The following is a 56,801-nucleotide window of genomic DNA, read 5'->3' on the forward strand; positions in this document are numbered from 1 at the left end:
CGACCCTGATGAACCAGACCTACCGGGCGTTCTCCAACGAGTGTCGTTTCCTGACGGGCCCGTGTTCAAAGACCGCGGTCGCGTGTGCCTGATCCACGACACCGGCGACGGCCGCTGGGGCGCCACTGCCCGGCTGACGCATACCGGCGTCGGGATGCTCTCCGATGAGCAGTGCGAGCGCCTGGCCTCCCGGCTGGGCAACGTGCTGCTGTCCATCGGGCACCGCGACGTCGTCGACCGCATGTCGCTGCTGGTGCGGACGGTGCCCGACGACGGAACCGAGTACGACGTCTGGCGTTCGCAGCACGAGGTCGACGACGCACCCCCGCTGGCCCGGCGCGCGGCCAACGAGCTAGACCGCACCATCGGGTCGGTCAGCGTGCGCCACGAAGTGTTCGTCACCGTCTCCGGCTCGGAAGACACGCTGCGCAAACCCGCGGCCGCCGCCGGCGGGGGAGCCGAAGGCCGCGCACGGGTGCTCTACCGGGTCCTGGACGGCTTGGAAGACCCGCTTAAGGCGCTGGGTGCCGATTCCGTGGAGTGGTTGTCCGGCAGTGGTTTGGCCGAGGCGATCCGCACCGGCTTCAATCCCGCTTCCAGCGCGGTGTTGCGGACCGGGCACCTCACCGGTGACGAGCAGCAGGGCCTGCCCAAGGCCGCCGCCGGGCCGACCCAGGCGCCGGCGCCGGCACCCCGGCGGTACGACCACGACGCGTACTCGACCGTGTCCTACTCGGTGCTCATGCCGGAGGCAGGCACCGTGTTCGGTTCGCTGTCCCCGCTGCTTGCGGTCAAAACCGCGGGGGAACGGCGCTGCCTGGCCATTCACTACGAGGTCATGGATGCCCGCCGGGCCTCGCGGGCGGTGCAAAACTACCGGTTCCGCGCCGGGGTCATGCGGGATTACAAGTCCAGCAAGGGGTTCTCGGCCTCAGCCTCGGATGACCGCGAGGCCAGCGGCGCTAAGGCGCAGGAACACGCGGTGGCCGCCGGACACTCGATCGTGCGCTACGCCGCCGCTTCGGCGGTAACCGTGCCCACCAACTGGAACGTCGAGGACCACGCCGCACGGCTGGAGAACGACGCCGCCGGCCGGTTCCGGTTGTTGCGCCTCGATCTGGCCCAGGACTCCGCGTTCGTCGCCGCGTGCCTGCCCACCGGCATCGGACTGCCCCACGGGAGGAGTGGTCTGCTGTGAAACGCACGAACGAGCGCAGCGCCGCGCAACTGCTGACCGAATTCGGTGCTGCACCAGCGCGCAAGCCCCAGCAGCCGCAGCACCGCCCGACGTCCAGGGGTCGGATCAACCGGTCGCGCGCACCGCGGCGTGGCCGCGCCCAACCCGGCCAGGGATGGGCGCCGGTGGAGGCGCCGCTGACGGTATATCAGGCCGCCACTCACGAGATCGGCGGACTGTTTCCGCTGTTGGCGGCCAATGGAACACCGGCTGTCGGTGCGCGCATCGGCTACGACACCGTGAGTGGATCGGCCTTCTACTGCCACCCCATCGAGTGGGTGCTGCGGTCGATGGCGACCAACCCGAACATGGTCATCTTCGGTGAGCCAGGACGCGGCAAAAGCAGCACCGTCGTCGCCTTTCTCCTACGCATGATGCTGTTCGGCACCAAAACGCTGATCAGTGGCGACGTGAAGGGTGAGTACAGCACCCTGTTGCGGGCGCTGGATACCAACCCGATCGCGCTCGGCCGCGGCTCCTCGGCACGGCTCAACGCACTCGACCTGGGCCCGCTAGCTACTCGCTGGGATTCCTGGTCGGTCGCCCAGCAGCGCGAGGAACTGGACGGGGTACTCGGCCGGTGGGTCAAGTTGCTGGTCGCGCTCGCCGAGGCGCAGGGCTACACCCCGACCGTCACCGACGAGGCGGTGCTCTCGCAGGTGCTGCGGCGGCTGGTCGGCGTCGCCGACGGCTACACCCGGCTGCGGCCGGTGACCATCCCCGATGTCCAGCGCGAACTCGCCGACCCCGACCAAGCCCTGTGGAAGGACACCCGGTTCGCGAGCAAACGCCAGTTCCTCGACACACTGCGGCCGATCACCGATGCGCTGGCCAACCTCATCTCCGGGCCGCTGGCCGGCCTGTTCGACGAGCCCACCAACTTCACGTTGGACTGGAACGCCCCGATCCAGTCCATGGACCTGTCCCGGCTGCGCAGTCGCGGGGATCAAGCCGTGGCGGTGGCGCTGACCTGCCTGGGCTCGTGGTCGAGCATGATCACCGATCTCCAGGACGACGGGGAGATCCGCATCGTCGTCCGCGACGAGGTGTGGCGGCAGATGCGGCTGGGACCCAAAGCCGTCCAGGCGGTCGACTCCGATCTGCGGCTGTCCCGCGCGGAGAAGAAGATCCAGGTCCTGGTCGGACACAAATCCAGTGATTTCCTGTCGGTCGGGAGCGCAGGAAGCCAGGAAGTGGCTATCGCCAAGGACCTTCTCGCGCTGTGCAGCACTCGGATCCTGTTTGGACAGTCCACGCGCGTGGCCGATGAGCTCGTCGAGGACTTCGCGCTGTCGGGCAAGGAATCCGACGTCACAACCGGCTGGTGCATGGAGCGCAAGGGCCGGGCGCTGTGGAAGATCGAGAACAACCCCGGCTACAAGGTCCAAAGCGTCCTGTCGCGCACCGAGAAGCACACCTTCGATACCAACGCCCAACTTCGCCAGCACACGGACAAGGACCGGTAGGCGCCATGTCGGACACGGGCAAGGGCACAGTCTGGTCGATGGTCGCGATCGCGATCACCGCGTTCGTGATCACGCCCGCCGCGGTGATCGGGATCGCGGTCATGGCGGTCTCCGGCAGCCTCGGCACCGTCTTCGGCGGCTGCCATGGTGACGGTGGCCCCGGCGGTGGCGGGCAGCAGATCGGCGATCGGCAGTGGTCGGGCGAGCAGATGACCAACGCCCAGACGATCACCTCAGTGGTGCAGCAGCGGCACCTACCGAAACGGGCCGCGGTCATCGCGATTTCCACCGCGATTGTCGAATCCAACCTGATCAACGTGCACCACGGCGACCGGGATTCGCTGGGACTATTCCAACAGCGCCCGAGCCAGGGATGGGGCAGCCCGGAGCAGGTGACCAATCCGGTTTATGCCACGCACACCTTCCTCGACCACCTGGTGGAGCTGGCCGGCTGGCATCGGATGCCGCCGGGTGTGGCCCAGCAGGAGGTGCAAGCGTCGGCCTACCCGGAACGTTATGCACCACAGGAGGCAGCCGCCCGCGAGTTGATGGGTCAGTTCTGGACCGGCCCGGACAATCCGGTTCCCCCTCCGCTCGTGGTCGAGGATCCCGCTCAGCAAGCCTCGTTCAACAGCGCCGCGCTGGGCTGCCCGGACCAGGGCGGATCGAATGTCCCACTGGATCCGCAAAAACTCCCTCCGAACTATCAGCTGCCCACCGACCCCGAGCAACGCGCGGCCGTGGAATATGCACTGAGCAAACTCGGTGCTCCCTACGTGTGGGGTGCTAAGGGCCCCGACGCGTTCGACTGCTCCGGGCTCATGCAGGCCGCGTGGGCTTACGCCGGGATTCCGGTCTCGGCCGGCACCACCAGCCAGGTCCACGACGGCCACGCGGTCGGCAGCCTCCGCCAGCTCCAGCCCGGCGACCTGGTGTTCATCCCAGGCTCGCTGGGTTCACCCAGTAATCCACGGCACGTGGGCATGTACGCCGGCCACGGCATGGTCGTCAACGCCTACGACGAGTCCACCGGCGTGATTTTGGAACGCCTCGACGCCTGGGCGCCGCAGGTCGTGGCCATCCGGCGGGTCACAGAACTGGCCGCACCGGCACCACCTGCACCCGCTCAGCAAAGGAGCTCAGCATGAGCAAACACAGTCGCATCTCACCGACTGCGGATCGCGACCTCGCACTGATGGGAATCCTGGTCACGGTGCTCGGCGCGCTGCTTGCCCTGGCAGCCGGACTCATGGTCGGTTCCGCGGCCGCAACGGTATTGGCTGGCGGACCATGGCAGATGCCCGGCTTCGACACCTGGGGAGCCGGGGTGTTCGCCGTGCTCGGCAATCCCGCAGATCCGGCTGCGGGACTCGGTGCCCCGTGGGCACCGGCACTGGCCAAACGGGCGGGGCTGTACTGGGCGGTCACGCTCGCGATCATCGCGGTCAGCGCTGCCGGGCTGGCCACGGTGCTGATCCTGGCCTGGCGGCGGTTCGGGCCGTCGCAGCCCGGTCATGCCAGCCGGGAGGACATCCGCCGTGAACTCTCACCAGAGGCCGCGCGACGCACGGCGGAATGGACCCGGCCGAGTCTGAGCCCGCGCGAACGGCGCCGCGCCTCGGTGGAGAAGGTCGCCGCGCCATTGCACCGAGGACCAAATCACCAGGTCATGTGCACACCGCTGGAAAACCCGACCGGCGCGTTCGCGCCGACGCAAACGGGGAAGTCTCGCACTGATCTGGTGCACAAGGCCCTGGATGCACCCGGGGCGTTGCTGTGCTCCACGACCAAGCCCGACCTGGTCGAATTCGCCGCGCTGTCCCGCGCCCGCCGTCAGCAGGCCGGGCCCGTGCTCGTCTTCGACACCACCGGCGAAGTCCACTGGCCCGCGAAGGTGCGGTACTCGCCGGTGACCGGGTGCCGGGGCTTCAACACCGCCCGTCGCCGCGCCGAAACGCTGGTCGATGCCGCCGCAGTGGGTCTGGAGAACGTCGGTGGCAACGACAAGGTCTTCCGCGAGCGCGCGAAAACCGTCGTGCAGTCCTATCTGCTCGCCGCAGCCCACGCTGGTCGCGGTGTCGGTGACCTCGTCGCGTGGGCGATCACCAAACCGCCTGATCAAGAGCCGGTCGAGTTGCTGCGCCAGCACGGGTTCCCGGAGCTGGCCGACAACCTGCGTGCCGAGATCGGCATGGTCGCCGAAACCAGTGATGCCGTCTGGTTGAGCGTGCGCCGTGTCATCGAGCCCTGGCTGGACCCGCATCTGCGGGAGCTGTGCTCGCCGAAGCCAGGTGAGGAGTTCGACGCCCGCAGCTTCATCGGCAACCAGGGAAGCCTGTTCCTGGTGGCAGGGGAGCACCAGTCCGCCCAGGTGCGGCCGATATTGACGGCTCTCGTCGAGGAAATTCTGACCACTGAGCAGGAGCTGGCACTGTCGTATCCGTCCCGGCGGCTCGATCCACCTGCGACCAATGACCTGGACGAGCTCTTCGACGCCACCCCGGTGCCGCGTCTGCCGGAGATCCTGGCCGACTCGGCCGGTCGAGGTGTGATCATCCACTGGGCCGCGCAGAGCCTCGCCCACCTGGACACCCTCTACGGCGAAAACGGGCGTCGTCAGCTTCTGGACAACACCACGACCCTGACGCTCTGGGGCGGGATCAAGGACCCCCGGACGCTGGAATGGATCTCCACGATCGCCGACTATCACGAACGGCGGCGCTACCAGCAGCAGTCGGACGGAGTCTTCGGAATCGGCCGCACCTCGGTCGGCACCGAGTCCGTGCCGACCTACCGACCCGGCGCGGTGCGCACGGTCGATCGCGGCCGCGTCCTCGTGTTCCACCGCCACCTCAAGCCGATCCTCGCCCGCACTGTCGACGTGAAGCACCGCGGCGACTGGAAGCAGATCAAGGCCGACGTCGCCGCGGTGCGCAACGGCACAGCCGCGGTCTCTCCCACCGGATACGCCCTGACAACCCCGGCACAACCCAGTGCAGAGGCCGCCGAGCAGGAGGTGACACAGCTGTGAGCGACGACGACCTCACCCCGAGCCCGCGCCGCGAGCCCGCAACCGGGCAGGACTCCGGCGGCACCGAGGGCGTGGAAAAGCAGATCAGTGCGTTGACCGAGGTTATCGGAAGCCTCGCCAGCAAGGTCAACAAGCTCACCGGGCGGGTCGAAGCCCTCGAGAACGCCTCCTCCGCCGAAGAGAACGACGCCGACCAGGACGGTCGCCATGATCAGCCGGCTCCGTGGGTGGTATTCACCCCACCGGCCGCTGCCGAAGACCGCCAACACCGCAAGGACGACCACGATCCGAATTGGACACTGGACAACTTCGTGGCCTGGTACAACACCACCTACATAGGCCTGTCTGGGGGACCGGCCAAGCCGATTCCCGAGTGCTGGCGCGCACATCCGGGGCTGGCAATGGAGGTCGCCACCCTGGCCTACACCTGGCGGCGGGCAAACATCGGCCCCACCGCCAACGTCCGCGACGCCCAGTACTGGCACCACCAGTGGAGAACGGGCTTCGCCGCCCGACTGACCGAGTGGGTGCACACCCACTGTCTGGACGGACGCCATCGCGAAATCGGGGCCCCGTTCCGCGCCGACCGGTTCTCCCATCACGTCCACGTCGCCGAACGGATCCGCAACGAGCAGCAACCCGACCAGCGCAGCGCCTAAGTCCCCGAGCGAAAGGGCCGATCATGCTCCTCCCCGAGTGGAGATATCCCGTCCCGGCACAGTGCTGGGCATCGCGATCCACGGCGGCGCTGAGCGCGGCTGCCGTGACCGCCGCGGCCGGGTGGGCGGCCACGGCCTGTCGTCTGCACACCCGTACGCACCAACTGCACCGCGCCCACCGCGACCCGGTCACCGGGCTGCTGACCCGCGGGGCGTGGGAACCCGCCGCACAAGCCGGACTGCGGCACCACGACAGCGCGCTCGGCCTGATCGACCTCGACGAGTTCAAAACCATCAACGACACCTACGGCCATAAGACCGGTGACCAGGTGCTGCGTGCGGTAGCGACCCGGTTGAGAACCGAACTCGGACACCCGGCGGTGGTGGGCCGGCTTGGGGGCGACGAGCTCGCCTTCGTCACCCGACCTATAGGCCCCGGCCAGCTCGACAACCTGCTGGTCACGCTCACCGCGCCGATCCCGGTCAACACCGCCGGCCTACTCCGGGTGGGGATCTCACTCGGTATCAGCACGCTGGGCCACCGCGCACCGTTGTCCGATGCGCTGGCCGCAGCCGACCTGGCGATGTACGAGGCCAAGGCACGTCGAGGCGGATGGCGACTGCACGCCCCGCACTCCCTGCACACACCATTCCCACAGCGTGAAGACCCTTCCAACAACAGAACAATCCCATGTTCCTCAGCCCCGGGTGTCGAGAGGTGAGCGGTAATGACCACACATTGGGAAGAACGGGCCGCGTGCACTGGCACCATGCTTGAACTCTGGTACGGCACCGACGACTACGACGAGCCACGCGATCAAGCACGATGGCGGCGCCGTCGCGCATCCGAATTCTGCGCGATCTGTCCGGTGTGGACGGAATGCCTGGCCGAAGAACTGGTCCGCCCCCTGTCCCAACAGCATGGAATCCGCGGTGGGCTCACCCCCCGAGCGCGAGAACGGCTGCTCGCACGCTGGCGTGCTGCCAGTCTCGTGCCCGAACACGGGCCTCCTGGCGACGTCGAGTTCGTCCGCACTTTGCTGTCCAAAACCGTCCTCCCGTCCAACGTGCGGTACTGCCACCGCAGCTGAGGGGCCGAACGATATCTCCACCAAGTCGGCCTGATGAGGAAGCCAGCATGATGCGCCTGCAGTTGCGGCCACGTCGAATACTCCGACAGCTGGATTTGACTCCTCCCGTCGTCGGCCTCTTTGGCTACCGTCGTGGGTCCGCGACGGGGACGTCGCTGGCCTATCTCTGCTGGGCTGGCGACGCGTCAACGTCCAAGACCTCCGATAGCACCCCATCGCAGGGGGCGGACTCCGCCCCCTGCATGATCCCAACGGAACCGACAACAGCTGGCCTCTTCGGCCACTACGCTTTCACCAACACATCACCCGGCAAGCTTCGGCCGCTACGGGAACCCAGCGATCCCGCCGACGAGGCCTGAACGCAGTGTCCGCAGGGGTTCGGTGTCGAGAATGGGAAGCTGCTGCGCGAAACCCAGTGGAGACGGTCGTAACTTCTGAGTTCGCCATCGATGTCGAAGACCTGCTGCAGTGGGAACGGCTAGTTACCGTTGAACGGCCAGTCCAATGCCGAGAGTGATGAATATTCCTCCTGTTGCGGTCTCTAGTCGCCTTCGAGCGACATGTCTGTGTCGAAGCCATGCGCCGATCCGTCCGCCGAGCATGCCGACTGTGCCGTCGACGAGGAACTCGAGCACGACCAGAATTGTGCCGAGGATGGCGAACTGCACCCAGACGTGCCCCAGCTCTGGCTTGATGAACTGGGGCAAGAAAGCGATCGTGAAAGTGACCATCTTCGGGTTGAGCAGGTTGCTCCCCAGGCCGGTGAGATACGCCGAGCGTGCCGTGACTGTGCCAACCTCTGGCACTTCGGCCTTTTGCCTGCGGTAACGAATGATCTGTGCACCGAGGTAGATTAAGTATGCGGCGCCGATGAGCCGTACCACTATGAATGCTGCTGGCACCGCCGCAAACAGAGCGGCGAGTCCTGCTGCCGCTACGGCAATGTGGACAACCTCGCTGGTGGCTACCCCGGCTGTGGCGAGTAGACCCGCGCGCGGGCCGCTCCTGGCACCGCATCCCAAAACGAACAGCATGTCGGGCCCCAGAGTAATCATGGCAATGAACGTGGTCACGACGAAAGCAGCAAGCAGCTGTTGGTCGATCGGCATGCACTGCATCGTGGCATACCTCCTCGCCATCTTCGCCGAATTCGAGGTCGAGACCTGCTGCGTATGCGAACCGGCGAAGGCATGGTCACCAAGGACCAAGGGCAGGCCCCGTGGCAGTTGACCGAAGCGCAGTCCCAAATAGCAGGCCGAACTGCGGCGCATGGGGCGACAACCGACTACTCGATCGCCGACCTCCCCGAGCCATCTCCGTCGACGGGGACACGGTCTACCGCACACTGGAACGGGCCAGGTCTTAAGTCAAAGCTTGATGTCAGCGCTTTGGCTACTTGGCGGTTCGAAACAGCTTCGGGAGTTCGGGCCTACTAGCGAAACTTTCCGCGGTGGTGCGTGTGTTCTGCCAGCTCCCGACGGAGGTTGTGTCGGATAGGTTGATCGTGCAAGTCCGATCGAGACGGGTCAGGCAAGCGCCGTCAGGCCATCCACGGCGCAACGTCTCACTTATGACCGTCCGACACGAGAACTCGGGGGAGACGAGTGAGATGCCCGAGGACATGGGCGACTTGGTCGAGCAGATCGGACACCTTACGAATGTGAAGGCCGCGGTGGCTCCGGAGGCAGCCAAACGGAAGCCGGACACGCTGATCTTCACCTTCGGCCGGGCGGCGGTCGGCGCGGCCTTGGTGATGGTGGCGCCAGCCTAGATGGTCGAGTTGACTACCCCTGAAGCCGAACCGGCTGCGGTTGTCGACGGCAGCATCTCCGACTGGGACTGATCCGGCGGCTGCAGACGACTCACCGTGCCGAGCCACAGCGAGCTCAGAACCCCATGCCGGAGTGGAACCCACTGTCCTGATCCAGTTCTTCGTCGTCGTAACCGTACCGCTCGTAGTCGGTCGCATCCTCACGGTTGTCGGGACGGACCGCTTGACGTTCGGTGTCGTCGTCGCGGTAGTTCTCGCGCGTTTCGAGCACGTCGTCGCGCAGGGCCTCGACCCGCTCGGTGGTGTTGTCGCGCTGGAAGTTCTGGTTCGGGTTGGTCATCGTCGTCTGCCTCCATGTGTCGATGATCGTGCGCCAGGCATGAGCTCTGGCGCTGTCGCCGCTGGGTTCGGGCCCCAGCGGCGCGTCCGGGTGGGTGGTGCGGGTGTTGTAGGTCTCGCGGTAGGCCGCGGCCAACCCTGCGGCCTCATCCCAGCGCTCGGCGGCGGCCGGGTCGTCCGGGCGCGGGCCTAGGTATGCGGTCCAGGTCGGTTGTTCGATGGCGACCGTGGCGCGTAGCTCGTCCAGCCGTGCTCCGACAGCCGCACCGAGTTGGTTGAGGTGGTCGGCGAGGTCGGGGGCGGCCGTCTGCGCGGTGTGGTGCGGTGCGACCAGCCAGGGAAGCACGGGTTGCTCGCCGACGCCCTGGTCGCGTTGCTCGGCGAGCTGGTCGACGACAACCTGCGCGGCGTAGCGGTGCGCTTCCATCGGGTCGTTTCCCGGGCGGTCGGCCAGTTGCTGCGCGGCAGTGGTGACTGCAGTGTCGGCGTCCAGGCCCTCGGCGGCGCCTGCGGCGGCGTGCCGCCACACGAGTCGCCAGGAGTCGGTGGTGACGTCCTCACGGGCAGTGTTCTGGGCGGTCCGGGCTTGCCATCGGTCGGTCTGCTCAGGGGTGGGGTCGGTAACACGAGCCGGGGGCTGTCGGTCGGCGAGGTGGTGTTCGACGCGCCAGCGCAGGACCGCAGCCGCGTCGTCGACGTTGTCCAAGCTGTCCCGGTCGGCGGCCTTGCCGACGAGTCGGTCGACCTGCCACCCGGCCTGTTCTGCGCGGCGCAGGGTGGCCAGCAGCGCGGGTTCGGCAGGCTGGTCCAGGGCCTGTGGGGCGTGCTCGGTCAAGGCTTGGTGCGCGACTCGGTCGAGCAGTGCGCGCGTGGTGCGCTGATGGCGCTCGACCAGGACCGGCAGCGGCTCTTCGTGCCGAGTGGCGGAGACGGTGTCTGAATCGGCGATCACGGAGGCCAGCTCGGCGGTGCCGAGCTCGGCGCGCAGCCGATCGAGGACGCTGTCCTCGCCGGTGCTGGTTCCGTGTTGGCTCTCGGGGTTGGTCTGTGGTTCGGAAGTCCACTTCTCGATGAGGTCGTGCCAGGCGCGGGCGCGCAGGCCCTGGCTGTTGGGCTCTTCCCCGAGCGGGTGGGCAGGGTCGTTGCTGGTGATGCCGTAGGTGTCGCGAAAGGCCGCGGCGAGCCCTGCGGTCTCGTCCCAGCGTTTGGCGGCTGCCGGGTCGTCCGGCCTCGGGCCGAGGGAGGCGGTCCAGCGGGGTGGGTCGGCCACGACCTGGGTGCGCAGTTCGGTGTAGCGGTCGTGGATCGCGCCGTCGAGGCGCTGGAGGTAATCGATCAGCTCAGCGCTGAGGCTGACTTGATCAGGACGGGCCAGCCACGGCAGGACCGGTTTCCATCCCGCTCCGTTCGCGCGTTGTTCGGCCAGCGCGGAGGAGACGGCAGTAGTCGCGTAGCGATGCGCGTCCATCGGATCGTGGGCTGGCCGGTTCGCTAATTCCTGCGCGGCGCTGGTAACCGCAGCCTCAGCATCCAGCCCCTCGGCGGTGGCGACGGCAGCCTGCCGCCACACCGGCATCCAGGTGGTTTCCTCGACGTCGGCGGTGGAGTCGTGGAGCTCGACGGCGGTGCGCCAGCGGGTGGTCTGAGCCATCGTGGGTGGGGCAGTGCGCTCGGGTGGTTGGTCGTGCAGGAGGCGTTGCTCGATACGCCACTGCAGGACTGCGGAGGGGTCGTCGGCTCCGGCCAGTGAGTCTTGGGCCAGGGTCGCGGGAATGAGGTGTTCGGCTTGCCATCCGAGGTCTTCGGCGGTGCGCACGGTTTGTCGTAGCGCGGGTGTGGCTGGCAGGTCCAATAGCTGTGGAGTGTGCTCGGCCAGCACGGCTTCGACGCGTTCGTCGGCGCCGAGATGTGACACGTAGTCGTGGTGACCGACCAGGGTGCGCAGCGATTCGGCCTTGTCCAGCGACGCGCGCAGTTCCTCGGTCGCCGAGGTCTCCGCGCTGCTGCGCTGAAGTGCGGTCTCAAGCACCCCGCGTGCGGTGCGCTCGGGCGGGGTCTCCTGGTGCGAGTCGATGGTGTGCTGGACGGTTTCGACGTAGAGCTGGTTGTGGTGCTCGGCGCGAGTGACTTGGGTGTAGAGCTGTTCACGGGAGAGCCCTTGGGGCACGACGCCGTGCGCCGAGCCGCCCTTGATCGACATGCCCTGCGACCGGTTGACCGTGGCCGCGTAGGCGAGTTCGACGTGCTCGGCGACGTAGTCGGCTGGGAGCGTCACGTTGCCGCCGCTGCCCTGGTGACGCAGTTTGAGCCCGCCGCCGGGACGGAAACCCAGCACCTGCCAGGTGTCGCCGTTCTTGACGAAGTCCTTGCCGCCGAACAGGGTTTTGAGCCGGTCGTTGTGGCGGGTGACGATCAGGTCGCCCTTGCTGGCCGCGGTGCCATCGTGCAGCTGCACCGCTCGGCCGTCGTCGACGTCGCCGCGGTGCAGCCGCAGTTCGCGGGCCTGAAGGTTCAAGGCGACGACGTCTTCGTTGGCGGGCACGATCAGCAGCGACGGGCGACCAGCATCGAGGTCGGTGCGCCAGGCGCGGTGCGCAGCGTCGCGCATCGTCTCCCGGCTGCCCTCGTGCACCCAGCCTTGTGTGAAGTAGTAGTCCAGCCCGCTCGGGTCACCGGCGTGCAGCTTCAGGGAGGCAGCGGCCTGCTCACGGTCGGCGAACCGCACCACCTCGCGCAGCCGCAGCGCGCCGTTGCAGTGCTCGAACCAGCGCACCGCGCCGCCGGCTTCAACGGCCGCCAACTGCTTATCGTCACCGACCATCCGCACATTGGCGCCCCGGTTCAGGGCGTAGCGCACGACGTCGTGCAGCGTGTGCGTGCCTGCCATCGCGGCCTCGTCGATGATGAGCACATCGCCGCGGGTGAACGGGAACGCCCTCTCGGCGGTGCCGAGCTGCATCGCCGTGGTGACCTGGTGCAGCGTATGCGGCCGAGCGTTGATGGAGGAACCGAGCTCTTGGGCGGCGCGCGCCGACGGCCCGAACGCGAAGACCTCGCCTGCGTCGGCGCGCCAGGCATCGGCGAAGACCCGCATCGTGGTGGTCTTGCCCGCACCGGCAGGGGCGTACAGCAGCTGCACCCGGCGCCCGGAGGTCGCGAACCCGGCGACCGCATTTTGCTGTCCAGCGTTGAGTTTCGCGCCGCCAAGGGCGCGGTTCACCGTGGCGTCGCTGATGCGGACCCCGTCGCGACGCCGCCCCCACGCGGCCAGTGCGGACTCTTCGCGCAGCGTGCGGTGTGTGGTGAACCGCTGAGCGTTGTGCTCGACGAACACGCTCGCGCCGGAGGCGCGGCGCAGCTCCGCGGGTTCGTCGACCGTGGAGGGGGCCTGAAGCGCCACGGTGTCGGCGTCCCGGATGACCGCCTCAACGACCTGCCCGACGGTGTGGTCACGCGTCCCGTCGGGCACCCGCAGGTGCGCGGTCTGCCGATGCGCCTCGGCTTCCAGGTTCCAGGCGTTGAAGTGGCTGTAGTGGTCGGAGACGGTCGCCAGCGTGCGAGCGGCGAGCTCAGCGACATCGATTTCGGCGACGGCTTCCGGCGTGCCGCCGAAGACCCGTCGACCCAGTGCGCGGAGCACCGTCTCGCCGACCATATCGCCGGCCTGGGAGCTCCAACGGTGTAGGTGCTCGGACAGCGAGCAGGGCGCCTGCTTGGCCTCCCGGGTGCCGTACTGCGCGCGGCGGCCGATCTCCAGGATCTCCTTTGGACTGGGCTCTCGGCCGTGGGAGCGGCGGAACTCCACGATCGCGCGGGCGCGCTCCTGCTCGACCGCCGAGGCACGCTGCGAGAACCCAGCCAGTAGTTCGGCGGGCACACCGTCGAGTTCCCAGACCGGACGTTTGAGATCGAACCCGCCGTTGGGCCGCTCACTCCAGCGCGCTCCCTGCTCGCGGAACAAGTCCCGCAGCCGCGAGTTGTAGTGCTCCGAGGTGGTCACCGACGCGGCCAAGACGCTGCGCCCGTCCAAGGTGGTCCATTTCCCGTCCGGGCCCTGGACCTTGGCGCTGATCGGCACGTGGGTGTGCAAGTGCGGATCACCGCTGCGGCTGTCCCAGTGTTCGAAAATGGCCGCGGTGATGCCCTTGACGTCGTACTGGGCGTAGCCGCCGTCTCCTTTGCGGGTGTAGGCGACGTGGTCCTCGAAGTACTGCAAGGTGTCGCGCACGGCCTGACGATGCAGGTCGACGATCTGCTCGCGGGTGGTCTCATCCGACAGCGCCCACGCCACGCTCACGCTCTTCGGCGGGGCGAAGACGAGCTCGTAGCCGCTGGTGGCGGACTTCAGATCCCGCTTCTGCTCAGCCAGCCAGCGCTTGAGCTGAGCGTCGCTGGGTTGCGCGCCGTCGTGGGCGTCGGCATACGCCTGCACCTGGACGTCGCGGCGGATCGCCACGCGGGTCGACTCCTCGATCGGCGCCCCGATCGGCCGGTCGTGCTCCAGGTTGTACGCCTTGTAGGCGTCGACGACCTTGCTGCGCAGATCGTCGATTCCACCGTGCTGGCGGAACCGGTAGCCGAGTTTCGTGGCTGCCAGCGCCTGCTGCGGCGATACGCCGGCGACGATCTTCTCCGCTTCGATGCGGTCGGCGTCCGGATGCCTGCCCTCGCCGTACAGGGCATTCATCTGCGCCGCGGTGACGTCACCGTCCATCCCCAGTGCGGCGGCCCCGCGACCGAACCACTGGCCGGGTGGATAGCCATGCGCGGTGTAGTAGTCGCTCAGTGCTTCGCCGGGTTCGAGCTCCCGGTCGCCGCACGCGACGCTGCCGGTCAGGTACTCGTGACCGCCGGGGCTGATTTTGCGAACACCGATCACGGTGCCCCCTCCCTCAGCGGTTTCTTGCCAGGTCGAACGCACTCACGCTAAGCGGGCCGCGGCGGGCGTCCGTCGCAGACTCAATCGATACAGTTCCGGGGAGCATTCAGAATGCAAGAGGTGCTGTGTGCGAGGTGAGGGAGCAGACCAGGGGATCGGTGGCACGGTCGGCGGGTGAGGCGCGGCGGGCAGCGGAAGCGGCGCGGTCGGCAGGGGCGCGACGGCCTAGCGGGGTGCTGGAAGCGGGGCATACGAACAGGCCCCCGGTCAGTTGACCGGGGGCCTGTGGGGGCGGCGGTGGCCGCTACGCGGCCAGTGTGGCCGGTTCCGCCTCGGCGGCGGCGCTCGGCACGATCGACAGGGCGGGCGCGGTCTCTAGCGCGCGGCACCCCGCGCACTGTCCGTCATCGACGGGCAGGTGTCGGAGGTCGCGCGGGCGGCGGTCCTCTCCGCACGTCTGGCAGGCGGGCAACTCAGGCGCGGCGGACTGGCCAGCGGGCTGGGCCGCATTCGCGGTCACCCACGCCGCGACAATGTCGCGGTCGGTCTGGTTGCCGTAGCGGTGCCATTCGGCGCGGAGGTGATCCAGCGCGCGGGGGTAGTGCTGGTGGATGTAGGCGCATAGGGCCTCGATCCCCTTGGCTCGGGTGGCGTCGGTGGGCAGCGCGATGCCGGGGCGGCCCAGCTCGCGGCACTCCGAACACAGCCCATCGCGGTGGGCGCGGTCGGCGACGCTGGGCACCAGGTTGCAACCCAGCGCCACGCACGGGCGGCCACCGTCGCGGACTGCTGTGGTGCGCGGGTCGGGGCGGTCCTGGTCGGACATGACCGGGTAGACGGCGGCGGCCTCGTAGTCGAGCGCGTAACCGTCAGGACGGGCGGTGCGCTGCGGAGCGTCGTCGACTCCGGCGCGGGTGGCCGCGTACTCGGTGACGGCGCGGGCTTCGGTGCGGGCACGCTTGCGGGCGCGGCGAGGTTCCGGCCGAATCTCAGTGGTGACGTCTCCGCCTGCGCGGCGCTGGGCGCGGGCCTGTTCGATCGCGCGGCGGTCCCAGCGCGGGGCGTGCTCAGGCTGCGGCTCGGTGGCCTGGTCGCGCTGCTCTCCGGGGCGCGGGGCGCACGCGGCGATGACCGCTTGCGTGCGCTCGTCGGAACGTCGCCAGTACTCGCGGAGTCGCTTCACTGCGGTGCGCGGGCAGGTCGTCAGGATGCCTGCGCAGGTCGCCAGTACGTGGCGTTCGTGCTCGTCGGCGCTGGTCAGCGTTTCGTGCCACTGCTCGCGGGCGGCGCGGATGTCTCCGGTGCGCAACAGCGCGGCGACAGAGAGAACGGAGTCCGAAATCGTCCCAGGATACGACATGGATAAATCCCAATCAGCGGTTTTTGTACGATCGCCGGCCTTGGCGGTGTCCGGCTTTCTTACGGTTCCCATTCTAGTCGACATTCAAGCCTTCCAGCAAGAAAAGACGGGTATTTATACCCCGAATTCCTTAAGTTGCCGAGTCAAGACGAGTAGGCTTTGACCTGCGCGTTTATTTCAGTAAAAGGGGAGTTTCCCTCGACAAATAACCCCCGAATGGCCCTGCATGTCCTTTCTTCCCCTGTCCCTTCGATATAGGCCAATCTCTTCGCGTGGGACTGCCGGGTCAAGGGCGGGGCCTCGAAATTGCCCGGAATTGTTCGGAGCTTGCGGAGAAGAATTCCGGGCAATTTTGGGGTGCCCTTGAAGCGGTTGGCCCACACGTCAAGACAATCCGGCCGCGAAGGGGCGGGGAAAGAAAGGGGATGTCTTCTCAATTGTTCGGAGCGTGAGCGGAGAACAATGGCTGTCCTGCGAGGGTGACGCGCGGCCGCCCACCTGCGCGGTGGGGCATGGTCGCGCGCCGCAGTGGTCGGGCACCAGGCCGTGGTGATCGTGCCCGGCGGTGGGGCTGTCCCGTCACGGTCGGCGTGGCTGCTTGGGCGACCGCGGCGTCGAGGGTGGTAGCTACAATGACCTCGCGTCTGGTGGCACGGGCCTCAGCGGGCCTTGTACGACACCGGGCGCTGGGTCGGCGCGGTCTTGGCGGAGCCACCCGTGGTCAGCCTTCGGGCTGTCGCGTCGACCCGGAAGGCGTGCCCGGCTTCGGCCGGGCACGCCTTCGCCATCTGCACTCCTTTTCCTGCTCGACGGTCCGCCGGACTCGGCGCGTCGGGACGCTGCGGCCTCAGACGTCGTTAGCGTGAAAGTTCCTTCGGTATCGGGTCCGCAGGCACGTCAGGAGGGAGTGTGGAGATGACCGAGTCGACGACCACCCGTGGCAAGCGGCCGCGCCGGTCGACCAGGATCAGTCAGCGACTGGAGCGCGTCCGGCAGCGCAACGCTGATCAACTCGCCGAGCAGCGGGCGCGGGAAGAACGCGTGGAAACCGCTCTGGGCGAGTTCGTCGAAGCCGGGGACGCCATCGCGACGGAGGAGCACGCCTGCGAGGAAAAGGTCGCGACCTACCAGCGCAAGATCGACGAGCTGCGCTCGGAGACGCAACAGAAGGTCGCCGACCAGCACGCCCGGCAGGCGCAGGCGGCCCTGGCGATCCACGAGGCGGGCCGGACCGTGGACCAGGTGGCCGAGCTGTTGGAGCTGCGATCGGAAAAGGAAGCGCGCCGACTGATCGCCGCCGGGCGCGAAGCCGCCGATCCGGACACCTCGTCCGAGAGCCCAGTCCAGCCGCGCCCGGAAGCGAATGGGCAGACCCAGCGCGACGCGGTCGCATGCTCGTCCGAGCGCGCTGCGGGCTCGGCGGTTCCGGAGCATCCACGTCCGGCCAGCACCGGGTCAGGGGAACAGGCTCATCTGGGCGGGGTCGATGCTCAGCAGCACCGCTCGCACACGGGTTTCGTTCCAGCCGTCGCGGACGGCGGCGGCCAGAGCGTGTGAGCGCTCGGCCCGCTCGTGGTGCAACAACCCGGACCACCGGCGGATCCACCAGCGTGGGCGCCGCCGCGGCCCTTGGCGGCCAGCGGCGAAGGTTGTCAGCCTGCGTCGACGGCCAGATGTGCCCGATGGACGGGTCGGGGTGGGCGCGCACGCAGATGGGGTTGTCGTAGTCGCCATGCTCGATGACTTGCCCGTACTCGATGGGCACGCCGAGTTGGTAGGCGGCAGCGAACCGGTGCGCTTTCACGGTGCGTTCCCGACCGCCTCTGGTGATCGAAAACGTGCCGTACCCGTCGTTCGAGATGGCGCCGCGAGCCCAGATCGCGCAGGGCCCGTCAGGGCTCAACACCACCTTCCGGTAGAAGCGTTCGATCTCGGCGGCGTGCAGGACCGGATCGACGACCAGAGCCTCGGTCAACGGCGGCGCAGCCGGTAATGGTTCGGGGCGGGTGGGTGGACCGACTGGTCGGGGAGCGGGCCAGGTTTGACCGGCTCCCCGACCAGCGGCGGCGTCTCCGGCCCGCTCATAGCCTCACCGGTGGGCGGGGCGGCCGTACATCCCCTGACGTGCCAGCACGGTTTCCCGGTGGAAGCCGCGGACCCACAGAATCACGGTCAGCACCACCGCGGCGGCGATGATCGAGAACGAGACGACGGTGCTGGGCTCGCCCTGGGCGACCGCGACGGCCAACGGCAGAGCGGGCAGCCCGGCGAGGGTGAACAGCAAGCGGCGGCGCGGCGCGTTCGGCGCGAACCATCGGTGGGTGATCCACGCGATGGCGAGCCCGGCCAGGGCACCCAGCACGGCGAGCACCGGCACACCGGTCAGCCAGGCGCTGCCGCGGGCGAACGCATGGCCGGTGGCGATGTTGAGCAACCCCGCGGCGGCGGCGCCGAGGATGACGCCCAGGCCGGCGGCGCCGCAGAGTCGGGCGAAGACGACGTAGGCGCGGAATCTCATGTCGATCGAGGGTACGGCACAGCGGCGACATGATCGGCCCGTCTGATGGGTGTGACGTCCGGAGACGTTGCCCGCCGTGGTTTGGAGCCCGGCGGGCTGGCGCGGTTCAGCCGGTGCCACGGCGGACGCCTCCATCGTCGTCACCAGACGCGTCGGCGTTCGGGGGGCAGCTGCGGGTGCTGGTCGATGATCTGGTGGATGCGCTTCAGGCTCGACGCCTCACGCCAGGGGCCGTCGGTACAGGCGAGCTTGGAAAACAGCCGCAGCCGGGCGGCGGCGACGTCGGTCCGGTACGGCCAGGACTCGCGCTCGCTTTGACCGAAGCTGTGCCAGCACAGCTGGAAGCGATACGACGGGTGGCGGATACCGAGCTGTACGTCGAGGAAGGGAGAATCGTCGGTGGCCTCGGCCCACTGCACCAGGGTGAACCAGCCCGCGGCGCGGGCACGGTCGACCAGTGCACGTGCCGCGGCGGGAACCGCCGGGGCGGCGCGTCCGGACGGCAGCGTCGGGACGAGGGCGGTGAAGCCTTCACGGGAAACCGGCTGGGTGGTGGTCACGGGCGGCCTCGCTTTCAGTCGGACTGGGGCGGATCGCCTGCGGTGAGCTGGCGGTGACCGTGGGCGCGGTAGGCCGTGGCGAGGTCGCGGAAGCCCTGCACGTTGCGGGCCAGGGTTCGACGCTGCCGGCGACGAACAGCGCGGACGCATCGCGGTGGTCCAACTTGGCCTGCTGCACGTGGGCGTGGTCCTCGTTGGCTACGGCGAAGCGGAACAGCCTGACCGCGTCGGCGTCGCGGGCGCGTTCGGGAAGTTCCACCGGCCTCCGCCCTTCGCTGATGCTCGACAGCCGGCGTGTTGCGGCGTCATCGCGCAGGATGCGCGCGGCCAGGGCACGGTCCTGGAGGGCGAGCCGGAACCAGGCCACCTCTTCGCGCCAGGTGACTGGCAGAGCTCGCAGACCTCCTCCCGCCAGGTGCCGGGCGCGAGGTAGACGCGGTAGGTGCGCTGGCCGTCGCAGGCTTCGCAGTGGGACCGCCAGAACCGGCACATCGGTGAGCCGACGTACCAGCCTTCGGTGCGGCAGGACTCGCAACCGCAGCGTTCCCCGGTCTCGTAGCGGCCCGAGATCGGTGGTCTCGACGGCAGCCGCACGTGGTGCGGGTGGCTGGGGTCGAAGAACAGCTCGTAGGCGTAGGCGGGCCCGAAGGTGACCTCGTGGTCGAAGCTGTCGAGCTGCGGGGTGGATGTGTTCATGGGATGGCCTCCGCGGCGGGTGGGCAGCTGGGTTGGCCCGGCCGGGCACCGGGGAAGGCGGGTGCCCGGCCGGGGTGAGCGGGCAGCGGCGCCGGTGGAGAGCCGTCGCGCGCCCAGCTCCGCCAGGTGGTCTGTGAGGGGGTGTCTCCGGGTGGAGTGCGGGCATGAAAACGGGGCACGACACTGAAGTGCCGTGCCCCGGAGCGGGCAGTGCTGCGGATCAGAAGGGCGCCTGCTCACCGACGTCGGCGCCGGCCCAGGGAATTTCACCGTCATCGGCGATCGCTCCTTGCGACCGGCTTACCTTGTTGACCTTCGCGGTCGCATAGCGCAGGTCGGGGCCGATCGCGTCGACTTCCAGCTCCATGACGGTGCGTGGTTCGCCTTCCTTGGTCTCGAACGAGCGCTGCCGGAGACGGCCCTGGACGATCACGCGCATCCCGCGCGTCAGCGTCTCGGAGACGTTCTCGGCCAACTGCCGCCAGATGTTGCAGCGCAGGAACGTCGCATCGCCGTCCTTCCACTCGCCGGTCTGCCGGTCGTAGTACCGCGGGTTGTTCGCCACGGTGAGGTTGGCGACGGCTGCACCAGAGGGGGTGAACCGCAGCTCGGGGTCCGCGGTCAGGTTGCCGATGACGGTGATGACGGTTTCGCCGGTCATGACGGGCCTCCTACGAAGTCGGTGATGTGCGAACACCGACAACCCGCTCACCACCTGCACCAACTCGGTCGGTGACCGGGTCCGTGCCCGAGGGGCTGTCGATCTGCGACTCCCGGATCAGGGCGTGGCTGGTGGTGCAAGGGTGCGCGCCAGCGCATCGGCGAAGCCGACGCCGAAGGCGCCCTGGTGCCGCCTGTCGCGACCTGATCTGCTCCGCGTAGATCGACAGCCCCGGCACGGAGCCCGGCCGCCCGCTTCCCCTGACCCGCTCTTGGCGCTCAACAGTGGGTGTGGAATCGCCGAAACTCGGTAAGGATGTGGCTAGCTGGCGGGTTCAGCGGAGATGTACCGCGGCCGCGCGTAGCCCCAGGCCAGGCCATCCCGGATCGTCTGGGTCACCTCGCTCTCGGTGAACCCGTTGTGTCCGACGTGGGCCTGTGCTGCGACGTGCAGAGCGGTCTCGGCGGTGTGCTCGTCGAGCACACCGCCACCGACCAGTCCGCCCAGGCGTCCGGCGGCGCGCAGCAGGGTGTCATGCCGCAGGCCCGTGGTCGCCGCGGCGACTGCCGCGGTTTCCCCCTCGATCGCGGCGATCACGTAAGCGCTGGCCCTCCTGGCAGGGAGGACCAGGTCGACCGGCTCCGGCAGGGGCGGTGGCGTCAGCGCGGTGACCAGCCATTCCGGAAGCGGGGCGATCTCGGCGTGACGCACCGCCCGGTAGCGACCGTTATGGGTGATCGATCCCGCGGCGACGATGTACCCACCGCTGCCGCGGGTATCGACCTTCCACCAGCGCCCGGTCTGGGACCGCAGCTCAGGCTCGGCGGGGGCCTGGAAGTACAAGTGCAGGCCCTTGCCCGGAGTGCTCACGGTATAGGTGTCACCGGGGTACCGCTCATCTTCTTCGGCAGCCAGCCGGGCGAGCACGTCGCGTCCGCGGTGAGCGAATTCCCACCGCTCCGGTGCACGCTGTCCCTTGGCATCGTCGAGATCGACGACGAGTAGGCCGCTGGGGCCGCAGGCAATGCCGATGTTGTACGGCACTACCTGCCACCACGCTCGGATCTGGTCCGTATCTCGGGTGGCGGCCGACTCCCAGTGGCGCACCGCAGGCTTCTTGCTGCGCGGCCGCAGAGGAAACACCGCATGACCGGTTTTGACGGCCTCCAGCGCGGCCCGCATCAACCGCGGTGGACCGGAGGCACAGGTTCTCATCGTGGCTGGACTGCTCATGGTTCTGTCCTTCCTAGAAGAGAGCGTAGGGGCGGTACCGCCCACGGGCGTCCCGACAACGCCCCTGCACACGCTGTCGATCAGGCGGAATGCAGAGCGTGGCGCACCAGGTGCGCCAGCCAGGGCAACGACGGCGGGTGTCTGTGGAGCCCACCTTCGGGCACCACGCCATCGACGGTGAGTTGCCAGTAGTCGCCGCGCGGCCCGTACGGGGCGGTCTCGCGGCGCGAGATCACAGTGACCGGCTGGCCGATGTTGGCGCGGACGACGGCGGTGACTTCGATGCCCACCGGTAGGCGGGCTGGGGCTTCCAGTTCGCGGTAGTCCAGGGCGAGCGGGACCGCACGCAGCCGGCGGCTGATCTCGACCAGCACGCCACGTGCGTGGTTCCATGCCCCGTACTCCCCGACGCTGCCCCGCCTTGGGATGTTCGAGTCGACCTCGTCCGGCAGCACATAGCTGCGCCGGTAGTCGTGCGGTCCGAACATCCGAGGCGACACGGGTAGCGATGCAAACATGATCGTCATGGCGAACCTCCTTGAAACGGCATCGGTGGCGTGCGGCTCACGGAGGCCGCAGGCCCGCACGCCTACGGGAGTCACTCGCCTGCGTGTCGCAGGCCATCGCGGTCGAAGAGGCGGCCGTAGGTCAGCTCGCCGACGGCCGCGGCGGCAGTGGCAAGCGCGTCGAGCTCCATACCGGTCTCCTCACTCTCGGGATTCGTGATCATGCGGCGGTTTGGTCGGTCTCCCGCGCAGCGCAGTGCGGGTCAGTTCTCCTTGTCGTCGTCCTCGGCTGCGACCTGCTGGGCGACGGTGACGTCCTCGTGCAAGCGCAGGCGCTCGACCAGGACCTCCAGGAATTCGGGTAGGTGCATCAGGACGATGAACGTGAGCCCGGTCAGGAAGACGGCGAGAATGGCCTCAAACATATTCCACATAGGACACCCCTTGGCGTTGGAATGTTGTGCAAGAAAAAGGAAGGCATCACGCAGCAAGTCCGTGGTCGGACTGGTAGCGCGGGTCAATGCAGGTGTGGTTCGTCGCAGTCCTGCTGGTGTGCCAGCAGCCAGTAGTTGGCTCCGTCGTGGTGGCAGATGGAGTCCAGGAAGCTGGCGAGGACATTGACCTCGAAACAGGTCAGTGCAGGGCCGATGTGGTTGGCGAGCATTTCGTCCTCGAAGGTCTCGGCGAGGATCTGGATGGGGTCGTAGTGCGAGGGCACTTCGGTCGCGGTGATGGTCACGGCGTTCTCCTGGCGGTCGAGGCGAGCGGGTGCTGATCCCGGCCCGGATTGCAGGTGCGTTTCCGGGCCGGGACCAGTGGTTATGCGGGCAGGTCAGTAGACGCGGAAGCCCTCGTACTTCGCGGCGGTGCGCAGGAGCGGGATCACGTCGTCACCGAACTCCTCGGAGTGCTGCTCCCCGTCCTGAATGGAGACGTCGTAGGCGGCCAGGGCCTCGGTGCACTCCTTGTCAGTGACGTGCCAGCCGTCGTTGGTGCTGAACTTGTGCAGCGGAATGCCGTCGATGTATTCCGCGTCGCCGCTGCTGTGCTCGGCCAGCATCCGCTCGAGGACCTGCACGTACAGCTTCGCCTGCTCGGTGATGGGCTCGCCGTCGCTGTTGAAGTCCTCGCTGGACAGGTGGCTGCCGTCGGGGAATTCGGACATCCTGCTGACGAAGGCCATGCCGAGGTTCGCCATCGCCTGGCAGGTAGGGCCCATGCCCCAGATGTTGCGCCGCAGGTAGGTGTGCTCCTCGTCGGCCGGAGCGCCCTGGATAAACATGTCATAGCCCACGGATGGGCTCCTTTCACTCGGAATCGGTGCTGTTCCGGCAGGCGGGTTTGGTCGGTCCCGCCCACAGGTCATGCGGGGTTTTTCCCCTGGATTCGCCGGTTTCCGGCTTGAGCCCGCCCGGCGTCGGAGCAGAGTGCGCATGCCCCACCGGCCCGCGGGGCTTGGCCGCCGGCCAACTCCAGAGCAGGTGCGCCGGGAAAGTGGGGCGCATCGGGTACTGCGCTATCCTGAGCGCGTGAAACGGTAGTCGGCCGGTTTTGGCCGGGGTTCCTTCTTCACTCGGAGTTGAAGACCGGTGGGTCCTTTGGTCGGCCGCGGCTGTTCCGGCCGCGGACCCTGTAGGGGTGGTTCACCGGTCTGCCCGTGGCCCACCCGGCGACGTGCCGGGTGGGCCACGGTGTTCAGGTGGCAAGCAACTCGAAGGCGCGCTGCTTGCGGTCAGCCACGGTGCCGCTTGTCAGCACCCGATGCGCGCGGACCGAGGCGTCCTTGGCAGGCTGGAAGTGATCGAGGTATTCGGTCACTGCCTGCCATCCGGCCCAGCGGGTGCTGCGGACGGCCTTCTGAGTGTCCGCCGACCTCCACAGGCGCATCAGCTCGCCCCGGCGGCGGTCGGCGTTGTTCCGGGTGCGGGTCGGGGCATTGTCGTCGACCGGCCAAATCGTCTCGACGATGTCCCGGAACTCCGGGGTGGTCAGCTCGGTGTCGATCATCTTGCGGGCCTCGGACTCGAACGCTTCCGCGTAGGCGTACATCAGGCCCAGCTTGTTGCGGATGTCCTCGACCTTGATCTCCGCGTTGCGGGTATGGCGGATGGAGACTTCGGAGACCTTGTCCCGGATGGCGACGCCCAGCTGGTTGGCGCACCACACTCGGAACGGCACGAGCATCACGCGGAACGCGGAGCTGCCGTCGTGAGAGTTGAACACCGCCAGGTACAGATCGACCGGGTCGACACCGGCGACGGTCATCGTCTCCGGCAGCTTCATCGTCACGAAGGTGCGCCTGCCGTCGTCGAGCTGGCCCGCGTCGGCCAGGGACTGTGCGCCGGACTCGGCCACGAGCGCGTCGAGCAGATCCGCCTGTTCCTCGTTCTGCCGGATGCCGTAGCCATCGCCGACCGTGCTCAGGTAGCGCACCCGGTTCGTGGCCGGGTCGTTACGGACCAGCATCACCTTCTCGGGGTTGTCCACGGTGCTTACACCGTCGGGGGTGATCTCGGTCCCCGACTGTTTGAGCTTGCGGATGTTCCACCCGGCCAGCCCCGCCTTCTCCAAGGCCTGGCGGGCGTTGACGCAGTCGCCGACCGGGGCGCCGATCTGCCGCCACGGGCTCAGGCGGGCAGGGTCCAGCGGTCCGTTGGCCTCGGTCTGGGTGTTCACCGGAAACGACATGACGGATCGGTCCTTTCACTCGAAATTGCGTTGGCCTGCAAGGGGTTTGGTCGGCCCCCTTGCACGCGGAGGCGGTGCTGTCCCGCATCGGTGGGGCGCACTCGACAGGTCCCGGCCGGCGCCGGGGCAGAGTGCGCACGCCCCACCGAGAGCGGGCAGTGCCACCGGGCGGACTTGCCTGTCCGGCTGGTAGGGCTACTCGGCGCGGGCGGCCACGAACAGCTCGTATGCCCTGCGTTCGGCTTCATCCGGGTCGTCGGCGACCACGGATTCGGCAACGCGCTGGTAGCCGCCTTCTTCACCAGAGTCGGTGTCGCTGCAGTTGACGTCGCCGGCGACGACGCCGATGATCAAGGTTTCCCCGTCGTGGTCGTTGTCGCGCAGGCCGTAGACCGTCCACGAGTGCGGGCACTTGCGTAGACGTCGCACCGCCTGGTCAGGGTCCTCGTCCGGGTGGAGGCCGATGCTGGTCAGCCAGGCGTTGAGCCGGTCAACCACGTCGGCGCCGGGCCAGGACCCGTCGCCGTGCTCGACGGCCTTGAGCTGTCGGAGCAGGGTGGTGATCGCGGCGCCTTCGGTGCTGTCGGGGTTGATCCAGGTCTCGGGTTCGGCACGGTCCAGCTGGTTGTTTTGGCTGTTCATTTGCGGGGTTTCCTTCACTCGGAATGTGGGTCAGCGACCGCGCGGGCAGGTTGGTCGGTCCCTGCCCGCGCGGGGTTGGTGAACAAGTCCGACCATGAGGCCGGGTCATAATGTGAGGCCGCCATGCACGTCGCTGTGCTTGTCGACGACCTCGGATTTTCTGCTGCACGGGGGGATTTCGGTTCCCGCCCGCGCAGAGATTGCGGTTTTCATAGCTCTAGCGGCGTGGTGCGGGCCGAGATTGCCGCCTGGCCCGCACCCGGGGATCACGCGCGGAGGTGCTGCTTCTGCCGGTGAATTTCATGGGCGCCGTTTATGACGAGATCGAAGAGGTCCCAATCCCCGTGCCGTTGCCAGCTGGTTCCGCCTCCACTGAGTCGGTTGGCGAACACGCGCAGCGTTCCGTCGTTGGTGAACAGGTAAAGCCACTCGAAGTCGGTCTTGGGCGACTCACCGAGATCGCCGGGTATCGGTTTCCCGGGGTCGACGTCGGTGTAGTAGAAGCCGAGGTCCACCAGTGGCTGGATGTGGGACGGGCGCCGGACGCCGGGGGAGGTCTCATTATCGAATTCGTTTTGGTCGGCTGCTTCGGCACGCGCCACCACGGGGTTGATCACGGACCAGTCCTGTTCGAGCAACCGGGCGGTGAGCTGGTCACCGTCGCCATGGTGCAGAAACAGCGCTGCGGACAGCTGCGGTACCTGCCAGTTGGGATAGCCGTCCGAGTGGCAGTAGCGCACGCGGAAATGCAGGCCGTCGGCGTCCAGAACGCCGATCAACGAACGTGTCGACATCGGAGTGGTTCCTTTCACTCGGAATTTCCGTTACTGCGGGCGGGTTTGGTCGGCCCCGCCGCGCGGAGGTCATGATCAACGCCGTTCGGGCTTCTCATCGAGGTCCTTGAGTCCCTGGGGGATGAGCCCTCGGGCGTCCAGCTCGGTGCGGTTGCGCATCCGGCGCTGTTGGTCGGCGTCGGCCAGCCGGGTGTGTTCCGGGCTGGTGACCGTGGCGATGAACTCGCGTTCCTCCTCAGGGGTCATGGCGGCTCTCCTTCACTCGGAAAGAGCCCGGTGTGAACGGCGGGTTGGTCGGTCCCGGCAGTTACATCGGGTCGGTGCTGCCCCGGTGCGGTGGGGCGCACTCGGCCCGGCCCCGGCGCCGGGAAAGGGGTCAAGCCGCACGCGTTTCGCGGCTTGACCCCGGCCGGCGCCGGGGCAGAGTGCGCACGCCCCACCGCGGCCGGGGGTGCAGCCGGCCACGCACATCCCCCGCCAGATAGCTCGGTGCGAGGAGAAGCGAGCAAGGTCGCGCGGGAGCGGCAGACGACCGGTTCTCCGTGGTGTCGGCCCTGGCGCTCGGATAGCCCGTGTACCTGGTCCTGCATGGCAAGCCGCGTGCACGTCGGCTTCGACGTCGTCGATGTGGTCGCCGTGCAGCAGCCTGGCGGTTGTCGTCGAACTAGGGTCGGTCCCAAAACGCTGCGGCCCACAAGCGGAAGTTCGGGCCCTGCGTGGTGGCGTTGACCGGGGTGGGTAAGGTGACTTTGCTGAGGTCAGGACTAACTCGGCGGCCGTGCCGGACGGGCGGGTGTCTTGCCCGGAGTGCGGTCAAACAAGTTTCCGGCAGTGCCCGCGGTAGACGATTCGTTGCTCACCCGGTCGCTGGTCAGTCGCAGCAGGTAGAAGACGGGTGCAGTGTCCGCGGTGTGCGGGTGGTGCTGCTGGGCCTGGTTGATCTCCTCCTCAGCCCAACTCATCTGCTCGAGTACAGGGCCAAGGGCCTCGGCGGTGGCGTGTGGATCTCTGCAAGCGTGGTCTGCTCGGCATCCATCGTGGTTCCTTCCTCACTCGGGGCACGGCGAGTGGTTGATCGATCTGTGCACGCCACAGCGACACGGCCCAGTGAGAGGCCGTGAACCGCAAAAGGCCCGGCCCTGGTCGTGGTGGCTGAAGGGCCGAGCCTGGGAAGAACAGAGCAGTTAGGGCCGGTCGGTGGCTCTAACCGCACGCGGGGTCGACTACCTCGCCGAACAGTTGGAGATCGCCGACCCCGCGTGCGTGAAGTCCTACGGTGAGCGGGAGAAAACCGTGTTCGAGCACGTGTGGGAGCTGGGCCAGGCTGGTGGTTGGCGGGAGTTCTCCACTGTGGAGGGCGAGCTCGGCGAGTGGATCGAGGCTCGTACCTGGACCACCGGTGACGGCCCGAAGGCGCTGTTCGACGCGGCGGTGGCGTGGCTTCGGGAACGCCGGTGCTGCTGCCGGGCGTGACGACGCTGATGCGGCTGGTCGCCTCCCACCGGGAGGCGAAACCAACGGCTGTGGGCGACGCTGCATTAGCTACTTGATGATGACCAGCGCGCCGCGCTCGACGGCTTGCCGGAGGGGCACCGGAATTCGCAGCTGGACAAGCTCCGACGCCGTCGACGCGAGTGTCGGGCCCGGCGATGGTGACATGGGTTCGGTCGGTGCGGCGGTCCCGCACGAGGACATGCAGCGGCTGCTTAAGGGGTTTTTTCAGAATGCTGGTGCTGGGAGCTTGGCGGCGAGGATCATGCAGTGGGCGAGTTGGAGGAACCCGTCGTGGATGTCGTCACGGGTTTCCCAGCGGATCCGCAACCTGCGGTGACCGTGCAGCCAGGCGATCGCGGCTTCGGCGACCCACCGCAGCTGACCGAGCCCGGAACCATGTTCGGCGCCGCGGCGAGCGATCCCGGGTGTGATGCCGCGTTGGCGGAGTGCAGCGCGGTAGGTGTCGTGGTCGTAGGCACGATCAGCACAGAGTCTGCGGGGTCTGCGGCGAGGTCGGCCTCGCCGTCCCCGCACCGGCGGGATGGCCTCGACCAGCGGTATCAGTTGCGTGATGTCGTTGCGGTTTCCGCCGGTGTGCGACACGCGCAGCGGGGTGCCGCAGGCGTCGGTGATCACGTGGTGTTTCGAGCCCGGCCGCCCACGGTCAACCGGGCTCGGACCAACTTTTGGGGAGCATCGACCCCGTTTCGCTTGGATCTGCGAGGAGACGACCACCGCTCGCGAGAAGTCCAGCTGGTCGGCGTGACGCAACTTGGCCAGCAACACCTGCTGCAGCTCATCCCACACACCGGCCTGTTGCCACTCAGCCAACCGACGCCAGCACGTCGGCCCCGAGCCGAATCCCAGCTCCTGCGGCAAGAACTCCCACTGGATGCCCGTGTAGAGCACGAACAAGATGCCCTGCAACGTCTTGCGGTCATCGATCCGCCGCCGGCCGGGATACCGAAACCGCCGCTCATGCCGCGGCAGCAACGGCTCGATCAGCGCCCACAGCTCGTCACTGACCTCCCACGGCTTCAGGCGAGCCATCCCACGCTCCCAACAACCAACGTGATCAGCTCCGCCTTCACCATGCCAGACCAAGATCATTATGCAAGGACCCCTAAGTGGGCGCCGTTCGTGACGAGATCGAAGAGATCCCGATCCCCGTGCTGTTGCCAGCTGATTCCGCCTCCACTGAGTCGATTGGCGAACACGCGCAGCGTTCCGTCGTCGGTGAACAGGTAAAGCCACTCGAAGTCGATCTCGGGCAACTCAAGGGCCGGGCCATGGGGAGAACAAAGCGGCGGGGTCGGTGGACGGCCTACCCGTACTCAACGGTCAGGTGACTGGGCGACAGCAACGCAGCGGTACGCCGGTGAGGTCGAAGTTCTCGTTGTCGGCCAAGGAGCCGTACGCCGACGTGGAGAACGCCAGCGTGGGAGTGGACTCCTTGTCCAACGTGATGTCAGTCGCACCGCTTGCGTCCCGAGGCGTTGATGCACTTCACGGTTCCGGTCAGCTCGATGAGGTAATTCGTGCTGATGTCCTTGAGTTGACCGTGACGCCTTCTTCGGCCTCGGCCGTGGCCCATCCCCTGGAGCGTGTGCCGTCGAGAGCGCATCGCGCTGGTGAGGTTGTCCAAGTCGGTTTGTCTTCAACCTGGTGCGACGGTTTGAGGGAGTAGTGGGGTTAGCGTAGGTCGCGAGCGTGATTGGTCCGCAATTACCGGGAGGGGATCGGCGTGGATATCGAGCGGCTTTCAGCAGGGCTCGCCTCATCATGGTGTTGGCTGATTCGCGACTGGGAGCGATCTCTACGTTCGACCGGGCATCCTAAAACGACCCGCTATAATTACGTCCTGGCCGTGGTTCAGTTGGGGCGCTATATAGCAGATAGGATGCCGGACTCGGCGGAAGCTGATGATCCAGTCGATGTATCGCGTGCGGATGTGGAATCGTTCCAGGCATGGATGATCGAGACACGCTCGGCGGCAACGGCTCTGAACAAGCACAAGTGCCTGCAGCAGTTCTTTCGTTGGCTGGTGTCAGAGGAAGATTCACTGGAGCGTTCGCCGGTCGATGGAATCCGCTGTCCTCGTACGCCTTCGAAGTTGATTCCTGTGATCAGCACGGATGACACTCGCCGCCTCTTGGCGTCCTGTCGCGGTTCTGACTTCCTCAGCCTGCGGGATCAAGCATTGATCCGGTTGTACTGCAACACGGGGGCACGGCTGACAGAGGTCGCAAGACTGCGCGTAGACGACATTGACTGGAACACCGACTCGTTGACCTACGAGGGAAAAGGGGCAAAGAGCCGGCGGGTTCGAATGGGCCCGAAGACAGCTCGCGCGCTAAGTCGCTACCTGCGCGCGCGGGCCAAGCATACGGGGTCCGAGCGTCCTGAACTCTGGCTTGCCGACCGCGGAGGTGTCCCGCTAGAGCCCAACGGGATTAAGCTTCGCCTTCGACGTCTTGGTGAACGAGCCGGTGTATCAGGTGTACATGCTCACCGGTGGCGTCACAGCTACGCGCATGAGTGGAAGCGTTCAGGCGGAGACACTGGCGATTTGATGCTCGTCTTGGGCTGGAGCAGCGATGTTATGGCACGGCACTACGGAGCAAGTGCGGCTGCTGAGCGGGCACAGGAAGCTCAATCGAGAATGAGGATCGGCGACGATGTCTAAGCAGCGTGGACTCACTCCTAAGCAGCGGCAACGGCGAGCAAGGGTTGCGGCGCATGAATCCTGGGCAAGAACGACGGACAGAACTGCCAGAACTCAGCCTGCTACTGCCGCATTTCTGAGCCGCTTTGAACGTCAGGTTGATCCTGATGGAACCATGTCAGCGGACGAGCGAAGACAACGTGCTCACCATGCGAAGATGGCCTATATGCATCGGCTGGCGGAACGATCTGCTGCGGCCCGCAAGGCGCGGGTCGAGGGTGTGCACAATCAGTAGAGCGGTAGGCACAAACAGTCGCTGATCTTGCCGTATGGGGGCGGTTGGGTGATTAGCCTCGTGGTGGACTGGGAGGCGGGGATGTCGGGCTGAGGTCGAGCCGAGGTGGTGTGAGTGGCCCTGCGGGCGAGTGAGGGTCGGATTTCGGTGCGCGAGGTGATAGACGCGTTCGGTCGGGCAGTGTTGTATGCACAGACATCTCGTGAGGCGCCGCGGTCATATGTGGCGGATCCGGGGGAGCAGGGGTGTGGGCGTCGGTGTTCAGCACGACGTATCGCTTGGGCGCGGAAGTGGGGGAGTGCGAGGCGATGGGGGTGCCGGGATTCGACTTCTCCAGTCCATATCGATTCGCCGAAGGGCTGAGATCGACTGTGTACTCGCAGCGGCTCGCTGACTGGGTTTTCAAGCAGGGGAAGACGACGAAGTTCAGCTTGCCGATCTCGCGTATTTCTGCAAGGAGGAGACCGGCGACGAGGGTGATCTCGTCCAGCGCACGACCGAGACCGCGATCGCCCTCGTTCGCGATGGTGTGATCGTTCCTGGCGATATGGTGAACTACGAGTTCCTGCCATGGTCAGTGTCACTTGGTGCGGCTGAGCAACGCTTGCGTGCGGAAGCGGACCGGGTTCGGCGAGGAACCCGGACGGTTTCTCCCAGGCGACATGTGCTGGTTCAGGGCCTCGAACTATGGTTCCTGACTGATCATTCCTCCGTGTCGCCCTCGTACGCGGCATGACGGAAGTGGCCGGCACGGTTCCACACGTGGTCGACCGGCAAAATACCTACAGAAGGCCCGTTGTACGCAAGGTGATCACCGAAAACGCGCTCTCCACGTGCATCGGGTGGTGAGGCCGTCATGGCCGGTGCCGATTGCCTACCTGCGTTTCCGCGTATGCGTGGAGGTTGTCACCAAGACTGTTATAGGTGACGGGACGGTATCCAGTGGGTAGGTGGCGCTTGGGTGGGTGTTGGCCGGCGGTGCGCGAGCCAACACCCACCTTGTGTGGCTAGCGGTGGTCGCCGATGTTGAGGCGCGTTTGGGTGTTGTGCGCTCGTTCGGCGGCTGCGCTGGCGCCGTAATGGCGGACCATGGTTTCGCTGCTCCACCCGAGTGTGAGCATCAGGTCTCCGGTGTCTCCACCGGCTGTTTTCCATTCGTGTGCGTAGGTGTGTCGCCACCGGTGTGCGTGCAGGCCCTTGATGCCTACCTGGTTTCCGAGTCGTTTGAGCCGGATTTTGATGCCGTTGGCGTGGAGCGGTTTTGCTCCTCGGTCGGCCAACCAGAGGTCAGGCAAGTGCGCTCCATTGCGCTTGGAGCGGGCGCGGACGTAGCGGCTCAGGGTCCGTGTGGTGCGTGGGCTGATGCGGACCCGCCGGTCCTTGGCCCCTTTGCCGCGGTAGATGACCGATTCGGTTTTGAGGTCGATGTCGTCGAGAGTCAACCCGGCTACCTCGGACAGGCGCGCACCGGTGTTGGCAAACAGTCGGATGAGGGCTTGGTCTCGAAGGCTGAGGAAGTCGCGTCCCGAGCATGCCTGGAGGAGTCGGGTGGTGTAGTCCTCCTCAAGAACCGGGACGAGCTTGGACGGGGTCTTGGGTTTGCGAACCTTGTCCAGTGGGGAGCGAGCGAGCTCCTCTTCGTCGTTGACCAGCCAGCCGAAGAACACGCGTAGTGTTTTGTGCTTGTTGACGGCGGTCGAAGCCGAGCGGGTTTCGACCATCCAGGCCTGAAACGCCTCGATATGATCCTTCGTGACCTCGGTGGGGTCGTCGGCCGCGTCGTCGGCGTCTGGATCAGGGGAGTGTTCTTTGAGGAAGCGGGCGAGTTGCGTGGCGGCCAGGACGTAGTTGTAACGAGTGGTCTCGGGACGGTTGACCGAACGCAGGCTTCGGTCCCAGTCGCGAAGGAACCCGGACCATGTCGTCGACAGCCCGTTGAGGAGCTTGTCGAGATCAAGAGCTGGCATTGCACCCTCCGAAGTCAAGGTGTCTATGAGCGGCGTGCTAGACCTCGGAAGCCGGACGATGATCAAAAAAAGAGGGTTTCCGCAGGCTCTGACCTGCGGAAACCCTCTCAGCCGTCGGGACGGCGGGATTCGAACCCACGACCCCTTGACCCCCAGTCAAGTGCGCTACCAAGCTGCGCCACGTCCCGGCCACACCCCTTGTTGCGGTGCATGAATAGCCTATCGTACCGGTTTTGGGCGATCATCATCCCCCCGTGATTTCGAATCATCGCAGCTCAGAAGGCTGATCCTGGGCGAGGTGTCGGGGTGTGGGGGTTCCGGTGGAGCTGCCCGGTGCAGGGAGTTGGTCGTCCAGTCGTCCACTGCTGACGATCAGGTCGAGGAACTCCTCGGCCGGGAGGGGACGCGAGAGCAGGTAGCCCTGATAGAAACTGACTCCGAGCCCTTCGAGGATGGCGAGCTGACCGGGGGTTTCGATGCCTTCGGCGATGCAGGAGTGGCCCATGGCCAGCGCCATGTCTGCGATGGCGCGGGCGATCGCGTAATTGACCGTGTCGTCCTCGATTCCTGCGACGAACTGGCGGTCCAACTTGATGATCTGAGCGGGCATCTGCTTGAGCCGAGCCAACGAGGAATAACCGGTACCGAAGTCGTCGATGGCGAAACGAGCGCCGCGCTCGGTGAGGGTCGTCATGGAATCCCGCGATTGCGCGGACAGGTCGAGTAGGGCGGTCTCGACCATCTCCAGCACCACGCGATTCCACGCCGTACCGCATTCGTCGATCAGCGTGGAGATTTCGGTGACGAACTCGGGGTCGTTCGGCAGCAGATTGGCGAGGTTGACGGCGACCGCGATAGGATGCCCGGCGGGTTCGGGCCAGTCCGCTGCATCGCAGAGTGCGGTGCGCAGCACCCACCGGTCCAGTGCACGCAGCAGGTCGCCCTGTTCGGCAACGGGCAGGATGACGTTGGGGGCGAGCAGGCCACGTTCGGGGTGCCGCCAGCGCACGAGCGCTTCGGCTTCGACCACGTTGCCGCTGCGGTCGACGATCGGTTGGTAGTGGAGTTCGAGTTCGTCGTTGCGGATCGCGTCACGCAGTTCCCCTTCCAAAAGCAACTGCCCCTCGCCCGCGGTGATCAGTTGGGGACTTGCCAGCGAGACCTTGCCCGGGCCCCGGCTCTTGGCGTGGAACATGGCCATGTCCGCGTATCGGAGCAGGTCGTCGCCGGTCATGGTTTCTCCGAGCGTCGCGGCGCCCGCTGAGACCGAAACGCTGACCAGCTGGCCTCGCAGTGGAACCATGATCCGGAGCGTCTCGGTCACCAGGTTTGCGAGGGATTCGAGCCCGCCGACGGCCTCCGCGTCCGGGCACACGATCAGGAACTCGTCGCCGGAGAGACGTGCGACGGTGCAGTTCGACGGCAGTTCGTTCTGCAGGCGTCGCGAGAGGGCGGTGAGGAGCTCGTCACCGGCTTCGTGGCCGAGTGAATCGTTGACTCGTTTGAAGTTGTCGATGTCACAGAAGACCAGTGCGATCCGGCCGGACCCGTCACCGGCCAGTTCCTGCAGGACGTCCTTGATCCCCTTGCGGTTGAGCAGTCCGGTCAGCTCGTCGTGGCTGGCCTGGTGGCGCAAGGTCGCTTCGGCCTCCCGCTGGGCCGTCACGTCGCGCAGGATGACCTGAAACGCGGGGCGGCCTCGCCAGGTGGTGCGCACCGAAACGGACTCGATCAGTACGGTGCCACCGTCGAAGCGGGTGAGCTGGGCTTCTGCGGGGGTGGAGGTTGCTCCGGCGTAGGTCAACGACGCGAGCCGTTCGTGCATCTCCGGCAGGGAGTCGGCGTCGACGAAGTCGGTGATCGGGAAACCGATGACCTGGTTCTCGGATTCGACTCCGGTCATTTTCACCGCGGCCGGGTTGACGTAGACCACCACGCCGTCCTGGTGCACGCAGATCGCGTCGGGACTGAGCTCGACCAACAGCCGGTAGCGGTCGGCGAGGTCGGCGAGAGCCTCGCTGTCCTCGCGGGCCGTGGTGGTGTCCGCGGCCGCACCGACGAGCCCGTGCTTCTCGGCACTGCTGAACCTGCGCGCGCGGAAGTGGATCGATCGTTTGCGCCCGTTCGGATCCACGAACTCCTGCTCGAGTTCCAGATCTTCCCAGGTCGGCGTCGTGCGGGCAGCGACGATCAACGGTGCGGTGAGCTCGCGCAACCGACTTCGGACCTCGTCCGTGGTCGCGTCCGGCATCGCCAGAAGTTCCGTCATGCCTGTCATCCAGGTCAGTTCGTCCTGGTCCTGGTCGTAGTGCCACAGCACAGCATCGTTCACGGCAAGCGCGAGGTCGACGAACTCCCGGTCCAAGCCGGAACCCGCAGGCGGTCCTACGCCTTGGGACTCAGAGGCCATGCCATGTCCGATCCTCAACGCCACCCAGTGCCGGTTCCGCTGGCCCCACGTCGCACCTTCCTGTCCGCGCCGCAGCGCGTCCTGTCCGAGCGTGAGTAGATCCTCTCCATTCTCCACCTGATACCGGTGCCTTTGCTCGTGGGTTCCCGCCCCGCGTGATCGAGAATCGCGGGGTGGGCGGCGAAACGCCGCCTGGGGAGGCGAGAGCGTCCTCCGTTCGGTGACATGGCATGGAGTATCGATATGTGCTCGAAGTCCGCCGAAAAATTGCTGAGCTTGTCACCCACGCGGTGATACCTAACCCAAATACGTGAACGTACTGTGTTCAATATCCGGTGATCTCGTCACTGTCAGTTTGCCGAGTGTCGCAAATACATCCGAAAGCGGTGCTCGGCAAATCGATCATGTTGACGAAGGAGTATCAGTGATGACCGAACAGCATTTCGCTATTTCGGGTGTCGGTGCTGTCACCGGATACGGTTGGGGTAAGGAAGCTCTCTGGAACGGTTTGATCGCGGGAGAGCGGGCTGCCTCACGGCTCCCCGGCTACGGACCCGACCGCGACCGCAACGCGTGGGTCGCCGCCGTCCCCGACGGTGGGGATCCGGCCGACGGATCGAGTCGTTTCCAGCGAGCGATGCGCGCCGCTGGACGTGAGGCGATCCGAGATGCCGAACAGCGCGGCTGGCAGCCGGGTCGCCGAGTCGGCCTGTTGCACGCCGTGGTCCTCGGCGAAGTCGATCTGTGGAAGGATTTCTACGTCACACACGACGGGCGTCGTCCGGTGCGCGATTACCTCGCGTTGATGCCGTCGACGCCGATGTCGACATTCATGCAGGAGTTCGATTTTCACGGACCGGCGATGAATGTCTCGGCCATGTGCGCCTCGGGAAACGCGGGGCTGCTCACCGCCAAAGCCTGGTTGGACGGTGGGATCGTGGACGATGTGGTTTTCGTGGCCACCGATCTGTCGGCGACGCCGGAGAACGTCGCTCATTTCGTATCTCTGGGAGTGACGATCACCGATACCGATCCGCAGCAGGCGTGTAGGCCGTTCCAGGAAGGAAGTCGAGGCTTCATCCTGGGGGAGGCATCGGTCGGCATGGTGCTGTCGAGGCGGTCGCCCAACCCGTACCTGCGGGTGCGGGGTGGTGCGATGTCGCACGACGCCCACCACGTGACCTCGATCGATCCGAGCTTGACCGAGGTGAGCTGGTGCTTTTCCGAGGCGCTCCGGAACTCCGGGGTGGCGGCCGCGGACGTGCGCTACCTCAACGCGCACGGCCCCGGTACTCGGCAGTGCGACCGTGCGGAGGCCACCGTGTTCGACGACCTCCTCTCGAGCAGGGCATCGATCTACTCGGTGAAACCGCTGGTCGGGCACTGCCAAGGAGCTGCCTCGGCGGTGGAAACCGTCGCGGCCGCGTTGGGGCAGGACCGCGGAATGATCCCGGCGCCGCCGCAGGTGGCTCCTGGGCATCCCCGGCTGCTCGATGGCCCGACTCCGGTCGAGGCGGGGATCTCGTTGAAGTCCTCGATCGGGATGGGCGGCCACAACTCGGTGGTCGTCTTCTCGTCGCCTGAGTGAGTCGCGGTTCCGATGTTGTTCCGGGTGGTGCTGCCTGCGGGTAGTGCCACCCGGACGCGGTCATGTGCGGGGTGACTCGTGGGCCCGGCTCGTGGGGATCACGCGCTGGTGGGTTCAACGACTTGTTGATTTTATCAATACATTTATCATATCGGGAAGATGTTGGCAGGAGATGAGGCTGGGATTCTCCGGTGTCGGGATAGGGTGACGACATGTCAGCAGGTGATGCCGACGAGTCGGAGCGGGGCGATTCGACCGTCTCGGCCGACCTCGACTTCTGGTCCTTCGTGGAGCTTGCCAACCGCAGGCTCTCCACCGAGTACGGCTTTCGGCATCAGCTGGCCACCGAGGTGTTGCTGACGCTGAACAGGGCGTCGAACATCGTCACCTACGACCTGGAGGCGTCGGTGCACCGCCCGAGGGGGCGGTCCTGGTCCGGCTTCCGGCTGTTGTTCGTCACCTGGCTTGCCGGGCCGCTCGAACCGAAGAGCGCCGCTGCGTTGACCGGCATGAGTCGCGCCGCCGTGTCGAACCTGGCGAAGACGCTCATCGCGGACGGGCTGTTGCACCGTGCGCCCGACGAGCACGATGGACGCTCGGTCCGGTTGTCGCTGACGGGGCACGGGCACCGGGAGATGGTTGATGTCTTCCGGGACCACAACGAGCGAGAGCACGAGTGGGCCAGTGTGCTCACCGAGGCGGAGCAGCGTGTGCTGATCATGCTCCTGGACAAGCTCATTACCAACCGCGATCAGTTCGACGTGCGCGGACGCGACTGAATCGCACACCGAGTCCTGTCTGTTGTCGCGCACGCGGTGGCGTCGGCGTGCGCGTGGCCGAGTGGGGGAATCCCTCGGGGCGAGTAGTGCCCGGGGGCTTCGCAAGTGGCTTCCGGGGAGCTATCCTGCATTCGGCGATAGTAAACATGTTAACTAAAACCGCGAATTAGCAGCAACGCGAACAGCGACCACGCTTTGCGACATGATGGTGACTGCTACGCGGGTCAGGTCGACCAGCGCGGCGAATCGTGGTGAGGCTGCCGAACCGTGCGGAGGCATCCGTCCACGTTTCGATGTCGGCGTCCGGAGCGCGTCCAGGACATCCGAAGGAGGCGAGTCATGGCGTACTACCGTCGGCTCGGCAACGTTCCACCGAAGCGGCACACCCAGCACCGCGATGAGGAGGGGCAGCTCTACTTCGAAGAGCTGATGGGCGAGGAAGGTTTCTCGTCGGACTCCTCGTTGCTCTACCACCGGCATATCCCGTCGGCCATCGTGGATTCGCAGGTCTGGGAACTGCCGGACCAGTCCACGCAGCCGAATCACCCGCTCAAGCCGCGTCATCTCAGGCTCCACGACCTGTTCCCGGAGAGCGTCCGGGACGAGACGGACGTGGTTACCGGTCGGCGCCTGGTCCTGGGCAACGGTGACGTGCGCCTCTCGTACGTCGTCGCGGGGAAGGACTCCCCGCTCTACCGCAACGGCGTCGGCGACGAACTGGTCTACGTCGAGTCCGGCTCCGCCCTGGTGGAAACGGTCTTCGGCGCGTTGCGCGCAGACTCCGGCGACTACGTGCTGATTCCGCGCGGGACCACGCACCGCTGGCTGCCGCAGGGCGAGGAGGAGCCGTTGCGGGCCTACGCGATCGAGAGCAACAGCCACATCGTTCCCCCGAAGCGTTATCTGTCCCGGTTCGGTCAGCTGCTGGAGAACGCCCCGTACTGCGAGCGGGACCTGCACGGCCCCGCCGAACCCCTGCTGCGGGAAGGGACCGACATCGAGGTGCTGCTCAAGCATCGCGGTTCCACGGGCATCGTCGGTACTCGCATGGTGTACCCGAACCACCCGTTCGACGTCGTCGGCTGGGACGGGTGTCTGTACCCGTTCACGTTCAGCATCCACGACTTCGAGCCGATCACCGGACGCGTGCACCAGCCGCCGCCGGTACACCAGGTGTTCGAGGGCGACAACTTCGTGGTGTGCAACTTCGTCCCGCGCAAGGTGGACTATCACCCGCTGGCGATTCCGGTTCCCTACTACCACTCCAATGTGGATAGTGACGAGATCATGTTCTACTGCGGCGGCGATTACGGCGCACGGAAGGGCTCGGGGATTGATCGAGGATCCGTCTCGGTCCATCCCGGTGGCCACGCCCACGGTCCGCAGCCGGGCGCCTACGAGCGCAGCATCGGCGTGGAGTTCGTCGACGAACTCGCGGTCATGGTCGACACCTTCCGCCCGCTCGAACTCGGTGAGGGTGGACTGGCCTGCGAGGATTCCCGATACGCGTGGACGTGGGCAGGACAGGGGCCGCAAGGATGACCGCGCAGACCATGCCCACCTTCGCCCGGAAGCTGTGCGACGACGCCGCGGTTTTCCCGCCAGGGTCGATGCCGCTGCCGGACGCGTTGCCGGTCCACGCCCACCACGCCGGGAGCGAGCACGCCGACCTCGTCGGACCTCTGATCATCGCCGCACCGTCGCTGGGGGAGCTTGGTTCGCTCGTCGGTGACCACCGCCCGGACACCGCCGTCACCGTCCCCGCGGGGCCGGACGGTGTCGCACCCGTACTGGCCGAGGTGGCTGCGCTGCCGCTGGATCTTCGGGCTCTCGAAGTTGCCGTTCCGGAGGGGATTTCGGCGTCGGAGCTCATTTCGGCGCTGGACAGCGCGTGTGCGGGAATCGAGCGGGTCGACGTCTACGTCGAGGTCCCGCGCGATGTTCGTCGGGCCGAGATCATCGCGGCACTGGCCCGCACGGGGTATCGGGCGAAGTTCCGCACCGGCGGTGTCCGGGCGGATCTGTATCCGGACGAGGCCGAGCTCGCGGCGGCGATCAAGGCCGTCGTCGATCGCGGCGTCCCGTTCAAGGCGACGGCAGGGCTGCACCACGCCGTTCGGAACACTGATCCGAAAACCGGGTTCCAGCAGCACGGCTTTCTGAACGTGCTGCTGGCCACCGAAGCCGCCGAGCGCGGGGTACCGGAGGAGCAGCTGGTCGGAGTGCTCGCCGATACCGACGGCGCGGCGATCGCCGAGCGCATCGCGCAACTCGACGAGGTGCGGGTGCGGGCAGCTCGCTCGAACTTCATCTCGTTCGGCACCTGCAGCATCAGCGACCCGCTGACCGAACTCGTGGATCTCAACCTGGTGCCCGCGGCACTGGCGACAACGATCGGAAATGGAGCGACGGCGTGACCAAGATCGATATTCCCGAGGGGTCGTTGTTCGGGATCGACAACCTGCCCTACGGGGTCTTCTCCACCCCCGGCACGGCGCCCCGCGTCGGTGTTCGGGTGGCGGATTCGGTCGTGGACCTCGCGCTCGCCCTCGGTGACGAGGTGTTCGCCCGCTCCACGCTGAATCCCTTCATGGCGCAGGGCAAGGAACGGTGGGTTCGCGTTCGTGAGCAGATCGCCGAACTCGTTTCCGGTGAGGTCCCCGCTGCTGCGGTGCACTCGGTCCCGGAGGTGACCATGCACCTTCCGATCGAGGTGGGGGATTACGTCGACTTCTACGCGTCCGAGCACCACGCGACCAACCTCGGTCGGCTCTTCCGCCCCGACTCCGAGCCGCTCATGCCGAACTGGAAACACTTGCCGGTCGGCTACCACGGTCGAGCGGGAACGGTGGTCCCCAGCGGTACCGAAGTGGTGCGACCGTGTGGGCAGCGCAAGGCACCGGACGAATCGACTCCCACTTTCGGGGAGTCCCGCAGGCTCGACATCGAAGCGGAACTGGGCTTCGTCGTCGGCAGCGGTTCGGCGCTGGGAAGCCCCGTGGCCTGTGACGACTTCGCCGCCCACGTCTTCGGGGCGGTGCTGGTCAACGACTGGTCGGCCCGCGACATCCAGGCTTGGGAGTACGTGCCCCTCGGCCCGTTCCTCGGCAAGAGCTTCGCCACCTCGATCTCACCGTGGATCGTGCCGATGCTCGCCCTGGAACAAGCGCGGGTCCCGACACCGGAGCAGGTCCCGGAACCGCTCCCGTACCTGCGGGGACGGCAGCCCTGGGGACTCGACATCGACCTCGCTGTCGAGTGGAACGGCCAGGAGGTCAGCCGCCCGCCCTACCGGGAGATGTACTGGTCGCCCGCCCAGATGCTCGCGCACATGACGATCAACGGGGCATCGGCGCGCACCGGCGACCTCTTCGCGTCCGGCACGATCTCCGGACCGGAAGCCGATCAGCGCGGCGCGTTCATCGAACTGACGTGGGGCGGCAAGGAACCCGTCAGGGTCAACGGAGCGGAACGCACGTTCCTGCAGGACGACGACGAGGTCGCGATCTCGGCGACCGCCCCGGGGGCGCGCGGTGGGCGCATCGGGTTCGGCGAGGTGCGCAATCGCGTCCTGCCCGCGAGGTGGTCGGAAGTTGCCGGGACAGTGCACTCCGCCGCTGACCGGTGAGGGCGTGGTGCAGCGGCTGATCACGAGCCTGGCGGTCCTCGACGTCGCGGACGGCCCGGAGCGTGGTTTCGTTCTGTGGGAACTGGCTCCCGGGCACCGGCGGACAGGTCTCAGCGGTCACCGACGCACTGTTGGCCGACCTTTCCGGTAACTGGACACGCGGTCAGGACGCGGGGTGCGAGCCGCGTACCTCCAGTGCGTCCAACAGCTCGGTGGTGGCGGCTTCGATCGCGTCGACGGCCTGCTCGAAAGCCTCGGCGTTGTGCGCTGCCGGCTGGCGGAATCCGGAAACCTTGCGCACGTACTGCAGGGCGGCTGCCCGGATGTCGGTACTGCTGACGTGCTCGGCGTACGGCGGGCGGAGGGTTTTGATGCTGCGGCACATACCCACATTGTGCGACTTCACCGGGGTTGTGCAGCGGTTGCCGGCGGAGCGGCCGAACGTGGCGGCGGTTCTCGCGATGCCGAGGCAGGACCGCCGGCTAAACCGGCGGCACTCGGGACCGGGGCAGGCCGACGGATCGTCCTGTCCCGGTTCCCGGTGCTGCTGGTCGGGCAACGACAGGGCTGTTAGTCGGACAGCGACAGGCAAGCCACGCGCCCGCCTGCCTTCCCGGCCTGGCCGGGTTCGGTGGCGGTGCGCATCTTCTCGTGGATCACGACGGAAGAGGGTGACCGCTCGGTGATCCCGAACGGTACCTCGGCGGTCGACGTGCCGTTGCCCTGTTCGTCGGTGCGCAGGTCGAGCCAGATCTCGTTCTCGGGATTCGCGTAGGCCGGGTCCGTCGAGGGCTCTTCCGGGGTGGCGGCGGGGTCGACTTCGTTCTGGAAGTGCGGACCGGCATCGGAGCCGCTGGTACCGCAGGGATCGACGTGTGCGTGGGCGGCGAAGCCCCGGTTCGGCTGCAGCCCGCTCACTTCCAGGTCGACGGTCGTCGACTGCTCGTTTCCCTCGGTGTTCACGACCATTCCCGCACCGGCCGGGGCGAGCTCCTGATTGTAGGTGAACGCGTTCTCGGCTTCCCCCGGCGGCGCGAGAGTACCGTTGTGCGCGCCTGCGTTGGAGGAGTAGCGCGAGCCGCCCTGTTGCTCGCCCTCTCCGCAGGCGCCGAGTGCGACGCCGAGCACGACCAGCCCGGCCACGAGCACATTCGGGTGGCGGCGCGGTTCGATGCGTTCGGCAGGGCCCCTGATGGACCGGATCCGGTTGTTGTGCGACATAGGAACAGGGTGCCAACACCGGTGGCCACGTGCCCGGCTGATGTAGGTCATCGTCCGGGCGCCTGGCGAGCCTGAGCGCACTCGGGCGCCGATGCGATTCCTCACGCCAACGGACCGACCGGCAGCACCGCGCGGTTCCAGGTCAGGTTGACGATCACCGCTGCCGACCCGTACCAGGCCAGGAACGCGGTTGCCAGACCAGCCCATCCACCCGCGTAGGTGAGTGCGGTGGAGCCGGTGAAGCTCGCACTGGTCAGTAGGACGAGTGTCAGGGTGAGTGCCACGAACACGGCCAGGACAGCGGCGTTCGTCCGCATCGCGGCGAGCGTCATGTAAGCGCTGAAGATCGTCCAGCCCAGCAGGAAGACCCCGGTCGCGGATGCGGCCGCCGCCCCGAGTCCCTCGAGCACGAACTGGGAGTAGGCGGCGTAGGAGAGCCAGAATGCACCGAACGAGGTGAAAGCCAGTGCCCCGAACGTGTTGCCGCTGCGGAAGGCCCACATGCCCGCGAGGACCTGGGTGATGCCTCCGTAGAACAGCGCGAGCGGAAGTACGACCGCTTGCAGTCCCGTGTCCAGCAGCCCGGCATTGAACACGCTGAGCACGAAGGTGGTCAACGCGAACGCGGCCATGCCGAGCGGTCCGGGATCGCCGGTTTGGGGTGCGGGCTCCGGATCTCGTGGTCGCGGGATGGAATCGGTTTCTGGGTGTTCGGCCACGGTCGCCATGTGTTCCTCCTCTGTGGGCATCTCCGGCGGAGCCGGTGGTGCGAAGAACGTTGGGACCACGGTCCGCCTTGGTAGGTGCTCCTGCACAGCGACGATGCCCGACCGGGTGAAGCGGTTCGCGAATCCGAGCTAGTTGGCCGAACGGACTCGGCCGTATCCGGGAAACTTTCCGAAGCGATCCGGTACCGAACGCGTCGGCAGCTGCCGGTCCCGATCGCGGGCCGAGTTTCGTGGGTCCGATTCACTGGCTGTGGCCAACACCGGTCCGGACTTCGTGGAGCCTGCCGCCGGGTACCTTCGGTGCCAGCGGAGGTGTCGTGTCGCCGGCGGAGGCGCGCAACCCGTGCACGAATTCGGCGATCGCCGCGGTTGCCGAATGGCGCGGTGTCCAGTCCAACGTGGACCGGGCGCGGCCGGTGTCCATTTCCGGAAGGTGCAGCATGGCGTCGAACAGGTCAGGCGATGCCGGGACCAAATGCAGGTTCCACGCCACCGAGAGTGCTGCTCGCACCGGTCCACGCGGGAGCGGGATCTTCCGGCGGGCCCCGAAGAGTTCGGCGAGGACAGCAGCGTCGATCGGCGGGTCGGCGGCGATGTTGAACGGGCCTGGTGCGGCGGTCCGCGTGACGAGTCGGTACGCCTCACCGACGTCGTCCGAATGCACCGCCTGGAACAGCAGACCGGGCAGGTCCGGCACGGCGGGCAGCAAATCCGGCCGTACCAGGCTGTTGGGCAGCAGCGGGCCGAGGAACAACCGGCGTTGCTGCGAAGCCGACTCCCGCTTGAAGCAGAACGCCGTGCGCATCCGTGTCACCGCGATCTGCGGGTTCGAAAGTTCGAAAGCTTCCAGGAAGCGCTCGACGTAGGCCTTTTCCCGGCTGTAGGCGGCGCCCGGCCAGCCGTGCGTCGGCCAGTTCTCGTCAACGGCCCGGTTCCGCGGTCCGGGCGAGTAGGCGGCTACCGACGAGGCGTACACGAGATGCGGCACGTGCGCGGCCGTCGCCGCTTCGCACACCCGGATGCTTCCCAGCACGTTGTTGCGCCAGGTCGTCACAGGGTCGTGCGTGGGCTGGAAGATCCACGCCAGGTGGATCACCGCATCCGCCGCGAGGAAGTGCTCCGTGAGATCCGCGTCGAGAATGTCCGCCCGTTTCCAGCGGATTCCGTCCTGCCAGCGGACTTCCCGGGCGGAACCCGCGTCACCTGCGGAACCCGTGCTGCCCGGCCAGTCGGGTTCGCGGCGGGAGAGCGCCACGATCTCGCCTACCTGCGGATCCCGCCGAAGGGCGTGCAACACGCTGGTACCGATATTGCCGGTCGCTCCGACGACGACTACGCGCATACCGCTCATCAAAACTCCCCTCCGCGCGGGTGTACCGCTGTTAAGCGCCTGGTTCGAGCAGCACCTTGATGGCCCCATCCGCCTTGCGCTGGAAGATGTCGTAACCGTGGGCCGCGTCGTCCAACGCGAGGCGGTGCGTGGCGAGGTCGTGGACCCCGAGCGGGTCGTCCTCGTCCTCGACCAGCGGCAGCAGATCACCCACCCATCGCCGGACGTGGGCCTGCCCCGCACTGACCCGGATTCCCTTGTCGAACAGGGTCAGCATCGGAAGCGGATCGGCCATCCCGCCGTAGACCCCGCTGATCGACAGCGTGCCGCTGCGTCGGACGCTGTCGATGCAGTGGTTGAGCACGGACAGTCGGTCCACTCCTGCCTTGGACATCATCGGCTCGGCAACCGTGTCCGGCAGCGAAGTCACGGCCTTCTGCGCGAACTCCGCACCGGGGGAGCCGTGCGCCTCCATCCCCACGGCATCGATCACGGAGTCCGGTCCCCGCCCGTCGGTCATCTTCCGAAGCACGTGCGCCGGATCAGCATGCTCGTTGACGTCCACTACCTCGATCCCGTGCCTGCTGGCCATGTCGAGCCGTTCCGGAACGAGATCCAGCCCGAACACCCTGGCCCCGCGGTGTGCGGCGATCCGGGTGCACATCTGGCCGATCGGGCCGAGACCGAAAACGGCGACCGAGCCCTTTTCCGGGATGGCGGCGTACTCCACCGCCTGCCACGCGGTCGGCAGGACGTCCGAGAGGTATATGAAGCGTTCGTCGGGCGGGCCGTGCGGAACCTTGATCGGACCGAAGTGGGCCTGCGGCACACGCAACCGTTGTGCTTGCCCACCGGGTATCTGGCCGTAGAGCTTCGTGTAGCCGAACAGCGCCGCGCCCGAACCCTGCTCGCGGACCTGGGTCGTTTCGCACTGGGCGTAGAATCCGCGCGAGCACATCCAGCAGTGGCCGCAAGAGATGTTGAACGGTATGACAACCCGATCACCCGGTTGGATGTGGTCGACCGCGGCTCCCGTTTCCTCGACGATTCCCATCGCCTCGTGACCGAGGATGTCGCCGGCCTCCAGGAACGGGCCGAGCACCTCGTAGAGGTGCAGGTCCGAGCCGCAGATCGCGGTGGTGGTCACCCGAATGACCGCGTCCGTGTCCTGTTCGATCTCGGGCGCCCGCACCTCTTGCACCCGAACGTCTCGTGGACCGTGCCATGCCAGTGCCCTCATCGAAGCTCCCGCAACAGTCGGTTGCAGTTCTCGATCGGCGTACCCGCGGTTTCCGGTCTCGACACCTGCGCCCCGGCGCTCGGGACCGCAGCCGGGGGCGCGAGAGCGCTCGGGCGCGTCAGTCCCCGGCGATGCTGTCGAGGATCGCCCGCCCGTATTTGGCCAGCTTGGTCTCGCCGACCCCGTTCACGGATCCGAGTTGGTCCATCGTCGTCGGAGCCTCCGCGGCGATCTGGCGCAGCGTCGCGTCGTGGAAGATCACGTAGGCTGGCACGCCTTGTTCCTTCGCCGTCGCGGCTCGCCACGCGCGGAGCGCGTCGAACAACGGTTGGGCCTCCACCGGGAGCTCGGCCACACCGGCTGAACGTCGAGGTGCGGCGGCCTTCGGCTCGCGCTTGGGTTCCTTGCGCAGCAACACCTCGCGTTCCTTGCGCAGCACTTCCGCGCTGTCGGCGGTCAGCGACAGCGTGCCGTAGTCGCCCTGCACGCTGAGCAGGCCCTGCGCGAGCAATTGCCGCACGACCCCGCGCCATTCGACCTCGGTCAGCTCGGTGCCGACGCCGAAGACGGTCAGCGTGTCGTGCCGGTGCTGGGTCACCTTGGGTGAGTTCTTCCCGAGCAGGATGTCGATGACCTGACCCGCGCCGAACTTCTGGTTGCGTTCGTTGTGCAGCCGGTGGACGGCCGACAGGAGTTTCTGCGCGGCGATGGTGCCGTCCCACGATTCCGGGGGAGCGAGACACGTGTCGCAGTTGCCGCACTCGGTAGCGGGCTGGCCGAAGTACGCCAGCAGTTGTGCGCGTCGACATTGAATCGTCTCGCACAGTGCGAGCATCGCGTCGAGGTGAGCACCCAGTCGGCGGCGATGCGCGTCATCGCCATCGGACGTGTCGATCATCTTGCGCTGCTGCACGACGTCCTGCAGTCCGTAGGCCAACCATGCCGTTGACGGCAGGCCGTCGCGGCCGGCGCGCCCGGTCTCCTGGTAGTAGCCCTCCACGGACTTTGGCAGATCCAGGTGGGCGACGAAGCGGACATCGGGCTTGTCGATGCCCATGCCGAAAGCGATGGTCGCCACCACGACCAGGCCGTCCTCCCGAAGGAACCGCGCCTGGTTCGTCGCACGGGTTCGGGCGTCGAGTCCGGCGTGGTACGGCAGTGCCTCGATGCCGTTGTCGACCAGGAACGCGGCCGTCTTCTCCGTGGACGCGCGAGAGAGGCAGTACACGATTCCGGAATCGCCCGGATGCTCGTCGCGCAGCAGTTCCAGCAGCTGCCGCTTGGGTTCGCGCTTCTGGACGATCCTGTACTGGATGTTCGGCCGGTCGAAGCTCGCCACGAAGTGCCGGGCGTTGCCGAGATCGAGGCGACTCGCGATCTCGGCGCGCGTCGTCTCGGTGGCGGTGGCCGTCAGCGCGATGCGGGGGACTTCCGGCCAGCGTTCGTGGAGCGTCGACAGTGCAAGGTAGTCGGGCCGGAAATCGTGCCCCCACTGCGCGACGCAGTGCGCCTCGTCGATGGCGAACAACGAGACCGCCCCTCGGTCGAGCAGCTGCATGGTGGATTCGAGACGCAGCCGCTCGGGTGCGAGGTACAGCAGGTCGAGCTCCCCGGCGAGGAAGTCCGCCTCCACCTCGCGGCGCTGGTCGGGATCCTGCGTGGAGTTGAGGAATCCCGCCCGCACACCGAGGGTGCGCAGCGCGTCCACCTGATCCTGCATGAGCGCGATGAGCGGCGATACGACCACGCCGACGCCTTCGCGGACCAGCGCGGGAACCTGATAGCAGAGCGACTTGCCGCCGCCGGTGGGCATCAGCACGAGGGCGTCACCGCCGGTGACGACGTGGTCGACGATCTCCTGCTGGTCGCCGCGGAACGTGTCGTAGCCGAAAGTGCGGCGTAGGACCTGCAGCGCTTCGCTCACGCCGGGGTCGGTCGCGGAGGAGGCCATTGTTCGATTCTACGAACTGTGGTGATCATGCCGGTGACCGGCGGTCAACCCGCGGCCGGTGGTGCCGTCGTCGGGGTGGCGGGTAGTGATTCCAGCAGCTCGCGGATGCGCGGCGGTATCGGGGACTTCTCGAGCTCCGGAGTGCGGCAGGCGAAGGTCATCTTGCCGAACGTGATCAACTCGTCGTCGCGCCGGAACTCGAACCCCAGCGTGTAGGAGGAGCTGCCGAGTCGGTCGAGCGCGAGTTCGCAGGCGAGGTCGTCGAAGACCCGTGCGGGCCGCACGTAGGTGGCCTCCGAGTGCACGCCTACGACGACCACGCCGAACTCGGCGGTGAGTTCTCCCGCGCGGATTCCGTTGTCGAACAGCCATGAGCTGTAGGTTCGCTCCATCCACGGGTAGTAGATCGCGAAGTAGGCGAGACCCACGGTGTCGCAATCACCGTAGGAGAGCCGGAACTTCTGGGTGCGCGGATCCACGTGTCCAAGCCTTCCTCTTGCCGTGCGGACCGCCTACCGGCGCGGGCCGCTGTTCGAACGCGGTCCTGGTCGTGGCGGTCAACCTTCTCCGTCTTCCAGCCGCACGGTGGCCGTCCCGGACAGGACCGTCTCACGGCTGACGACTCGGAGGTGGACCTCGCAATCGGCGACCGTGGTTCCACCCTCCTCGCGCACCTCGATCACGGTGCCACCGGCACGCAATCGGTCACCGGCGAAGACGTTGCCCCGATAGCGCAACCGGATGGTTCGAACCCGGTCGACCCCGCCAGCGAAGGCACCGAGCATCGAGATGACGTACGCCTGGTTGAGCGGACCCTGATTGATGACGTTCTCGCCCATGCCCAGCGCACGCACGGTATCGGCGTCGTAGTGGAGGGGGTTGCTGTCCTGCATCAGCGCCGACATCGTCTTCATCTTCTCGGGGTCGACCGAGTCCACCTCGTACGGCGGCAGCTCGTCACCGGCCCGCACTTCGGTCACAGGTTCCTCCTCGGAAAGATCATCGAGCTCGTGCACCACGCGGCGAGGCGCCCACCCCGGTCGTGCAGGTCCAAGCGGTATTCGACGAGGTCGAACACGCCGGTGCGCGCTCCGCGTTTCCGCTGCGCCGACACGATCCGGCCGCTGACCGCATACGTCGCCCCGACCAGCAGCGGATCTTGTACGGTCGTGTCGGTTTCTCCGGCCATCGGGCCATCGGATTCCCGCGCGCCGAACAACGCCCACAGTTCCTTCCAGGAAAGCCCCATCGCCGCGGTTCCGGCCAGGAACACGAACACCGGATTGCCTGCTCCGTCGGTGGTAGGAGAGAGGGCGCAGTCGTTGACCAACCGAACCCACCACGGCTCGAAGGTGAACGTACCGCCGGGGAACTCGGTGCCGACCAGCTCGGAGAGCTCCGCTTCACCCGGAACGCTCGCCCCGGTCATATCGCGCGCTCCCGGTCCGCCCAGTGAGGATCGCGCAGCCGGCGTTTGATGATCTTGCCCGTCGACGCCTTGGGAAGGTTCTCGACGAAGTCGACCGATTTCGGTTTCTGGTAGGAGGCGAGCTCCCGCTTGGCGGTGTCGATGATGTCGTTCTCGGTGGCGCTCTGACCAGGTTTGAGTACCACGACGGCCTTCACGTTCTCACCCAACTCGTCGTCCGGGATGCCGATGACCGCGCATTCCAGCACCGCCGGGTGCGTGGCGACCGCTTCCTCCACCTGCGCGCTGTAGACGTTCTCACCGCCGGAGATGATCACGTCCTTGGCGCGGTCGACGATGTAGACGTAGCGTTCCTCGTCCCACGTGGCCAGGTCGCCGGTGCTCATCCAGCCGTCCCGTAGCGTGCTGCGGGTCAGATCCGGCCGGTTCCAGTAGCCGATCATGTTGGCTTCGGACTTGACGATCACTTCACCGGTTGCGCGACCGTTCTGCGGAACGTCGGCTCCGCTCTCGTCGACGATCCGCAATCGGCCCGCGAATCCCTCGCGTCCGCACGAACGCAGTCGTTCGGGGCGGTTGCCCGCGATCGCATCGGCGTGGTCCTCCTGGGAGAGGAAGGTCATTCCCGGTCCTTCGGTCTGCCCGTAGCCCTGGATCAGCGTGCAGGGGAACGAATCCAGCGCTGCGCGGACGACCGAGGAAGGCATCGGGCCACCGCCGTACTGGATGTTGCGGAGGCTCGACAGGTCGTATCCGTCGAAACCGGGAACCGCCATCATCCAGTTCAGCATCGTGGTGATGCCGAGGAACGCGGAGATCCGCTCGGCTTCGATGACCTGCAGTGCCTGTTCCGCCTCGAAGTTCAGCAACACGAGCGGACAGCCGTGCCGCATGTAGTTCATCGAGAGCACGACCGGTATGTGGTACATCTGGCCGGTCATCATGTACACGTCGGTGGGGACGATCCGTTCCGCCACGGTCTGGTTGAGCCCACCCATCGCCGCGCTGCGGTGCGTGTGCACCGCTCCCTTGCTCCGGCCGGTGGTGCCCCCGGTGTAGAGGATGAAGAACGGATCGTCATCACCGATCCCGGAAGACCAGATCGGTTCGTCGTCGCTGGAGGCCGCCAGCACGTCCTCGTAGCTACCGTCGCCGTCTTCGCCGAACTGCAGCCACGTCCCCACGTCACAGCGATGTTGGAGCTCGGCGGCGACCTCCCGCCATTCGGCGGAGGTGATGACGACCTTCGGGGCGGCGTCGTCGAGGAGCCCGGCGAGCTCGGCCGTCGCCAGCCGCCAGTTCAGCGGTTGCAGTACGAGCCCGGCGCGCCCCGCTGCGAAGTACAGTTCCTGGAACTCCAGACTGTTCCTGCTGAGCACCGCCACGCGGTCACCTTGGTCCAGTCCGAAACCGCGCAGGCCGTTGGCCAGTCGTCGAACTCTGTCGTCGAGTTGGGACCAGGTCGTACGTCGGTTGCCCGGAACGTCGTGGAGTGCCTGCGCGTTCGGGGTCAGCGCCGCCCACTTGGCCGGGATCAGACCCTGATTGCTCGTCATGGGCGCCCTCAGTACGGCAGATCGAGGACGAGGTGGCGGTGGGTGAACCTCCAACCGCCGTCCGTCCGGACGAGTTCGTCCTCGTACTTGCCGGTGGAGACCGCGCGCAGACCGCCGTCCGCCGCGGCGAAGATGGTCACGTAGGACAGGCTCGTGGCGCTGCCGTCGTGCACGTCGACGAGGACGTTGCTGGTGATGTGCCGCCGCTGCTGGCCTTCCTGGGACTTCGCGGTCTCACGGAACAGTTCCAGGATGGTTTCGCGCCCCTCGAACGGTCCGACGAGTTCGCCGCCGCCGACCCGCATCGACAGGGCCGCTCCTTCGGTGAGGGTGTCGGCTACCAGGTCGAGGTCGCCTTCGTCGTATCCGAGCGCGTACCGGTTGAGCGTGTTCTCGATCTCGCCGCGTGCCGGGGAGTGCTGCATCTGCTCTCTTTCAGCGGGGGATCCGGACGGGTCCGGTGCGTCTGTGATCGTTCGGCCGAAGAAGAAGATCTTGGTTGCGCGGCAGGAACATACCGCCTGGATCACATCGGTGGAAGCGTCGTTCCGTGTGAACACGTGAGTCGTGTGCGACACCACGGCCAGTGCCCGGACGAGCGGATACCCGCGGTCGAACCGAAAAGCACGTTCTTGCTCGGAGAAGTCGGAACGTGCGGAGACCGCTTGGCGCCCGGCGCCTCCCTGCTGGTGGATGAGCATCGACTGTCCGAATCGGACGTACGAGTCGGAGAGCGGGATCGGGCGAACACGAGGACTCGGAGTTCCCGTTTCCGATCGGCAGTGGCCGGACCTACCGGAGCATCCTTCTCGCCATTACCGACGTCGTCCGGTCAGCGTCAACCCGTTCCGGTAGCCCTGCGTGACCACGACTCGAAATCGGTCCACGCCCGCAACCGCAGACCGCTTTCGAATCGGCGCTGTTCACCGCTGAGCGGGTCGGTGAACTCGAGGGTCTTGGCCAGCAGTTGGAGCGGTCGGGAGAAATCGTCGTGCGCGCGTTCGGTGAGCACCGGGTAGAAGTCGTCGCCGATGATCGGGATGCCGAGGCTGTTCATGTGGACCCGGAGCTGGTGGGTGCGTCCGGTTCGCGGCAGCAGCCGGTAACGCCCGAGGGAGCCCTGTCGTTCATCAAGCCGTACGACGGTTTCGCTGTTCGCCTCGCCGGGGAGCTCCTGGGCGGCGATGACCCCGCGCTCCTTGACGATCCGGCTCCGCACGGTGCGGGGCGTTTCGAGGCCCGCGTCGACGGGTGCGATGGCCTCGTACTCCTTGTGCACCATCCGGTCGTGGAACAAGGTCTGATAGGCACCCCGGTGCTCGGGGCGGACCACGAACATCACCAGACCCGCGGTGGGTCGATCCAGTCGGTGGGCCGGACTCAGGTCCGGAAGGTCCAGTCGGCGGCGCAACCGCACGAGCGCGGTCTCCGCCACGTGGCCTCCGCGCGGTGTGGTTGCGAGGAAGTGTGGCTTGTCCACGACCAGCAGGGCCTCGTCCCGGTGGACCACGTTGACCTCGAACGGTACCGGGACCTCGTCGGGGAGGTCGCGGTGGAGCCACACGAACGAGTTCGGCACGAACGGGGCCTCCGGTGGGAGCGAGCCGTGCAGGTCGACGATGCGTTGTTCGCGGAACATCAGATCGAGGCGTTCGGGAGCGATCTTGGGCAGTCGGTCGAGGAGGTGGTCGCGGATCGTCTCCCACGCCCCAGCAGTAGGTAGCTTGAGCCGCACGGCGTCCACGCCGTACCGCTGCGGTACCGGGGGTCTGAGCTTGCGTCGCATCGTCCCGCAGCCTAGCGGTCCTCTTGGGCGGTGAGGTGGGCCTCGGCGGACGCGGACCTAGCCGGGTGCGGACGGCGGGCGAGGTGCGATCTCGGAACCCACCGGGTACATCTGGCAGCGGTAGCGCTCGTGGTGCGTGTGAGCCGGGAGAGGTCGCGATGAGCACACCCAGGTCGAAGGCGCCGGTTGTCGCCGGGTTGGATTCGTCCGCGAACTCCCTGCGTGCGCTGGACTGGGCGGTACGGGAGTGCGGGGTGCGTCACGCCCCGCTGCGGCTGGTTTCGGTGGCCGCTTTCCGGGCCCAGCGGGAGGCGTTGGGGCGAGTGTTGACGACCGCGGAGGAGCGCTGTCACGAACTCGACCCCGAAGTGGCCGTCCTCAGCGCCGAGGTGCTCAGTGGTGAGCCCGCCGACGCACTCGTCGCATCCTCCGCGGAAGCTCAACTGGTCGTCGTCGGATCCCGTGGCATGGGTGGATTCCGAGGACTCGTGCTGGGGTCGGTCAGCACCGTCCTCGCGTCCAGGGCGAGTTGCCCGGTCGCGGTGGTGCGCGGGCGCGAGCTCGACGAGATCACGCTGCGGCACGCCCCTGTGGTGGTGGGCATCGCGGGTGGCGCCCCGGACGAGGCGACGTTGGAGTTCGCCCTGCGGGCCGCGTCGGAGCGTGGTGTGGACCTCGTCGCGGTGCACACCTGGCGTGCTTCGGAGACCGAGCACGCCGAAATGGTGATCTCCCCACTCCTGGACTGGAATCAGATGCAGGAGCGGGAGCAGCGGACCCTGGCGGAGGGGTTGGCCGGTTCGCGGGAGAACTATCCCGACGTGTCGATCGAACAGGTGGTCCACCGGGATCACCCCGTAACAGCGCTGACCACCGCGGGGAACTCCGCGCAACTGATCGTGGTGGGTAGTCGGGGAAGGACGAGGTTTCCCGCACTGCACCTCGGTTCGGTGACCAACGGTGTGCTACATCACGCGACCTGCCCGGTGGTCGTGGTGCGGGCGGAGAACGATCACGTCTGACGCGCGGTACCCGAGGTGGGACGTGCTCGAACGGTGCGATTCGCCGATGGCCTCGGGGCGCATTCATGCGGTCGAGAGTGCCGTCGACTGCGGGGGACGGGTGAACATCGCGGGCAATACCCGGTTCCGCAGACCTCTGAGTACCGTATCGAGGTCGAGCCTGGTGTTCGAACGGTCGGTGTGACGAGAGAGGAGGTCGTATGGCGGCCGAGCAGGAGAGGGGATCGGCACGCGAGCAGGACCCGACCTCTCACCTCGCCGACCTCCGTCGCATGCACGACGAGGCGATCCGGCCCGACGGCATGAAACGTCTCGTGCGCTCGGTGGCGCGGTGCCTCAACGGGCAGGCAGCTCTGTTGGGTGCCGACGACCGGATACTCCACGCGTTTCCCGCGCTGGAGCCGGAAGTGTTCGCGGAAGCGACCTGTGACCTCGAACGGATCAGGTCGGGCCGGACGCCCACCAGCGGTGTCCGCTACCGGGGCAAGTGGATTCGGACGACATCGATCGGTCCGGGAACGGACGTGCCGGTGCTCGTCGTCCTGGCCGAGGAGCCCGACAGCGACGGTCTGGTGCGCGACGCCACCCGATTGCTCTGGCTGTGTTGGCAGATAGAGGAGACCCGCCGCAACCGCCACCGGATGGACCTGGCGGACACCCAAACCAGAGAAGCGGTGCTACACCTGTTGATGTTGGGTGACCGTGGCGGCGCTGCCAGGGTCGCCGCGACACTCGGACCCGGTCTGCCCGATCCGTGTCGGGTATTCGTCGTGGAGTCGAAACCGAGTGTGCGCGATGTGGTGGCCGCTCGGCTCGACGAGGCGGCGCACGGGCAGGCTTGGATCGTGCGGTGCCCGGTTTACACCGGACACATCATCGTGGTGGCGCCCGGCGTCGAAGACGTCACCGAACTGCCGGAAGCGGTGGAGAGCCGCGTCCGGTGCCTGGCCGGTCAGCGGGGGGAGATGCGGGTGGGCGCGAGCAGGGTGGTTGCGCTCCGCGATGTCGCGGTTGGGTATGAACAGGCTTTCCACGCGCTGACCACCGCCAGGGAGAGCGCGGAGCGCTACGCGGTGTTCAACCCGCGGGCGGAGCTGGCCGCGTTGCTCCGCCCCGCCGGGCAGAGGTGGTCTCGGCGTCTGCTCGCTCCGTTGCTGGACTACGTACCGGAGCGTCCGCAGGATCCGGATTCCGACGAGCTCGTGGTTACGCTCGGGTCCTGGTTGAACTTCCACCACCGCGCCGCCCGGCAACTGAAGATCCACCGCAACACGTTGGCTCTTCGGCTCTCGAGGCTGGAGTGGTTGCTGGGGTGCGATCCGCGGGACCTCGGGACCCAGTCGATGCTCCAGCTGGCGTTGCGGATGCGTGACCTGCCCAAATCGCGGTCCGAAGGTGGGGATCGGAGTGTGGGCGCACTGTTCGAGGCGCCTGCGGTGCGCCTGTGGGCCGAACACCAGCTCGGGCCCTTGCTGTCCGAGGACACCCGCGAGCTGTTGGAGACGCTGCGGGCTTGGCTGAAGTGCAACGCGCGACTGGACGCGACCGCGACGGCCCTCGGCATCTCGGGGTCGGGAGTGCGGAAGCGGCTCCTGCGAATCGAGCACTTGCTCGGCAGGTCCCTGTTGCACGGTCCTTCGGCGCGCTATTCGGCCTATTTCGCCCTGCGTGCGCTCGACGGAACGGGGTTCCCGGCGCTCAACCACGCGCTAGCGGGAGGTGCTCCTCCCTGATGCAGCGCTTTCGTACCGTTCGGGATCCTCACTGTGCAAGATCGACCTTGTTCGGGTCGTTCGGGTGCTGTTGAGTGGTGTTGCAAGGAGACACACTCGAGCGGAGCGCGCCACTTCGCCGATCGTGTCGACCACCGTCGCGGTTCCGGACAGCGTCTGGGGGTGCTGTCCGGAATGTCGGGAACATCGCGGACCGTCATCAGTTGTGGGTGTCGGGCTGATGGCCACGAGGTGCCGCTCCGGGAGACCCGCCACGGTCTCGTCGCGTCGTGTTCGCGCGTGCGGAATCGCCGACGAGGCGATCCGAGGCGTTCCCGCTCCGGAAGTGTGCGGCGGTGGCCGTGCGGGGCCGGGTGTCACAGTCCGGCCCCGCACGGCTGCGGGCGTGGTGCGCGGTGTCAGCGGACGCGATCGCTCTCGGGAACCGCCCGCGCACTTCGGGTGACCGGCCGTGCGTTCGCGCGTGTGGAGCGGCCCGTTGTTGTACGGGCAGGTGTCCTGCTCGGTAGGGTGGCGGGAGATCGGAGCAGGAACGGCGGCAGGAACTGGGCGAATGATGACGCAGCATTGGCCCGGACGCGTCGTCCCCCGCTACGGACAAGCACGAATGGACGCCAGCGGGGCGGTCGCCACCATGGAGGGATGGCGCGGGGAGATCGCCGATGACCAGCTGTGCCGGGAGCTCGATCCGTTCTTCGACGCCGACTGGTGCGTGGACGCGCTGCTGCACGCACTGCGCAGCAGGCCGGACGGTGCGGCGCATCCCCACGTGCGGACCTCGCGCAGACTCGACTGGGTGCGCTACCGACTCAACCAGTGGCGGGCCAGAGACGGACACCCGCTGAGCGCGCCGGTCGATGCCGACACGGGAACCAGCTCCCAGCAGTCGGTGACCCCCGCGACGGGCGTGGCCCCGCGGATGCGCGGGCGGGAGTGGCCGCGCAGCGTCGTGCCCGAGTCCGCGGAGCAGGAGCACGCCGCGACACGACTGTTGCGGCAGGACATGCGGTGGGAAGACATCACCGACCAGGAGCTGCTCGGACTCGTCGGGCGGTTCTTCCGGGCGAATTGGAGCGTGGACTGCCTCGAGCACGCGGTGCAGACGAATCCGCTCACCGGAAAGACCGACCCCAGCAGCGAGCGAACCGGTCAGGACCGTGCAACGTGGCTCAAGGAGCGGCTGGGGCGATGGTTGGGGCGCGGTGGCGTGCCCAAGCCGCCGCCGAAAGCCACGTTGTCCTACTCGGAGTGGTACGACAAGCAGCGCGAAGCGGGTACGTTCGACGTTCGCGAACGGACGCGGGGCCGGAGCCGGACGCAGGTCGAGTCGGTCCGGCAGTCGCGGGAAGCCGATTCGCGCAGGCGTTGGGACCGGGCGAAGGATCGCATCGCCGACTCCCGTGAACGGGACCGCAGAACGCAGGATTCACTCGCGGCACTGGGCACCAGGTTCTGGGAACCTGCCGAGGGCGTGGATCCGGGGCCAACTGCCGCCCGCTCCCGGCACGAGCGCTTGATCGAGAGCATCTTCTATCTCGAAGCTACGAATGCGGGCATCGTTCGTTGGTTGCGCGAGCTGGTCGAGATGGACCCCGACAAGATCGGCCCGCACACCACGGCGGTGACCCGCGCCCGAATGCGTGACGCGCGGGTGCAGGCGAGTCTGGCGGGCTTGGAGAGCATCTCCGGCGGTGCGGAACTGAGTTCGCTGGCCGGTGCCGTCTCGTCACATGTGGCTTCGGGTGCGGACGTGGCCGCGGGCGAGGAGGTGCGCGAGATGTGGCAGGTCCTTCGCAAGGCGTTCCACGACCACGGGCGGCGGAGTCGGGCTTCGCCGTAGGACACCGG

The 56,801-nt window shown here is 67.1% G+C and carries 53 protein-coding genes and 1 tRNA gene (1 of these 54 cut by a window edge); 19 read left to right on the forward strand and 35 right to left on the reverse strand.

Annotated features, from left to right (window positions below; genetic code table 11):
* The 7 genes from ACYVAN_RS12720 to ACYVAN_RS12750 all read left to right on the forward strand — a co-directional run.
* Positions 1-1,198, forward strand: the 3' portion of a protein-coding gene (locus tag ACYVAN_RS12720; protein ID WP_460959098.1) for an SCO6880 family protein. 314 nt of this gene lie to the left of the window's left edge; 1,198 of the gene's 1,512 nt are visible here — the last part of the coding sequence; its start codon lies beyond the left edge, outside the window; the stop codon is at positions 1,196-1,198.
* The gene (locus ACYVAN_RS12725) at positions 1,195-2,703 is read left to right on the forward strand and encodes a hypothetical protein (RefSeq protein WP_460959100.1); all 1,509 of its coding nucleotides are present in this window, start codon (positions 1,195-1,197) and stop codon (positions 2,701-2,703) included. The genes ACYVAN_RS12720 and ACYVAN_RS12725 overlap by 4 nt, the downstream gene beginning before the upstream one ends.
* Positions 2,704-2,708: 5 nt before the next feature.
* The gene (locus ACYVAN_RS12730) at positions 2,709-3,851 is read left to right on the forward strand and encodes a C40 family peptidase (RefSeq protein WP_460959103.1); all 1,143 of its coding nucleotides are present in this window, start codon (positions 2,709-2,711) and stop codon (positions 3,849-3,851) included.
* Positions 3,848-5,734 carry a type IV secretory system conjugative DNA transfer family protein gene (locus ACYVAN_RS12735; protein ID WP_460959105.1) on the forward strand — a complete coding sequence of 629 codons (1,887 nt, stop codon included), beginning with the start codon at positions 3,848-3,850 and terminating at the stop codon, positions 5,732-5,734. Before ACYVAN_RS12730 ends, ACYVAN_RS12735 begins: the two co-directional genes overlap by 4 nt.
* Positions 5,731-6,393 (forward strand): hypothetical protein, encoded by a 663-nt coding sequence (locus tag ACYVAN_RS12740; RefSeq protein ID WP_460959107.1) that lies wholly within the window; start codon positions 5,731-5,733, stop codon positions 6,391-6,393. Before ACYVAN_RS12735 ends, ACYVAN_RS12740 begins: the two co-directional genes overlap by 4 nt.
* Positions 6,394-6,497: 104 nt before the next feature.
* Positions 6,498-7,115, forward strand: a complete 618-nt coding sequence (locus tag ACYVAN_RS12745; RefSeq protein WP_460959109.1) for a GGDEF domain-containing protein — start codon at positions 6,498-6,500, stop codon at positions 7,113-7,115.
* A gap of 6 nt (positions 7,116-7,121) precedes the next feature.
* Complete coding sequence (locus tag ACYVAN_RS12750; protein ID WP_460959111.1) at positions 7,122-7,484, forward strand: WhiB family transcriptional regulator; 363 nt, start codon at positions 7,122-7,124, stop codon at positions 7,482-7,484.
* Between the two features lie 482 nt (positions 7,485-7,966).
* On the opposite strand, the gene ACYVAN_RS12755 is transcribed toward ACYVAN_RS12750, so the two are convergent.
* On the reverse strand, positions 7,967-8,593 hold the full coding sequence (locus tag ACYVAN_RS12755) for a LysE family translocator (RefSeq protein WP_460959113.1): 627 nt from the start codon (positions 8,591-8,593) through the stop codon (positions 7,967-7,969).
* A gap of 461 nt (positions 8,594-9,054) precedes the next feature.
* Here ACYVAN_RS12755 and ACYVAN_RS12760 point away from each other — a divergent pair, with 461 nt between their 5' ends.
* Positions 9,055-9,255: a hypothetical protein gene (locus ACYVAN_RS12760; protein ID WP_460959115.1), complete on the forward strand. Its 201-nt coding sequence runs from the start codon at positions 9,055-9,057 to the stop codon at positions 9,253-9,255.
* Positions 9,256-9,370: 115 nt separating this feature from the next.
* Here the strand turns inward: ACYVAN_RS12760 and mobF are convergent, their stop codons facing one another.
* The 3 genes from mobF to ACYVAN_RS12775 form a co-directional block, all read right to left on the reverse strand.
* Complete coding sequence (mobF, locus tag ACYVAN_RS12765) at positions 9,371-14,473, reverse strand: MobF family relaxase (protein WP_460959117.1); 5,103 nt, start codon at positions 14,471-14,473, stop codon at positions 9,371-9,373.
* Between the two features lie 304 nt (positions 14,474-14,777).
* Positions 14,778-15,833, reverse strand: coding sequence for a hypothetical protein (locus ACYVAN_RS12770; RefSeq protein ID WP_460959119.1), 1,056 nt, complete (start codon positions 15,831-15,833; stop codon positions 14,778-14,780).
* A gap of 659 nt (positions 15,834-16,492) precedes the next feature.
* Positions 16,493-16,621 carry a hypothetical protein gene (locus tag ACYVAN_RS12775; RefSeq protein ID WP_460959121.1) on the reverse strand — a complete coding sequence of 43 codons (129 nt, stop codon included), beginning with the start codon at positions 16,619-16,621 and terminating at the stop codon, positions 16,493-16,495.
* A 127-nt stretch (positions 16,622-16,748) separates the two neighbouring features.
* On the opposite strand from ACYVAN_RS12775, the gene ACYVAN_RS12780 reads away from it, so the two are divergent.
* The gene (locus tag ACYVAN_RS12780; RefSeq protein ID WP_460959123.1) at positions 16,749-17,390 is read left to right on the forward strand and encodes a hypothetical protein; all 642 of its coding nucleotides are present in this window, start codon (positions 16,749-16,751) and stop codon (positions 17,388-17,390) included.
* Between the two features lie 532 nt (positions 17,391-17,922).
* Here the strand turns inward: ACYVAN_RS12780 and ACYVAN_RS12785 are convergent.
* The 15 genes from ACYVAN_RS12785 to ACYVAN_RS12855 all read right to left on the reverse strand — a co-directional run bounded on the left by ACYVAN_RS12785 (position 17,923) and on the right by ACYVAN_RS12855 (position 27,093).
* Positions 17,923-18,351, reverse strand: a complete 429-nt coding sequence (locus tag ACYVAN_RS12785) for a hypothetical protein (protein WP_460959125.1) — start codon at positions 18,349-18,351, stop codon at positions 17,923-17,925.
* A 140-nt stretch (positions 18,352-18,491) separates the two neighbouring features.
* The gene (locus tag ACYVAN_RS12790) at positions 18,492-18,911 is read right to left on the reverse strand and encodes a hypothetical protein (protein WP_460959127.1); all 420 of its coding nucleotides are present in this window, start codon (positions 18,909-18,911) and stop codon (positions 18,492-18,494) included.
* 198 nt (positions 18,912-19,109) lie between these two features.
* Positions 19,110-19,607, reverse strand: coding sequence for a hypothetical protein (locus ACYVAN_RS12795; RefSeq protein ID WP_460959129.1), 498 nt, complete (start codon positions 19,605-19,607; stop codon positions 19,110-19,112).
* Between the two features lie 220 nt (positions 19,608-19,827).
* The gene (locus tag ACYVAN_RS12800) at positions 19,828-20,268 is read right to left on the reverse strand and encodes a single-stranded DNA-binding protein (RefSeq protein WP_460959131.1); all 441 of its coding nucleotides are present in this window, start codon (positions 20,266-20,268) and stop codon (positions 19,828-19,830) included.
* 321 nt (positions 20,269-20,589) lie between these two features.
* Positions 20,590-21,501, reverse strand: coding sequence for a bifunctional DNA primase/polymerase (locus ACYVAN_RS12805; protein ID WP_460959133.1), 912 nt, complete (start codon positions 21,499-21,501; stop codon positions 20,590-20,592).
* An 80-nt stretch (positions 21,502-21,581) separates the two neighbouring features.
* Complete coding sequence (locus tag ACYVAN_RS12810) at positions 21,582-22,028, reverse strand: hypothetical protein (protein WP_460959135.1); 447 nt, start codon at positions 22,026-22,028, stop codon at positions 21,582-21,584.
* 71 nt (positions 22,029-22,099) lie between these two features.
* Positions 22,100-22,231, reverse strand: coding sequence for a hypothetical protein (locus ACYVAN_RS12815; RefSeq protein WP_460959137.1), 132 nt, complete (start codon positions 22,229-22,231; stop codon positions 22,100-22,102).
* 39 nt (positions 22,232-22,270) lie between these two features.
* Positions 22,271-22,432, reverse strand: coding sequence for a hypothetical protein (locus tag ACYVAN_RS12820; protein ID WP_460959139.1), 162 nt, complete (start codon positions 22,430-22,432; stop codon positions 22,271-22,273).
* A gap of 92 nt (positions 22,433-22,524) precedes the next feature.
* Positions 22,525-22,746, reverse strand: coding sequence for a hypothetical protein (locus tag ACYVAN_RS12825; RefSeq protein WP_460959141.1), 222 nt, complete (start codon positions 22,744-22,746; stop codon positions 22,525-22,527).
* A 93-nt stretch (positions 22,747-22,839) separates the two neighbouring features.
* Complete coding sequence (locus tag ACYVAN_RS12830) at positions 22,840-23,301, reverse strand: hypothetical protein (protein WP_460959143.1); 462 nt, start codon at positions 23,299-23,301, stop codon at positions 22,840-22,842.
* Positions 23,302-23,702: 401 nt separating this feature from the next.
* Positions 23,703-24,695: a DUF932 domain-containing protein gene (locus ACYVAN_RS12835; protein WP_460959145.1), complete on the reverse strand. Its 993-nt coding sequence runs from the start codon at positions 24,693-24,695 to the stop codon at positions 23,703-23,705.
* Positions 24,696-24,890: 195 nt separating this feature from the next.
* A complete protein-coding gene (locus ACYVAN_RS12840; RefSeq protein ID WP_460959147.1) occupies positions 24,891-25,337 on the reverse strand; it encodes a hypothetical protein in 447 nt (148 codons plus the stop codon).
* 266 nt (positions 25,338-25,603) lie between these two features.
* The gene (locus ACYVAN_RS12845) at positions 25,604-26,131 is read right to left on the reverse strand and encodes a hypothetical protein (protein WP_460959149.1); all 528 of its coding nucleotides are present in this window, start codon (positions 26,129-26,131) and stop codon (positions 25,604-25,606) included.
* A 75-nt stretch (positions 26,132-26,206) separates the two neighbouring features.
* Positions 26,207-26,377: a hypothetical protein gene (locus ACYVAN_RS12850; protein WP_460959151.1), complete on the reverse strand. Its 171-nt coding sequence runs from the start codon at positions 26,375-26,377 to the stop codon at positions 26,207-26,209.
* Positions 26,378-26,895: 518 nt separating this feature from the next.
* Entirely contained in the window at positions 26,896-27,093 is a 198-nt protein-coding gene (locus ACYVAN_RS12855) for a hypothetical protein (protein ID WP_460959153.1), read from the reverse strand.
* A 235-nt stretch (positions 27,094-27,328) separates the two neighbouring features.
* Between ACYVAN_RS12855 and ACYVAN_RS12860 the strand changes: the two genes are divergently transcribed.
* Positions 27,329-27,604, forward strand: a complete 276-nt coding sequence (locus ACYVAN_RS12860; RefSeq protein WP_460959155.1) for a DUF4158 domain-containing protein — start codon at positions 27,329-27,331, stop codon at positions 27,602-27,604.
* 246 nt (positions 27,605-27,850) lie between these two features.
* Here the strand turns inward: ACYVAN_RS12860 and ACYVAN_RS12865 are convergent, their stop codons facing one another.
* On the reverse strand, positions 27,851-28,675 hold the full coding sequence (locus ACYVAN_RS12865; protein ID WP_460959157.1) for an IS5 family transposase: 825 nt from the start codon (positions 28,673-28,675) through the stop codon (positions 27,851-27,853).
* A gap of 694 nt (positions 28,676-29,369) precedes the next feature.
* On the opposite strand from ACYVAN_RS12865, the gene ACYVAN_RS12870 reads away from it, so the two are divergent.
* Positions 29,370-30,311, forward strand: coding sequence for a tyrosine-type recombinase/integrase (locus tag ACYVAN_RS12870; protein WP_460959159.1), 942 nt, complete (start codon positions 29,370-29,372; stop codon positions 30,309-30,311).
* A 1,281-nt stretch (positions 30,312-31,592) separates the two neighbouring features.
* Here the strand turns inward: ACYVAN_RS12870 and ACYVAN_RS12875 are convergent.
* The 3 genes from ACYVAN_RS12875 to ACYVAN_RS12885 form a co-directional block, all read right to left on the reverse strand.
* A complete protein-coding gene (locus tag ACYVAN_RS12875) occupies positions 31,593-32,552 on the reverse strand; it encodes a tyrosine-type recombinase/integrase (RefSeq protein WP_460959161.1) in 960 nt (319 codons plus the stop codon).
* A gap of 114 nt (positions 32,553-32,666) precedes the next feature.
* A tRNA-Pro gene (locus ACYVAN_RS12880) sits at positions 32,667-32,740 on the reverse strand.
* Positions 32,741-32,817: 77 nt separating this feature from the next.
* Positions 32,818-34,962: a putative bifunctional diguanylate cyclase/phosphodiesterase gene (locus ACYVAN_RS12885; RefSeq protein ID WP_460959163.1), complete on the reverse strand. Its 2,145-nt coding sequence runs from the start codon at positions 34,960-34,962 to the stop codon at positions 32,818-32,820.
* Positions 34,963-35,389: 427 nt separating this feature from the next.
* Here ACYVAN_RS12885 and ACYVAN_RS12890 point away from each other — a divergent pair, with 427 nt between their 5' ends.
* The 5 genes from ACYVAN_RS12890 (at position 35,390) to fahA (ending at position 40,957) form a co-directional block, all read left to right on the forward strand.
* Positions 35,390-36,550 (forward strand): beta-ketoacyl synthase N-terminal-like domain-containing protein, encoded by a 1,161-nt coding sequence (locus ACYVAN_RS12890; protein ID WP_460959165.1) that lies wholly within the window; start codon positions 35,390-35,392, stop codon positions 36,548-36,550.
* A gap of 212 nt (positions 36,551-36,762) precedes the next feature.
* Complete coding sequence (locus tag ACYVAN_RS12895; protein WP_460959167.1) at positions 36,763-37,329, forward strand: MarR family winged helix-turn-helix transcriptional regulator; 567 nt, start codon at positions 36,763-36,765, stop codon at positions 37,327-37,329.
* Between the two features lie 339 nt (positions 37,330-37,668).
* The gene (locus tag ACYVAN_RS12900) at positions 37,669-38,871 is read left to right on the forward strand and encodes a homogentisate 1,2-dioxygenase (protein WP_460959169.1); all 1,203 of its coding nucleotides are present in this window, start codon (positions 37,669-37,671) and stop codon (positions 38,869-38,871) included.
* Positions 38,868-39,746: a hypothetical protein gene (locus ACYVAN_RS12905; RefSeq protein ID WP_460959171.1), complete on the forward strand. Its 879-nt coding sequence runs from the start codon at positions 38,868-38,870 to the stop codon at positions 39,744-39,746. Before ACYVAN_RS12900 ends, ACYVAN_RS12905 begins: the two co-directional genes overlap by 4 nt.
* Entirely contained in the window at positions 39,743-40,957 is a 1,215-nt protein-coding gene (gene fahA, locus ACYVAN_RS12910; RefSeq protein ID WP_460959173.1) for a fumarylacetoacetase, read from the forward strand. The genes ACYVAN_RS12905 and fahA overlap by 4 nt, the downstream gene beginning before the upstream one ends.
* A gap of 163 nt (positions 40,958-41,120) precedes the next feature.
* Here the strand turns inward: fahA and ACYVAN_RS12915 are convergent, their stop codons facing one another.
* The 12 genes from ACYVAN_RS12915 to ACYVAN_RS12970 form a co-directional block, all read right to left on the reverse strand.
* Positions 41,121-41,342: a DUF2277 domain-containing protein gene (locus tag ACYVAN_RS12915; RefSeq protein WP_460959175.1), complete on the reverse strand. Its 222-nt coding sequence runs from the start codon at positions 41,340-41,342 to the stop codon at positions 41,121-41,123.
* Positions 41,343-41,527: 185 nt separating this feature from the next.
* Positions 41,528-42,178, reverse strand: a complete 651-nt coding sequence (locus tag ACYVAN_RS12920; RefSeq protein WP_460959177.1) for a superoxide dismutase family protein — start codon at positions 42,176-42,178, stop codon at positions 41,528-41,530.
* 101 nt (positions 42,179-42,279) lie between these two features.
* Entirely contained in the window at positions 42,280-42,906 is a 627-nt protein-coding gene (locus ACYVAN_RS12925) for an acetate uptake transporter (protein WP_460959179.1), read from the reverse strand.
* 241 nt (positions 42,907-43,147) lie between these two features.
* A complete protein-coding gene (locus ACYVAN_RS12930; protein ID WP_460959181.1) occupies positions 43,148-44,257 on the reverse strand; it encodes an NAD-dependent epimerase/dehydratase family protein in 1,110 nt (369 codons plus the stop codon).
* 31 nt (positions 44,258-44,288) lie between these two features.
* Positions 44,289-45,476 carry a zinc-dependent alcohol dehydrogenase gene (locus ACYVAN_RS12935; RefSeq protein ID WP_460959183.1) on the reverse strand — a complete coding sequence of 396 codons (1,188 nt, stop codon included), beginning with the start codon at positions 45,474-45,476 and terminating at the stop codon, positions 44,289-44,291.
* Between the two features lie 118 nt (positions 45,477-45,594).
* Positions 45,595-47,427 (reverse strand): DNA helicase RecQ, encoded by a 1,833-nt coding sequence (gene recQ, locus ACYVAN_RS12940; RefSeq protein WP_460959185.1) that lies wholly within the window; start codon positions 47,425-47,427, stop codon positions 45,595-45,597.
* Positions 47,428-47,471: 44 nt separating this feature from the next.
* Complete coding sequence (locus ACYVAN_RS12945) at positions 47,472-47,906, reverse strand: acyl-CoA thioesterase (protein ID WP_460959187.1); 435 nt, start codon at positions 47,904-47,906, stop codon at positions 47,472-47,474.
* 78 nt (positions 47,907-47,984) lie between these two features.
* Positions 47,985-48,407, reverse strand: a complete 423-nt coding sequence (locus ACYVAN_RS12950; protein WP_460959189.1) for a MaoC family dehydratase — start codon at positions 48,405-48,407, stop codon at positions 47,985-47,987.
* Positions 48,404-48,856, reverse strand: coding sequence for a hypothetical protein (locus ACYVAN_RS12955; RefSeq protein WP_460959191.1), 453 nt, complete (start codon positions 48,854-48,856; stop codon positions 48,404-48,406). The genes ACYVAN_RS12950 and ACYVAN_RS12955 overlap by 4 nt, the downstream gene beginning before the upstream one ends.
* On the reverse strand, positions 48,853-50,412 hold the full coding sequence (locus tag ACYVAN_RS12960; protein WP_460959193.1) for an AMP-binding protein: 1,560 nt from the start codon (positions 50,410-50,412) through the stop codon (positions 48,853-48,855). The genes ACYVAN_RS12955 and ACYVAN_RS12960 overlap by 4 nt, the downstream gene beginning before the upstream one ends.
* 8 nt (positions 50,413-50,420) lie before the next feature.
* Positions 50,421-50,837, reverse strand: coding sequence for a nuclear transport factor 2 family protein (locus ACYVAN_RS12965; RefSeq protein ID WP_460959195.1), 417 nt, complete (start codon positions 50,835-50,837; stop codon positions 50,421-50,423).
* A gap of 413 nt (positions 50,838-51,250) precedes the next feature.
* Positions 51,251-52,198, reverse strand: a complete 948-nt coding sequence (locus ACYVAN_RS12970) for a pseudouridine synthase (protein WP_460959197.1) — start codon at positions 52,196-52,198, stop codon at positions 51,251-51,253.
* A 158-nt stretch (positions 52,199-52,356) separates the two neighbouring features.
* On the opposite strand from ACYVAN_RS12970, the gene ACYVAN_RS12975 reads away from it, so the two are divergent.
* The 3 genes from ACYVAN_RS12975 (at position 52,357) to ACYVAN_RS12985 (ending at position 56,793) form a co-directional block, all read left to right on the forward strand.
* A complete protein-coding gene (locus tag ACYVAN_RS12975; RefSeq protein ID WP_460959199.1) occupies positions 52,357-53,220 on the forward strand; it encodes a universal stress protein in 864 nt (287 codons plus the stop codon).
* A gap of 200 nt (positions 53,221-53,420) precedes the next feature.
* Positions 53,421-54,953, forward strand: a complete 1,533-nt coding sequence (locus ACYVAN_RS12980; RefSeq protein WP_460959201.1) for a helix-turn-helix domain-containing protein — start codon at positions 53,421-53,423, stop codon at positions 54,951-54,953.
* Between the two features lie 553 nt (positions 54,954-55,506).
* Complete coding sequence (locus ACYVAN_RS12985) at positions 55,507-56,793, forward strand: hypothetical protein (RefSeq protein ID WP_460959203.1); 1,287 nt, start codon at positions 55,507-55,509, stop codon at positions 56,791-56,793.
* Positions 56,794-56,801: the final 8 nt, after the last annotated feature.

The sequence above is a fragment of the Parasphingorhabdus pacifica genome, assembly GCF_054779195.1.

Coding starts and splice junctions, on each gene's coding strand:
- ACYVAN_RS12730 (WP_460959103.1), top strand. CDS start 2,709: ATGTCGGACACGGGCAAGGGCACAGTCTGGTCGATGGTCGCGATCGCG.
- ACYVAN_RS12735 (WP_460959105.1), top strand. CDS start 3,848: ATGAGCAAACACAGTCGCATCTCACCGACTGCGGATCGCGACCTCGCA.
- ACYVAN_RS12750 (WP_460959111.1), top strand. CDS start 7,122: ATGACCACACATTGGGAAGAACGGGCCGCGTGCACTGGCACCATGCTT.
- ACYVAN_RS12755 (WP_460959113.1), bottom strand. CDS start 8,593: ATGCCGATCGACCAACAGCTGCTTGCTGCTTTCGTCGTGACCACGTTC.
- ACYVAN_RS12760 (WP_460959115.1), top strand. CDS start 9,055: ATGACCGTCCGACACGAGAACTCGGGGGAGACGAGTGAGATGCCCGAG.
- ACYVAN_RS12770 (WP_460959119.1), bottom strand. CDS start 15,833: ATGTCGTATCCTGGGACGATTTCGGACTCCGTTCTCTCTGTCGCCGCG.
- ACYVAN_RS12775 (WP_460959121.1), bottom strand. CDS start 16,621: ATGGCGAAGGCGTGCCCGGCCGAAGCCGGGCACGCCTTCCGGGTCGAC.
- ACYVAN_RS12780 (WP_460959123.1), top strand. CDS start 16,749: ATGACCGAGTCGACGACCACCCGTGGCAAGCGGCCGCGCCGGTCGACC.
- ACYVAN_RS12785 (WP_460959125.1), bottom strand. CDS start 18,351: ATGAGATTCCGCGCCTACGTCGTCTTCGCCCGACTCTGCGGCGCCGCC.
- ACYVAN_RS12795 (WP_460959129.1), bottom strand. CDS start 19,607: ATGAACACATCCACCCCGCAGCTCGACAGCTTCGACCACGAGGTCACC.
- ACYVAN_RS12800 (WP_460959131.1), bottom strand. CDS start 20,268: ATGACCGGCGAAACCGTCATCACCGTCATCGGCAACCTGACCGCGGAC.
- ACYVAN_RS12805 (WP_460959133.1), bottom strand. CDS start 21,501: ATGAGCAGTCCAGCCACGATGAGAACCTGTGCCTCCGGTCCACCGCGG.
- ACYVAN_RS12810 (WP_460959135.1), bottom strand. CDS start 22,028: ATGACGATCATGTTTGCATCGCTACCCGTGTCGCCTCGGATGTTCGGA.
- ACYVAN_RS12815 (WP_460959137.1), bottom strand. CDS start 22,231: ATGATCACGAATCCCGAGAGTGAGGAGACCGGTATGGAGCTCGACGCG.
- ACYVAN_RS12820 (WP_460959139.1), bottom strand. CDS start 22,432: ATGTTTGAGGCCATTCTCGCCGTCTTCCTGACCGGGCTCACGTTCATC.
- ACYVAN_RS12835 (WP_460959145.1), bottom strand. CDS start 24,695: ATGTCGTTTCCGGTGAACACCCAGACCGAGGCCAACGGACCGCTGGAC.
- ACYVAN_RS12840 (WP_460959147.1), bottom strand. CDS start 25,337: ATGAACAGCCAAAACAACCAGCTGGACCGTGCCGAACCCGAGACCTGG.
- ACYVAN_RS12845 (WP_460959149.1), bottom strand. CDS start 26,131: ATGTCGACACGTTCGTTGATCGGCGTTCTGGACGCCGACGGCCTGCAT.
- ACYVAN_RS12850 (WP_460959151.1), bottom strand. CDS start 26,377: ATGACCCCTGAGGAGGAACGCGAGTTCATCGCCACGGTCACCAGCCCG.
- ACYVAN_RS12855 (WP_460959153.1), bottom strand. CDS start 27,093: ATGAGTTGGGCTGAGGAGGAGATCAACCAGGCCCAGCAGCACCACCCG.
- ACYVAN_RS12865 (WP_460959157.1), bottom strand. CDS start 28,675: ATGGCTCGCCTGAAGCCGTGGGAGGTCAGTGACGAGCTGTGGGCGCTG.
- ACYVAN_RS12875 (WP_460959161.1), bottom strand. CDS start 32,552: ATGCCAGCTCTTGATCTCGACAAGCTCCTCAACGGGCTGTCGACGACA.
- ACYVAN_RS12885 (WP_460959163.1), bottom strand. CDS start 34,962: ATGGCCTCTGAGTCCCAAGGCGTAGGACCGCCTGCGGGTTCCGGCTTG.
- ACYVAN_RS12890 (WP_460959165.1), top strand. CDS start 35,390: ATGACCGAACAGCATTTCGCTATTTCGGGTGTCGGTGCTGTCACCGGA.
- ACYVAN_RS12895 (WP_460959167.1), top strand. CDS start 36,763: ATGTCAGCAGGTGATGCCGACGAGTCGGAGCGGGGCGATTCGACCGTC.
- ACYVAN_RS12900 (WP_460959169.1), top strand. CDS start 37,669: ATGGCGTACTACCGTCGGCTCGGCAACGTTCCACCGAAGCGGCACACC.
- ACYVAN_RS12905 (WP_460959171.1), top strand. CDS start 38,868: ATGACCGCGCAGACCATGCCCACCTTCGCCCGGAAGCTGTGCGACGAC.
- ACYVAN_RS12915 (WP_460959175.1), bottom strand. CDS start 41,342: ATGTGCCGCAGCATCAAAACCCTCCGCCCGCCGTACGCCGAGCACGTC.
- ACYVAN_RS12920 (WP_460959177.1), bottom strand. CDS start 42,178: ATGTCGCACAACAACCGGATCCGGTCCATCAGGGGCCCTGCCGAACGC.
- ACYVAN_RS12925 (WP_460959179.1), bottom strand. CDS start 42,906: ATGGCGACCGTGGCCGAACACCCAGAAACCGATTCCATCCCGCGACCA.
- ACYVAN_RS12930 (WP_460959181.1), bottom strand. CDS start 44,257: ATGAGCGGTATGCGCGTAGTCGTCGTCGGAGCGACCGGCAATATCGGT.
- ACYVAN_RS12935 (WP_460959183.1), bottom strand. CDS start 45,476: ATGAGGGCACTGGCATGGCACGGTCCACGAGACGTTCGGGTGCAAGAG.
- recQ (WP_460959185.1), bottom strand. CDS start 47,427: ATGGCCTCCTCCGCGACCGACCCCGGCGTGAGCGAAGCGCTGCAGGTC.
- ACYVAN_RS12955 (WP_460959191.1), bottom strand. CDS start 48,856: ATGACCGGGGCGAGCGTTCCGGGTGAAGCGGAGCTCTCCGAGCTGGTC.
- ACYVAN_RS12960 (WP_460959193.1), bottom strand. CDS start 50,412: ATGACGAGCAATCAGGGTCTGATCCCGGCCAAGTGGGCGGCGCTGACC.
- ACYVAN_RS12965 (WP_460959195.1), bottom strand. CDS start 50,837: ATGCAGCACTCCCCGGCACGCGGCGAGATCGAGAACACGCTCAACCGG.
- ACYVAN_RS12970 (WP_460959197.1), bottom strand. CDS start 52,198: ATGCGACGCAAGCTCAGACCCCCGGTACCGCAGCGGTACGGCGTGGAC.
- ACYVAN_RS12975 (WP_460959199.1), top strand. CDS start 52,357: ATGAGCACACCCAGGTCGAAGGCGCCGGTTGTCGCCGGGTTGGATTCG.
- ACYVAN_RS12980 (WP_460959201.1), top strand. CDS start 53,421: ATGGCGGCCGAGCAGGAGAGGGGATCGGCACGCGAGCAGGACCCGACC.
- ACYVAN_RS12985 (WP_460959203.1), top strand. CDS start 55,507: ATGATGACGCAGCATTGGCCCGGACGCGTCGTCCCCCGCTACGGACAA.